At 60.8% G+C, this 48,303-nt stretch carries 47 protein-coding genes and 1 pseudogene (1 of these 48 running past the window's edge); 38 read left to right on the top strand and 10 right to left on the bottom strand.

Annotation, left to right across the window (positions count from 1 at the left end):
• A pseudogene (locus CRO46_RS20360) lies at positions 1 to 90 on the top strand (integrase core domain-containing protein); the annotation flags it as partial.
• A 131-nt stretch (positions 91 to 221) separates the two neighbouring features.
• On the opposite strand, the gene CRO46_RS19535 reads toward CRO46_RS20360, so the two are convergent.
• The 3 genes from CRO46_RS19535 to CRO46_RS19525 all read right to left on the bottom strand — a co-directional run bounded on the left by CRO46_RS19535 (position 222) and on the right by CRO46_RS19525 (position 3,007).
• Entirely contained in the window at positions 222 to 635 is a 414-nt protein-coding gene (locus CRO46_RS19535; protein WP_179759131.1) for a carboxymuconolactone decarboxylase family protein, read from the bottom strand.
• Positions 632 to 2,191, bottom strand: coding sequence for a GMC family oxidoreductase (locus CRO46_RS19530; RefSeq protein ID WP_097109486.1), 1,560 nt, complete (start codon positions 2,189 to 2,191; stop codon positions 632 to 634). The genes CRO46_RS19535 and CRO46_RS19530 overlap by 4 nt, the downstream gene beginning before the upstream one ends.
• 144 nt (positions 2,192 to 2,335) lie before the next feature.
• Positions 2,336 to 3,007 (bottom strand): GntR family transcriptional regulator, encoded by a 672-nt coding sequence (locus CRO46_RS19525; protein ID WP_097109485.1) that lies wholly within the window; start codon positions 3,005 to 3,007, stop codon positions 2,336 to 2,338.
• Positions 3,008 to 3,111: 104 nt separating this feature from the next.
• Between CRO46_RS19525 and CRO46_RS19520 the strand changes: the two genes are divergently transcribed.
• The 10 genes from CRO46_RS19520 to CRO46_RS19475 all read left to right on the top strand — a co-directional run bounded on the left by CRO46_RS19520 (position 3,112) and on the right by CRO46_RS19475 (position 12,661).
• Complete coding sequence (locus CRO46_RS19520; RefSeq protein WP_280176278.1) at positions 3,112 to 4,020, top strand: alpha/beta fold hydrolase; 909 nt, start codon at positions 3,112 to 3,114, stop codon at positions 4,018 to 4,020.
• A gap of 43 nt (positions 4,021 to 4,063) precedes the next feature.
• Positions 4,064 to 5,212: an FAD-dependent oxidoreductase gene (locus CRO46_RS19515; RefSeq protein ID WP_097109484.1), complete on the top strand. Its 1,149-nt coding sequence runs from the start codon at positions 4,064 to 4,066 to the stop codon at positions 5,210 to 5,212.
• A 58-nt stretch (positions 5,213 to 5,270) separates the two neighbouring features.
• Positions 5,271 to 5,861 carry an amino acid synthesis family protein gene (locus CRO46_RS19510; protein ID WP_097109483.1) on the top strand — a complete coding sequence of 197 codons (591 nt, stop codon included), beginning with the start codon at positions 5,271 to 5,273 and terminating at the stop codon, positions 5,859 to 5,861.
• A 31-nt stretch (positions 5,862 to 5,892) separates the two neighbouring features.
• A complete protein-coding gene (locus tag CRO46_RS19505) occupies positions 5,893 to 6,351 on the top strand; it encodes a YbhB/YbcL family Raf kinase inhibitor-like protein (RefSeq protein WP_097109482.1) in 459 nt (152 codons plus the stop codon).
• 63 nt (positions 6,352 to 6,414) lie between these two features.
• The gene (locus tag CRO46_RS19500; RefSeq protein WP_097109481.1) at positions 6,415 to 7,140 is read left to right on the top strand and encodes a class II aldolase/adducin family protein; all 726 of its coding nucleotides are present in this window, start codon (positions 6,415 to 6,417) and stop codon (positions 7,138 to 7,140) included.
• Positions 7,141 to 7,234: 94 nt separating this feature from the next.
• Positions 7,235 to 8,863 (top strand): GMC family oxidoreductase, encoded by a 1,629-nt coding sequence (locus CRO46_RS19495; RefSeq protein ID WP_097109480.1) that lies wholly within the window; start codon positions 7,235 to 7,237, stop codon positions 8,861 to 8,863.
• Entirely contained in the window at positions 8,860 to 9,783 is a 924-nt protein-coding gene (gene fhmpcd1, locus CRO46_RS19490) for a 5-formyl-3-hydroxy-2-methylpyridine 4-carboxylate 5-dehydrogenase (RefSeq protein ID WP_097109479.1), read from the top strand. Before CRO46_RS19495 ends, fhmpcd1 begins: the two co-directional genes overlap by 4 nt.
• 4 nt (positions 9,784 to 9,787) lie before the next feature.
• Positions 9,788 to 10,330 carry a TRAP transporter small permease gene (locus CRO46_RS19485; RefSeq protein ID WP_097109478.1) on the top strand — a complete coding sequence of 181 codons (543 nt, stop codon included), beginning with the start codon at positions 9,788 to 9,790 and terminating at the stop codon, positions 10,328 to 10,330.
• The gene (locus CRO46_RS19480; RefSeq protein ID WP_097109477.1) at positions 10,327 to 11,601 is read left to right on the top strand and encodes a TRAP transporter large permease; all 1,275 of its coding nucleotides are present in this window, start codon (positions 10,327 to 10,329) and stop codon (positions 11,599 to 11,601) included. Before CRO46_RS19485 ends, CRO46_RS19480 begins: the two co-directional genes overlap by 4 nt.
• 28 nt (positions 11,602 to 11,629) lie before the next feature.
• Positions 11,630 to 12,661 carry a TRAP transporter substrate-binding protein gene (locus tag CRO46_RS19475; RefSeq protein WP_244577978.1) on the top strand — a complete coding sequence of 344 codons (1,032 nt, stop codon included), beginning with the start codon at positions 11,630 to 11,632 and terminating at the stop codon, positions 12,659 to 12,661.
• A gap of 4 nt (positions 12,662 to 12,665) precedes the next feature.
• On the opposite strand, the gene CRO46_RS19470 is transcribed toward CRO46_RS19475, so the two are convergent.
• Entirely contained in the window at positions 12,666 to 12,989 is a 324-nt protein-coding gene (locus CRO46_RS19470) for a hypothetical protein (protein WP_097109476.1), read from the bottom strand.
• Between the two features lie 175 nt (positions 12,990 to 13,164).
• On the opposite strand from CRO46_RS19470, the gene CRO46_RS19465 reads away from it, so the two are divergent.
• From CRO46_RS19465 to CRO46_RS19420, 11 genes are all read left to right on the top strand, one after another.
• On the top strand, positions 13,165 to 14,178 hold the full coding sequence (locus CRO46_RS19465; RefSeq protein WP_244577977.1) for a putative B6 ABC transporter substrate-binding protein: 1,014 nt from the start codon (positions 13,165 to 13,167) through the stop codon (positions 14,176 to 14,178).
• An 8-nt stretch (positions 14,179 to 14,186) separates the two neighbouring features.
• Positions 14,187 to 15,788, top strand: coding sequence for a putative B6 ABC transporter ATP-binding protein (locus CRO46_RS19460; RefSeq protein WP_244577976.1), 1,602 nt, complete (start codon positions 14,187 to 14,189; stop codon positions 15,786 to 15,788).
• Positions 15,785 to 16,894: a putative B6 ABC transporter permease subunit 2 gene (locus CRO46_RS19455; protein ID WP_244577975.1), complete on the top strand. Its 1,110-nt coding sequence runs from the start codon at positions 15,785 to 15,787 to the stop codon at positions 16,892 to 16,894. Before CRO46_RS19460 ends, CRO46_RS19455 begins: the two co-directional genes overlap by 4 nt.
• Position 16,895: 1 nt before the next feature.
• Positions 16,896 to 17,831, top strand: coding sequence for a putative B6 ABC transporter permease subunit 1 (locus tag CRO46_RS19450; RefSeq protein WP_097109473.1), 936 nt, complete (start codon positions 16,896 to 16,898; stop codon positions 17,829 to 17,831).
• 61 nt (positions 17,832 to 17,892) lie between these two features.
• Positions 17,893 to 18,699, top strand: coding sequence for a 4-pyridoxolactonase (gene pldA, locus CRO46_RS19445; protein ID WP_097109472.1), 807 nt, complete (start codon positions 17,893 to 17,895; stop codon positions 18,697 to 18,699).
• 13 nt (positions 18,700 to 18,712) lie between these two features.
• The gene (ppaT, locus tag CRO46_RS19440) at positions 18,713 to 19,897 is read left to right on the top strand and encodes a pyridoxamine--pyruvate transaminase (protein ID WP_097109495.1); all 1,185 of its coding nucleotides are present in this window, start codon (positions 18,713 to 18,715) and stop codon (positions 19,895 to 19,897) included.
• Positions 19,898 to 19,930: 33 nt separating this feature from the next.
• Positions 19,931 to 20,674: a pyridoxal 4-dehydrogenase, SDR-type gene (gene pldH / locus CRO46_RS19435; protein WP_097109471.1), complete on the top strand. Its 744-nt coding sequence runs from the start codon at positions 19,931 to 19,933 to the stop codon at positions 20,672 to 20,674.
• A gap of 380 nt (positions 20,675 to 21,054) precedes the next feature.
• Positions 21,055 to 21,246, top strand: coding sequence for a hypothetical protein (locus CRO46_RS19895; RefSeq protein ID WP_143439077.1), 192 nt, complete (start codon positions 21,055 to 21,057; stop codon positions 21,244 to 21,246).
• 548 nt (positions 21,247 to 21,794) lie between these two features.
• Positions 21,795 to 23,171: an MATE family efflux transporter gene (locus tag CRO46_RS19430; RefSeq protein WP_097109470.1), complete on the top strand. Its 1,377-nt coding sequence runs from the start codon at positions 21,795 to 21,797 to the stop codon at positions 23,169 to 23,171.
• 34 nt (positions 23,172 to 23,205) lie between these two features.
• Entirely contained in the window at positions 23,206 to 23,688 is a 483-nt protein-coding gene (locus CRO46_RS19425) for a CIA30 family protein (protein ID WP_097109469.1), read from the top strand.
• 114 nt (positions 23,689 to 23,802) lie between these two features.
• Positions 23,803 to 24,282 (top strand): pyridoxamine 5'-phosphate oxidase family protein, encoded by a 480-nt coding sequence (locus tag CRO46_RS19420; protein WP_097109468.1) that lies wholly within the window; start codon positions 23,803 to 23,805, stop codon positions 24,280 to 24,282.
• A gap of 281 nt (positions 24,283 to 24,563) precedes the next feature.
• Here the strand turns inward: CRO46_RS19420 and CRO46_RS19415 are convergent, their stop codons facing one another.
• From CRO46_RS19415 to CRO46_RS20240, 4 genes are read right to left on the bottom strand one after another with little or no spacing between them, the layout of a single operon-like run.
• Positions 24,564 to 25,181, bottom strand: coding sequence for a cytochrome c oxidase assembly protein (locus CRO46_RS19415; protein ID WP_097109467.1), 618 nt, complete (start codon positions 25,179 to 25,181; stop codon positions 24,564 to 24,566).
• Positions 25,169 to 25,483, bottom strand: coding sequence for a hypothetical protein (locus CRO46_RS19410; RefSeq protein WP_425479325.1), 315 nt, complete (start codon positions 25,481 to 25,483; stop codon positions 25,169 to 25,171). The genes CRO46_RS19415 and CRO46_RS19410 overlap by 13 nt, the downstream gene beginning before the upstream one ends.
• A 5-nt stretch (positions 25,484 to 25,488) precedes the next feature.
• Entirely contained in the window at positions 25,489 to 27,972 is a 2,484-nt protein-coding gene (gene ctaD, locus CRO46_RS19405) for a cytochrome c oxidase subunit I (protein WP_097109465.1), read from the bottom strand.
• Positions 27,969 to 28,577 (bottom strand): cytochrome c oxidase subunit II, encoded by a 609-nt coding sequence (locus tag CRO46_RS20240; RefSeq protein ID WP_244577974.1) that lies wholly within the window; start codon positions 28,575 to 28,577, stop codon positions 27,969 to 27,971. The genes ctaD and CRO46_RS20240 overlap by 4 nt, the downstream gene beginning before the upstream one ends.
• 75 nt (positions 28,578 to 28,652) lie before the next feature.
• Here CRO46_RS20240 and CRO46_RS20235 point away from each other — a divergent pair, with 75 nt between their 5' ends.
• Positions 28,653 to 29,168 (top strand): DUF2231 domain-containing protein, encoded by a 516-nt coding sequence (locus tag CRO46_RS20235; RefSeq protein WP_244577973.1) that lies wholly within the window; start codon positions 28,653 to 28,655, stop codon positions 29,166 to 29,168.
• Here the strand turns inward: CRO46_RS20235 and CRO46_RS19395 are convergent.
• Positions 29,138 to 29,650: a CopD family protein gene (locus CRO46_RS19395; RefSeq protein ID WP_097109463.1), complete on the bottom strand. Its 513-nt coding sequence runs from the start codon at positions 29,648 to 29,650 to the stop codon at positions 29,138 to 29,140. The two genes, CRO46_RS20235 and CRO46_RS19395, sit on opposite strands and share 31 nt — an antisense overlap.
• 222 nt (positions 29,651 to 29,872) lie before the next feature.
• On the opposite strand from CRO46_RS19395, the gene CRO46_RS19390 reads away from it, so the two are divergent.
• From CRO46_RS19390 to CRO46_RS19355, 8 genes are all read left to right on the top strand, one after another.
• Positions 29,873 to 31,090: a DNA topoisomerase IB gene (locus tag CRO46_RS19390; protein WP_097109462.1), complete on the top strand. Its 1,218-nt coding sequence runs from the start codon at positions 29,873 to 29,875 to the stop codon at positions 31,088 to 31,090.
• A 94-nt stretch (positions 31,091 to 31,184) separates the two neighbouring features.
• Positions 31,185 to 31,439 carry a hypothetical protein gene (locus CRO46_RS19385; protein ID WP_097109461.1) on the top strand — a complete coding sequence of 85 codons (255 nt, stop codon included), beginning with the start codon at positions 31,185 to 31,187 and terminating at the stop codon, positions 31,437 to 31,439.
• Positions 31,440 to 31,545: 106 nt separating this feature from the next.
• A complete protein-coding gene (locus CRO46_RS19380) occupies positions 31,546 to 31,794 on the top strand; it encodes a hypothetical protein (protein ID WP_097109460.1) in 249 nt (82 codons plus the stop codon).
• A gap of 127 nt (positions 31,795 to 31,921) precedes the next feature.
• Positions 31,922 to 32,215 (top strand): hypothetical protein, encoded by a 294-nt coding sequence (locus CRO46_RS19375; protein WP_097109459.1) that lies wholly within the window; start codon positions 31,922 to 31,924, stop codon positions 32,213 to 32,215.
• Positions 32,216 to 32,574: 359 nt separating this feature from the next.
• Positions 32,575 to 34,815 (top strand): acyl-CoA dehydrogenase, encoded by a 2,241-nt coding sequence (locus CRO46_RS19370; RefSeq protein WP_210421551.1) that lies wholly within the window; start codon positions 32,575 to 32,577, stop codon positions 34,813 to 34,815.
• A complete protein-coding gene (locus CRO46_RS19365) occupies positions 34,812 to 36,101 on the top strand; it encodes an acetyl-CoA C-acetyltransferase (protein WP_097109457.1) in 1,290 nt (429 codons plus the stop codon). Before CRO46_RS19370 ends, CRO46_RS19365 begins: the two co-directional genes overlap by 4 nt.
• Complete coding sequence (locus CRO46_RS19360) at positions 36,101 to 38,191, top strand: 3-hydroxyacyl-CoA dehydrogenase NAD-binding domain-containing protein (protein WP_179759130.1); 2,091 nt, start codon at positions 36,101 to 36,103, stop codon at positions 38,189 to 38,191. The genes CRO46_RS19365 and CRO46_RS19360 overlap by 1 nt, the downstream gene beginning before the upstream one ends.
• Positions 38,184 to 40,034 (top strand): acetyl-CoA hydrolase/transferase C-terminal domain-containing protein, encoded by a 1,851-nt coding sequence (locus CRO46_RS19355; RefSeq protein ID WP_244577972.1) that lies wholly within the window; start codon positions 38,184 to 38,186, stop codon positions 40,032 to 40,034. Before CRO46_RS19360 ends, CRO46_RS19355 begins: the two co-directional genes overlap by 8 nt.
• 150 nt (positions 40,035 to 40,184) lie before the next feature.
• On the opposite strand, the gene CRO46_RS19350 is transcribed toward CRO46_RS19355, so the two are convergent.
• On the bottom strand, positions 40,185 to 40,598 hold the full coding sequence (locus tag CRO46_RS19350; RefSeq protein WP_097109454.1) for a MarR family winged helix-turn-helix transcriptional regulator: 414 nt from the start codon (positions 40,596 to 40,598) through the stop codon (positions 40,185 to 40,187).
• Positions 40,599 to 40,701: 103 nt separating this feature from the next.
• Between CRO46_RS19350 and CRO46_RS19345 the strand changes: the two genes are divergently transcribed.
• The 7 genes from CRO46_RS19345 to CRO46_RS20230 all read left to right on the top strand — a co-directional run.
• Complete coding sequence (locus tag CRO46_RS19345) at positions 40,702 to 41,826, top strand: substrate-binding domain-containing protein (protein WP_097109453.1); 1,125 nt, start codon at positions 40,702 to 40,704, stop codon at positions 41,824 to 41,826.
• A gap of 117 nt (positions 41,827 to 41,943) precedes the next feature.
• Positions 41,944 to 43,560, top strand: a complete 1,617-nt coding sequence (locus tag CRO46_RS19340) for a flotillin family protein (protein ID WP_210421550.1) — start codon at positions 41,944 to 41,946, stop codon at positions 43,558 to 43,560.
• 57 nt (positions 43,561 to 43,617) lie between these two features.
• Positions 43,618 to 44,838 (top strand): urea ABC transporter substrate-binding protein, encoded by a 1,221-nt coding sequence (locus CRO46_RS19335; protein WP_097109452.1) that lies wholly within the window; start codon positions 43,618 to 43,620, stop codon positions 44,836 to 44,838.
• A 77-nt stretch (positions 44,839 to 44,915) separates the two neighbouring features.
• Positions 44,916 to 45,782 (top strand): branched-chain amino acid ABC transporter permease, encoded by an 867-nt coding sequence (locus CRO46_RS19330; RefSeq protein ID WP_097109451.1) that lies wholly within the window; start codon positions 44,916 to 44,918, stop codon positions 45,780 to 45,782.
• Positions 45,782 to 46,819, top strand: a complete 1,038-nt coding sequence (locus tag CRO46_RS19325; RefSeq protein ID WP_097109450.1) for a branched-chain amino acid ABC transporter permease — start codon at positions 45,782 to 45,784, stop codon at positions 46,817 to 46,819. Before CRO46_RS19330 ends, CRO46_RS19325 begins: the two co-directional genes overlap by 1 nt.
• On the top strand, positions 46,812 to 47,528 hold the full coding sequence (locus tag CRO46_RS19320) for an ABC transporter ATP-binding protein (RefSeq protein WP_097109493.1): 717 nt from the start codon (positions 46,812 to 46,814) through the stop codon (positions 47,526 to 47,528). The genes CRO46_RS19325 and CRO46_RS19320 overlap by 8 nt, the downstream gene beginning before the upstream one ends.
• Positions 47,528 to 48,303, top strand: partial view of an amidase gene (locus CRO46_RS20230; RefSeq protein ID WP_097109449.1) — the beginning only. Its footprint extends 1,591 nt past the window's final position; 776 of the gene's 2,367 nt are visible here — the first part of the coding sequence; its start codon is at positions 47,528 to 47,530; its stop codon lies off the right edge, out of view. Before CRO46_RS19320 ends, CRO46_RS20230 begins: the two co-directional genes overlap by 1 nt.

Raw genomic sequence — 48,303 nt, 5'->3', positions numbered from 1 at the left:
GCGAGCGGCCTGACGATGCAGAACGGCTTTGTCGAATGCTTCAACGGCAGGCGGCGGGACGAGTGCCTCAAAACGCATCTGTTCCGCAGCCACCGGTCTCAAATGGACCACCACGTGGAAAGGTCTAACTTATAGACGCGGACATAATGGGGAACGGGTCACGTCCAGGGGTCCGGATTTCCGTCTGGAGGTTCGTTCTCGCTGAAAACCAACGCCGGAAGTCAGAGCGCATTTGTCTCGGCGTCTAATTCCGCGAACACTGCCTGCGCGGTTCGCATGGCGTCGAGCGAGGCAGGTGCGCCGCAATAGATAGCGCATTGCAAGATGATCTCGACGATCTCTTCACGCGTCAATCCGTTGTTGAGGGCGCCGCGAAGGTGGAGCTTAAGTTCCGCCGGCCGGTTCAAGGCCATGATCATGCCCAAATTCAGAACACTGCGCAGTTTGAGTTCGAGACCGGGGCGGCTCCAGATCTCGCCCCAGCACCATTCTGTCAGCAGTTTCTGCAAAGGAGCGGAGACGTCGTCGGCTGTCGCGATCGAGCGGTCCACATAGGCGTCGCCCAGAACCTCGCGCCGGATCTTCAGACCCTTTTCAAACTGTTCTGTCTGGAATTCGGGGCGTTGGTCGATCATTTCAGGCTTCCTTTTCTGGAGTCGAACAGTGTCCGGGCAAAGGTTTCGGCGATCGCCAGAACAGCGGCGTGAATCGGACCCGCGGTCAGGCTGGGCATTACCGACGCGTCAACAACGAAGAGATTGTCGAGCCCCTTGAGCCGCAAATCGGCATCCACGGGTGCGGAATCGTCCTTGCCCATCCGGCAGGTGCCGCTCGGGTGGTGGTGGGTGATCGCCGCGTTTGCAATGAAGGCGTCGACTTCCGCGCTTGTTTCGAGCGGACCGGGCAAGATCTCTTGATCGCGCCATTCCGCCAGTTCTGGAGACTGCCCGATCGTGCGGGCAGCTTCGAGTGCCGCGCGAAAGAGCTTTCGGTCGCGTTCGGTTGACAGATAGGCGGGATCGATAATCAGGCGGTCGTTGGGCTCCGGGCCGGTGATCTCCAGAGTGCCGCGACTCGTCGGATGGGTGACGCCGAACAGGAGGGAGAAGGCCGCGCCCGGGGCAGGAGCCTCGAAACGTTCCGAGACGATGGGCGCCACTCCGCAACCGACCACGATTTCCGGCTGGCCGCCTTCGGTGAAGCTTTCCGCGCGCATGTAGGCCATGGATTCGGAATGCTGCAACCGTGAGGGCGGCAGGTGCTTGCGGGTCGCATAGAGATTTCCCGCGCCGAGCAGATGATCCTGCAGGTTCTTGCCAATCTCCGGCATGTCGAAAATGCAATCGACGTCCGCGGCATCGAGAACGTCCCGGGGCCCGATGCCCGACCGCATCAAAAGGGCCGGACCCTCCAGCGATCCGGCGCACAGCAGCACCTTGCCGGCCGCGATCAGAACGGGGCCGTCGCGGCTGGTGATCTCGACATGCTCAACCGCCTTGCCGGTCAGGACCAGTCTGCGGGCCAAGGCGCCGGTCATGATGGTCAGGTTTTTCCGCGCGCGCACCGCCCGCGTAAGCCATGCATCGGCAACCATCACCCGTCTGCCGTTACGGATGTTCATCGAGTTCGGCGTCACGCCGATCATGACGCCCTCATTGTGACCCTGAAGCCGCGGCAGTCCGAGCCTGGCTCCGGCGGCAATGAAGGCATGTGTGAGCGGGCTTGCTTCGGCGTCGGTCCTGTGGACGGTGAGGGGGCCGCTGTCGCGCCCTTCAACCTCGTGGTTCTCGTTGGCCTGGAAGGCGGGAAGTAGCCCTTCCCAGCTCCAGCGCGCGTCGGCGGTCGCCTCGGCCCACGGGGCGAAGTCATCCGGATGGCCGCGCATGTATCCCATGGCATGAAGGCAGCTCGATCCCCCGACGAGGCGTCCGCGCGCCCAATGGTGAGCCCTTCCAGCAGTAAACGCTTGCGGTTCGGTAACGTAGTCCCAGTCGTAGCTGCGGCCCTGAAGCGCCGGCCAGGCGGCGGGAATCCAGATAATTGGATCAGTCGCCTCCTCTCCCGCCTCGATCATGAGGACCTCGCACGCCGGATCTTCGCTCAACCTTGCCGCAAGCAGTCCGCCCGCCGAACCGCCGCCGATTATCAGAATGTCGGTGTTAAGTTTGTCTGTGGATCCGCCTTGGCTCATCATCAATTCCGGTAACGCTTCTTCGTCTGACGAGGAGTTCGGGAGCCGACCGGAAGCCTCGACATCCTGTGTAGCGCCCGCGGGATCCCTCTTTTCGCAATCGCGCTCTGACTGTCTTTGTTTCTGGCAGTCAGTCGCGGACAGTCAGCTGGCGCTTTCCATGGATTCCTTGGCAGCAGCCATTGCCTTCAGGATGTGCTTTCTCGACGCCTTGCGCGCGGCTTTTTCGTCGCCTGAGGCAATCGCCTGGTAAATCTCCTGCATTTCAGAAAAGCTCTGTTGTGCCCTGCCTTCCAGGGACATCGAGCGGGCTCGAAAGAAGCTGATTCTGGCGACCAGGCCCCGATGGATCTCCTCCAGAATGGGATTCCCGCAATTGGCAAGAATGATTGAGTAGAAGTCCGCTGCAGTCGTAACCCGGGCGAGGCTGTTGTTGCTCGACGCCGCTTCCGCAAAAGCTGACAAAGCTCTCTCGAGCTCCGACAATTGTTCTTCGGGAATGCGCTGGGAGCAGCGTCCTACAGCCTCGACCTCCAAGAGTTCGCGGACCTCGTAGATTGCGGTCATGTCTTCCCAGGTGAGCGCTGGAATGGACGGCCCCCGGTTGGGCACGAAATCGATCAGGCGTTCTGCCGCGAGACTCCGCAATGCTTCTCGCAGAGACGGGCGACTGATGCCGAGCTGGACGCACAACTGGCTTTCAATCAGCCGGCTTCCGGGCTCGAACACACCCGAGAAAATCGCCAGCCGCAACTTGTCGACAGTCTCCTGCTGCACCGTACGTGGCAAGATCCGTAGGTTCATATCTGGCGGCATCTTTTGTTCTCACGGTTTGAGGGTCGCCAACCCGGTACAATACGCGACCATGCGTTAATTTGACAGCAGGAACACACTTACTGTCAATACGTAAGATTGAAAGAATGTCTGACAATCCACTTGACGACTGGTTTGTTTCTGTCATGCTCCGGGACAACAAGAAGAGACAGCCGGGGGTTCTGACTATGGCAGCAAACGCCTCCCAGCAGATGGAAGTGCGACGCATCGATACCGGTCGGATCACGCTCAATGTGCGTGAGGCCGGGCGCGGTCCGCTAATGCTGTTCTTTCACGGCATCACGGCGAATTCCGGCACCCTCGCGCCGCTGGCGCTGCGGTTTGCCGATCGTTTCAGCGTTGTCGCGGTCGACCAGCGCGGCCATGGACATAGCGACAAGCCGGAGAGCGGTTACGAGGCTGCCGACTTCGCCGAGGATATCGCAGCGCTCATCAATACGCTTGATCGCGGGCCGGCGATTCTGGTCGGTCACTCGCTCGGCTCGCGCAATTCGGTCACGGCTGCAGCGAAGTATCCCGAACTCGTACGCTCCGTCGTGGCGATCGATTTCACCCCCTTTATCGAACCCGAGGTTTTCGATGCGCTCGAGAGCCGTGTGAACGCCGGCGATCAGGTGTTCAAGGATCAGGAAGCGGTGGAGGCTTATCTCGCCGGCCGTTATCCGAACATTCCGGCACCTGCCATCAAGATCAGGGCAGTCACCGGCTACCAGGAGGCCGACGACGGTCTGCGCCCCCTCGCTTCCCCGTCCGCCATGGCGCAGATCGCCACCGGCCTGCGCGCCGACCTGAGCCCCGCGTACCGGACTGTCAAGAGGCCGGTGCTGCTGATGCGGGGCGGCGAAAGCAAACTCGTTTCGGCTGAGGCGCTTGCGAAGACCAGCGGCCTGCGACCCGATCTCCCGGTCGTCGTCGTTCCCGGCGCGGACCACTACGTCAACGAAGTGTCCCCGGACATCACTTTCAAGGCGATCACAAACTTCATCGATGCCTGACTGTGGGTCTTCCGCCTCATTTGTACGCAACAGGAATTGGACTATGGCGAATATAAACAAGACATCCGGAAAAGCTCTTCGTGCGCAGGTGGCCGGTGCGGGATTTGCGGGCCTGACGGCGGCAATCGCACTTCGGCAGAACGGCTGGGATGTCACGTTGCATGAGAAGGATTCGGAGCTGCGCGCGTTCGGCGCCGGCATCTATCTCTGGCACAATGGCCTGCGGGTGCTCGAGGGCATTGACGCCCTCAATGACGTGCTGCACGGCACCCATACGCCGCCGGCCTACGAGACCTGGATGCACAACCAGTCGGTATCCAAGGAAACCTTCAACGGCCTGCCCTGGCGCATCATGACGCGTGCGCACCTGCACGACGCGCTGGTGAAGCGTGCCCGCGAGGTCGGCGTGAACGTGCGGACCAACTCCGAAGCCGTTTCGGCGGAGGCGGACGGCCGCCTGACGCTTCAGTCGGGCGAAGTTCTCGAAGCCGACCTGATCGTCGGCGCCGATGGCGTCGGTTCCAAGGTCCGGGACTCGCTGGGCTTCGAGCAGGACCGCTGGGTTTCCACCGACGGCATCATTCGTCTCATCGTGCCGCGTCTCAAGGACAAGCTCGGTGACGAGGCAAACTGGGACAACACCATCGACATGTGGAACTTCAAGCCGCGTGTTCAGCGAATCCTCTATTCGCCCTGCAACAAGGACGAACTCTATCTCGGCCTGATGGCGCCCGCCGCCGATCCGCGGGGATCAAAGGTGCCGCTAGACCTCGAAGTGTGGGTCGAGATGTTCCCCTTCCTTGAGCCCTGCCTGGTTGAGGCAGCGAAGCTGCAGCAGGCCCGCTACGACAAGTATGCGACCACAAAGCTCGACACCTGGGTGAAGGGCAAGGTGGCGCTCGTCGGCGATTCTGCCCATGCCATGTGCCCGGCGCTCGCCCAAGGTGCCGGTTGCGCCATGGTCAATGCGTTTAGCCTTGCCCAGGATCTTGCCGAGCAGTCGTCGGTCGAAGACGCGCTTGTCTCCTGGGAAAAGCGCATTCGTCCGATTACCGACCACACCCAGTACCTGTCCGGCGAGTATGCGGCCAACCGCTCGCTGTCGAAGGGCAACATGTTCACCAACGAGGCCTTGGAAGCGGCGCGCTACGACCCGATCAAGCGCGTCTATTCCTGGCCGCAGAACCAGTAACCGCAATCAGTGAGACCACTTGCGCGCGCCGCGGCAGCGCGCTCCCAAGGAGATGAAAATGAACCATTCGGCCGAAGTTGAGAAGCACTATGAGGTGCGTGGCTGGTACTCGTCCGTGCAGGAAATCCGGCATGACGGCGGTGAGCCGGGCGAGCCGCTGATCAAGGTCGCCGTCGGCGTCATTATCCGCAATCCCTTCGTGGGGACCTACAAGGCCGATCTTTCTGAGCTAATCAGTCCAAGTGCGTCGATCGGCAACGCGCTGGGCGAACGCGCAACGGCTTTGCTCGGTGGCCGTTCGGCCGAGAGCTACGGCAAGGGTGGTATCGCGGGCGTCGATGGCGAGCAGGAGCACGTCGTTGCCTGCATCACCACGGAATTCGGCAACCCCTTGCGGGACCAGGTAGGGGGCGGAAAAGCCTGGATATCATCGGTGTCCAAGGTCGCGTCAGCCGGAACTTCGATCGACATCCCGCTGGCCCACAAGGACGAGCTTTACATTCGGTCGCATTATGATGCGATCACCTTTGCGGTGCCGGATGGCCCGCGGCCGGATGAAATCCTCATCTGCGTCGCAGCGGCGACCGGCCCGCGTGTCCACCACCGCGTGGGCGGCAAGACGGTCGCGGATCTCGCGGCTGCCCAGTAACCAGATAGAACGTGACGGAAGGACGCCTTCAATGCCTCTGAATATCAAAGACCTCAAGATCACATGCGCAGACTTCGAGCCGCTCACAATGATGCGCGACGAACATGCCGGCGACAAGGGCAACGTCTTGCCCAAGCTGACTGTCAGCGGTGTCCCCGCCGGCACCAAGGAATTGGCTCTGATCTGCCACGATCCGGACGCTCCGCTGGCTCACGGCTTCACGCACTGGACAGTCTACGGTATCGATCCCGCTGCAACCGATCTCTCGGACGCGCAGGAAAAGTATCGCGTGGGCCCGAATGGTGCAGGGAACATGCAGTATTATGGTCCTCAGCCACCGGCAGGCCACGGCAAGCATCACTACTATTTCTGGGTCTACGCTCTCGACACGACGGTTGAAGGTACGCCCACCCGGGAAGAGTTCCTTGCCAAATATGCCGACAACATCATTGAGCAGAACAGGATCGTTGGCCTTTACGAAAACACGTGAAGAGGTAGGTGACAGCCTTGACCATCAGCCGCCACGATCGCCGCGATTTGGGAGATTCCTGAGATGACCGCCACAACACCTGCCCAGCAAACCGTGTTTGAGGAGCTGGTTACAGCCACGAAAATTCTGCTGCATGAAGGCATCCTCGACACGTTCGGGCATATCAGCGCCCGTGACCCCGAGGATCCGCAGAGCTTTTTCCTGGCGCAGAAAATCGCCCCCAGTCACATTACGGCAGACGACATCCAGCGTTTGAACCTCGAAGGGGAGACCGACGACAACCGGCCTTCCTATCTCGAGCGCTACATTCACAGTGAAATCTACAAGGCACGGCCGGACGTCCAGTGCGTGCTCCACAGTCACTCTCCGGCCGTGCTGCCCTATTGCTTTACCGATCAGCCATTGCGGCCGGTAACCCACATGGGCGCGTTTCTGGGCGAAGCGGTGCCGGTCTATGAAATCCGTGACAAGCATGGCGATGCAACCGACCTTTTCGGCGGAGGCAAAGACGTTTGCGCCGACATTGCGGAGGCTCTGGGCGATTCTCCGGTGGTGCTGATGGCCCGCCACGGCGTCGTGAATGTCGGCCGGTCGGTTCGCGAGGTTGTCTTCCGTGCCTTCTACACCGAACAGGAGGCAAAGGCGCAAACGGCCGGGTTGCAGATCGGCAACATCGAGTATCTCTCCCCAGGCGAGATCAAGACAGCGGGCAACCTTGTTGGAGCCCAGATCGACCGTGGCTGGGATCACTGGACAATGAGGCTCCGTCAGGCCGGGTTGCTGAGCTAGCCCGGGAAAAGAAAGTGAAACCCCGGCCATGGGTTGGGGTTTCCCGCCTTCTCGATGATCCGGGTGCCGGGTCTCAGTTGAAAGCAGGAAAGTCATGTCGCACGCGGAAAGCTATGATTACGTGATTGTCGGAGCCGGTTCAGCCGGGTGTGTGCTTGCCAACCGGCTGAGCGCCGACCCGACCTGCACCGTGCTGCTGCTCGAAGCCGGCGGCTGGGATCGCGATCCGATGATCCACATTCCGCTCGGATGGGGCAAGATCCTCACCGAACGCCGCCACGACTGGATGTATTTCTGCGAGCCGGAAGAGAATGTCGGCGGACGCAGTGTGGAATGCGCGCGCGGGAAGGTCATCGGCGGATCGTCCTCGACCAACGCCATGGCCTATGTGCGTGGCAACCGCGGAGACTATGACAGGTGGGCGGCCAATGGCCTGACCGGCTGGTCCTACGACGAGGTCCTCCCCTATTTCCGCAAGCAGGAGACCTGGGAAGGTGGCGCCAACGCCTGGCGCGGCGGGTCGGGTCCGCTCAGCACTCAACACTGCAAGTATCAGGATCCGCTGATCGATGCCTTCCGTGAAGCAAGCCGCCAGGCTGGCTACCCTCAGACTGAAGACTATAATGGCGAGACGCAGGAAGGGTTCAGCCATCTGCAGATGACGATCTCCAACGGGCGCCGCTCTTCCACCGCCTCGGCCTATCTGCGCCCTGCCATGAAGCGGTCGAACCTGACGGTGCTGACCGGCGCCATGGCCAAACGCGTCGTGTTGGAAGGCAATCGCGCTACCGGTGTCATCCTCGATCACAATGGGACGGAGAAGACTGTCGCGGCGCAAAGGGAAGTGCTGCTGTCGGGCGGCGTCATCAACACTCCACAGCTCATGATGCTCTCCGGGATCGGAGCCGCCGACGAACTGGCGGCGCAGGGCATCCAGACCCGCGTCAACCTTCCCTCCGTCGGCAAGAACCTGCAGGACCATGTCTCGGTCATCCTGATGTATCGGCGGCGCGAACCCGGCCCGTTCCTCAAGACGATGCGGGCAGACCGGATCGGGCTCGATTTCGTGAAGACCTATCTGACTGGAAAAGGCTTCTCGGCTGATGTGCCCGGTGGTGTCGTAGCCTTCCTCAAGAGCGACTCCGAGCGACCCCTGCCGGATGTCCAACTGCTCTTCACCGCGGCGCCCCTTGCCGCCTGGCCCTATTTCGAGCCCTTCAAGGCGCCGTTCCCTGATGGTTTTGCAACTCGCGTCGTGGCGACACAGCCTGAAAGCCGCGGCGCAGTGAAACTTGCTTCCAACGATCCGATGGCCGCACCGCTGATTCACCAGAACTTTCTCGCGTCCGAAGAGGACTGGGCCTCGCTTCGGGCCGGTTTCCGGGTGGCGCGCGACCTTGCCGCGCAGCCGTCGATGGAGCCGTTTATCGAGGCGGAATTTTTCCCCGGCCCAGACTGTCAGACCGACGCGCAGATCGACGAACATATCCGCAAGACGTGCATCACGGTGCACCACCCGGCGGGCACCTGCCGGGCCGGCACCGATGCCGACGCGGTGGTCGATCCGGAGCTCAGGGTCCGTGGCATCGGCGGCCTGCGTGTGGTGGACGCCTCCGTGATGCCGGATCTTCCTTCAGGCAACATCAATGCCGCAGTCATCATGATCGCCGAAAAAGCGGCAGATCTTATCAAGCAGTCACAGACGAATGAGGTCGCGGCATGATCCAGCGCGTAGCAATAATCGGTCTAGGAACCATGGGGCCCGGCATGGCGGCCCGTCTTGCGCGGGGCGGTATGGACGTCGTCGCCTATGACATCGCTCCGGCGGCGATCGAGCGGGCACGCCCGATGCTGGCCGCCGCAGACGGGGTTCTCGACAATCTCGGGATCGAGACCAAGGGCACCGGATCGGTTCGCCTGACCAGCGAGCTGCAGGATGCCGTGGCTGGTGCCGATCTGGTGATCGAGAACGTCCCCGAGAAAGAGGACATCAAGGCCGACGTCTACCGCAACATCGAGGGGATGATTTCGGCGGAAACGATCGTCGCCTCAGACACGTCGGGCATCCCGATCACCCGGCTGCAAGCGCATATCTCGAAACCGGCCCGTATGGTCGGCATGCACTGGTCCAATCCGCCGCACATCATTCCGATGATTGAGGTGATCGGCGGCGAGCAGACCGCTCCGGAAACGATCGCCACAATCCGCGACTTCATCCGCTCGCTCGGGTTGCTGCCCGTCCTGCTGAAGAAGGACGTCCCGGGGTTTGTCGAAAACCGCGTGCTCTATGCGCTGCTGCGCGAGGTCGTTGATCTCGTCGAGCGCGGTGTGATCGAGCCCGAGGACATCGATACCTGCGTTTCCTGGGGCATCGGTTACAAGCTGGCTGTCGTCGGGCCCATGGCGCTTCTCGATATGGCCGGGATGGACATCTACCACTCGGTGTCTTCGTTCCTGAACAAAGACCTGTGTGATCGCAAGGATGTGGCTCCGCTTGTGACAAGGCAGATGGCTGACGGCAAGCTTGGCATCAAGTCTGGCGAAGGGGTCTACGCCTACCCGCCGGAGAAGATCGCGCAATTGCAGCCGGAACGGGCGAAGAAGCTCGTCGCCATCCGCCGCATTCTCGAGGGGAAAGACTAGCACCATGACCACAGGACCACGGGGCGGAGACGGGCGCATGAGGGGCAACGGGTTCATCCGGGCCGAGGCGGCTGTTGTCCGGCTCGTCGGGATACTCCTGGGCATTGGCCTAGTCGTCATGGTCGTGGTCAATGTTGCCAACGCGGTGGGCCGCTACAGCGGTTGGTACTCCCTGGTTGGAGCAGACGAACTGCTGGTCTACGGCATGATCTGGATCGTCATGCTTGGCGCCATTCTTGCCGCTCGCAACCGTGACCACCTCGCAATCAACCTGTTGCCAACCGCCATGAGCGGCGCCCTGGCAGCAACCGTGCAGATCCTCATCGACATTGCCACCGTTGCCGTGTCGCTCTTCATTGCCTGGCACAGTTTCGATTTCATCGGCCGGATTGCGAGCCTGAACCAGACCAGCATGGGGCTCGGCATCCCGATGGTCGTACCCCATTCGGCAATCCTCGTCGGCTTCGTCGGCATCGCGGCTGTCACGGCCTTCCTGACCGTAATCGACATGTCCCGGCTCGCATTTTCTCAAGGACGTCGCTCATGACCTGGGTTCTGGGCATCAGTGTCGTCGTCCTGATTGCGCTCGGCGCGCCGATCTTCGTGGCGCTGCTCGCTGCCGGGTCGCTGGCGCTCGTTCTCTTCCCTGGCCCGCCGCTGATCGCGCTCCAGCAGACGATTTTCGGCGGCCTGGACGCCTATGCGCTGTTGTCGGTTCCGTTCTTTGTCTTTGCCGGTGAATTGATGGCGATCAGCGGCATCGCCGACCGGCTCATCAATCTTGTGCGCGCGCTTTTCGGCCGGGTGCCTGGCTCGCTCGGGATTGCGGCACTCGGCGGCTCGACTCTGATCGGCACGATCTGCGGCTCTTCCGCCGCCGCTGTCGCAGCCGTTGGCCGGAACATGTACCCGCAGCTCATCAAGGGCGGTTACGGCAAACAACGCGCTGCCGGCATCATCACTTCAAGCGGCGCGATCGACATCGTGATCCCCCCGTCGATCGCCATGATCCTCTATGGCGCCTCGGCCGAGCAATCGATCGCCAAGCTTTTCATCGCGGGTATCATTCCGGGCATCGTCATGGCTTTGCTGATGGCCGGCTACATCGCCTTTTCGGCCCTGGTGGCGCGCATTCCCCGGGAAGCGAGCTTCCGCGCCGAGATCGCCTGGGAGGCATTCAAGCAGGCGTTCTGGGCGCTCACCATGCCGGCATTCGTGATGATCGGCATCTATGCGGGATTCTTTTCCCCCACCGAAGCCGGCGGCTTTGCCTGCGCCTATGCCGCTTTTGTCGGGATGGTGATTTACCGTACCGTCAATTTCAGCGCTTTGCTGGAAGCAGCCATCACCTCGGCGATGATGACCGCCCGCATCATGATTGTGGTCGCCGCTGCCGGTGTCATCAGCTGGATCCTGACCGTCGAAGGGGTGCCGCAGGCGCTGATCGCAGCAACCGCTGACGCCGGCCTGTCACCACTGGGCTTCCTGCTGACGGTGAACCTGCTTCTGCTGGCGATCGGCTGCGTGCTCGATCCGACTTCGGCAATCCTGGTGCTGTCGCCGCTGCTGGTGCCGATCGCGGTGTCGCTCGGTATCGACCCCATCCATTTCGGCGTGGTCATGACCGTCAACCTCGCCATCGGCATGTTCACGCCGCCCTTCGGTCTGAACATCTTCGTCGCGCAGTCGGTTCTCGGCTTGCGCACATCCGACATCTACCGCGGAGTTCTGCCTTACATGGTGGTCCAGATCTCCGCTCTCGCCCTCATCACTCTCATCCCCGCGCTTTCGCTATGGCTCACTAATGGCATGTCGTAAGTGCACCCACGCACATGGAGAACAGGAAATGACGAAAGAGACCAAACGCTTCACCTTGACCCGGCGCGCCCTCGGCGCGATTGCGGCAGTCTCCTTGATGCTGCCCTTTGCTGGTTCCGCCTATGCACAAAGCACGATGAAGCTTGCCTCGGCCACGATCAACGACGTGCAGCACGAGTGGCAGAAGGAATTCCAGAAGGAGGTCGGAGCCCGCGTCGGCGACGCGCTCAATGTAGAACTCTATCCAGCCTCGCAGCTTGGCGCGATCCCGCGCATGGCCGAAGGTGTATTGCTGGGAACCATCGAAGCCTTCACCACGCCGACTTCCTTCGTGACCAATGTCGATCCGCGTTTTCAGGCCTTCGACGTGCCGGGCCTGTTTGTTGATGCCAACGAAGTCGGTGCGGTAATCCATGACGAGGATTTCCGCGATTACCTGGAAACCCTTTTCCTCGACAAGGGTGTCCGAATCATCGGCGCGATCTTCAACTCGCCGACCCAGATCCTGACTCGTGAACCGGTGACAACGCTTGAGGGCTTCAAAGGCCTGAAGGTGCGCACCTTCGCTTCGCCGCTGCAAATGGAGCCGATGGCGGCACTTGGCGTGAATCCGACACCGCTGGCACTTTCGGAAGTGACACCGCAGCTGCAGGCGGGCGGCATCGACGGCATGCTGGCCGGTATTCCGATCCTCTCGGCGTTCAAGTTCTATGACACGGCCAAGCACGTCACCAACATCGACATGACCCAGCTTGTCTCGGTCACGCTTGTCAACGAAGCGTGGTTCCAATCGCAGCCCGAGGAGGTCAGAACCGCGATCATCGAAGCCGGCAGGGCGGCCGAGAAGACTGTGTTCCCCTGGGGTGTCGAGAATGTCGAGCGTGCAGAAAAAGCTTGGCTGGACAATGGCGGCGAGGTTCACACGCTCACTGAAGATCAGAAAAATGAGCTGCATGCGACGTTCGCCAAGGTCGCCGAAGAGGTGATTGCCGATCAGCCTGAGGTCGTCGAGGTCAAGGAACGGATCGCCGCAAAACTCAAAGAGGTCCGCTCGAAATGACGCGCTAACCGCTGGCTGTCTCGCAGCTCAGACCGGTTTCGTCACCGGCATGGCAGGAGTAGCGCAGTGCCGCTTCCGCCTTGCCGCTGGCAATCGGCAGGGTGAGCCGCGCGCGGCCGGCATCGCTGGCACACCAGAGGGCTTCGACCGGCATCCGGGCATCGGTCGCGTTCATGAGGTTGAAAACACCAGTCTCCGGGTCGTGCTGCAACGTGAAAGTGAGTTCCTCTCCGGGAGAAATGCGACCGAGTTCATCGGAGTACCAGTGGGCCAGCGCAGCTTCGCAAACAAGCGGAGTACCGGTCGCGTTGATCACAGAAACCTTCACCGGGTCGGTCCCCTCTGTCCCGTGAACGATGCCTGAATAAGGCACATAAGCTCCGCTTCCGGCTTCAGCCGGGAGTGAGGAAAGCCCAGCAGACAGGGCAACAAAAACAACAAATCGTCTGCCAATCGCTTTCGTATTCAGTTTGGAAACCGATAACCATTGTGGGAGCAACATGATGAAAAACCTACTTATTTCTGCCGCGCTTGGCGTGGTGCTAGCATCCCCGGCATTTGCCGCCGAGGTTGATACCATAGCCATTCTCACTCCGGAACAGGGAAGTGACTTCGGCTGGAACCAACAGGGCGTAGACGCAGCCAAGGCTGCGGCCGAGGCGACCGGTGTCGAAATCATCGTCGCAGAAGGTCTTGGTTATGGTGATGTGCGTGCTCCGATGCGCGAACTTGCCGCCGAAGGAGCAGATCTGCTGCTCGCCCATGCCAGCGGCTACAACACTGCGGGCCCTGAAATTGCCGAGGAGACGGGTGTGGCTGTTGCCATCGTCGACAGCCCCGACGCGCTCACGCCCGGCAAGGTTGCTGACTATACGCTGTCCGGTCATGAAGGGGCCTACCTGGCCGGCCGTCTTGCCGCGAAGATGACCACCACCGGCACCGTCGGTATCGTGGTATCTGGTGAACCGCCATCGTGGAATGCGCAGTCGGCTGGCTTCGCAGAAGGTGTTCAGGCCGAGAACCCGGATGTGAAGATCCTCTACTCCGTCATCGGTCCGGCCGCCTACTCGGATGCTGCCGGCGGCAACCGCGTCACCACCTCAGTGATCGCAGCCGGAGCAGACATCATTTTCGGTCAGGGCAACGGATCGAGCTTCGGCATGATCCAGGCGGTTGAATCCAACAAGGCCACCGACGGCTCGGACGTGTTGTTCATCGACGTGATCGGTGACAAGTCCTCGCTCGACAAGGGACATCTCCTGACCTCCGTCATGTGGGACATGACTCCGGTCTACACCGCGATGATCGAAGACCTGAAAGCCGACAAGTACGGCACCCGCAGCTACGCGATCAGCCTGGCCGACGATTCCGTCAAGCTGATCAAGACTCCGCAGGTCGACGACGCGGCCTGGGAAGATGTCATGGCTCTGCGTGAGCAGATCCTCTCCGGCGAGATCAAGGTCGAGCCGAAATTCGATGCCGCGGAAGTCCGTGCGCTGGTCACCCTGGCCGAGTGAGCAAGTCCGTGGCACTTGCAACGGAAACCCCGACAAACCTGTCCCCTCAAAAGGGGACAGGCATCATCGGTGTGCATGGTGTGACCAAGCGCTTTCCCGGCGTGATCGCGGTCAACAACGTCTCGCTCAGCATTCACCCGGGTGAGGTTCATGTCCTGCTCGGCGAGAACGGCGCGGGCAAGTCGACGCTCGTCGGCATGCTCGCCGGGCTTCAGGAGCCGGACGAGGGCTACCTGACGCTCGAGGGACAGAAAACGCGGCTGGCCAGCCCATCGGCCAGTCTCGATGCGGGCATCAGCACGGTCTTCCAGCATTCCATGCTGGTGCCGACACTCACCGTGTTCGAAAACCTCACCCTTGGTGCGCCCTGGTACGAGCGGCCGCCACGGGCGGCTATCACTCAGCGGATGGAAGAGCTCAAGCGAGATTTCGCGCTCTCCCTCCCGCTCGACGCCATCACCGGCGAGTTGTCGCTGGGACAGCAGCAGCAGATCGAGATCGCACGTGCCCTGTTGCGTGACAGCAAGGTGCTGATCCTCGATGAGGCAACGTCCATGCTGACGCCGCAAGGTGCAGAAGAACTGGGCGCGCGGATGCAGAAGCTGGTCCAAGGCGGACTGGCCGTGATTTTCATTACCCACAAGCTCGCCGAGGCTTACCGCTTCGGCACCCGTATCTCCGTCCTCAAGCAGGGCGCTCTTGCCGGTGAGATGGGGCCCGAAGACCTCCGGGGCATGTCGGAGGATCAGGCTGTCGACGAGATCGTCCGGCTGATGTTCGGACGTGAGGCCGGCGCCGCCTCTGCCGAGCTCCGCGCAAGCACGGCGCGCGCGGAAACGGTGCTGAAGGTCACCGATCTTTCGACCCGTGGCGATTCCAATGTCATGGGTCTCCAGAACATCTCTCTCGATCTCAAGGCCGGGGAAATACTCGGTGTCGCGGGCATCGACGGCAATGGCCAGAAGCAGTTGGCCGAGGCGCTTGCCGGGCAACGTGCGCTGGCAGGTGGACGGGTGGAGATCGACGGCGAGGACATCAGCCTCGCATCGGTTGCCCAGCGCCGCCGCAAGGGTTTGCGTTACCTGACCGATGACCGGCTCTCGGAGGGTTCGGTCGGGGCTTTCCCGATTTCTGAAAACACCGTGCTCAAGGATATCGGCCAGCCGCCGTTCTGGACGAACGGCATCGAGCGGCCGCACCGTATCGCACAGCACGCGCGTGACCTGATCGCGAAGTTCTCGGTCCGCACCCCGAGCGAGACCACACCGATCGGCCGGCTTTCAGGTGGGAACATCCAGAAGGTGCTGCTTGGACGGGAACTTTCGGGTGATGCCCGCGTCGTCGTTTTCAACAAGCCCACCTACGGGCTTGACCTCCAGAACATCGACACTTCGCGCCAGCGCATCGCCGAGATCGCGAGCAGAGGTCTCGGCGTGGTGCTCATCTCCACCGATCTCGACGAACTCATGGCTTTGTCGGACCGCATCGCGGTGATGGAGGGTGGCCGTGTCCGCGGGATCCTCAGGAACGACGGATCGGGTGAAGTGCTGCGACTTCGTATCGGCCGGATGATGGCGGGCGAGGAAGAACAAAAACAGGCAACCGCATGACAATGAAGAACAAAACCAACCCCGGTTCTGTGGACCAGGGCGCCAGTGCCGCAGATGCAGCCGGTCCAGCCACGGAGCGCAGCGCGTTGCAGCGCTTTCTGACGGTTACCATAGGCCCGATCGTGGCCGCTTTCCTGCTGTCGGCCATCATCCTGATGCTGGTGGGCATCAATCCGCTGACCTATTACGGCTATATTCTCGAACGATCGCTGTTCTCGGGTCTCGGGCTGGAGCAGACAGCAACGCGGATGGCGCCGCTGCTGTTTCTTTGCGCGAGTCTGATTATCGCCTTCCGGGCGGGGATCTGGAATCTGGGCACCGATGGTCAGTTTCTGCTCGGGGCCGTTGTGGCAGCAGCGACCGCGCCGCTTCTCGTCGGTGTTCTTCCGGGATGGGCGGTCCTGCTGGTGGGCTTTTCGCTTGCGGCGATCGTCGGCGCGGTCTGGTCGATCATTCCCGCACTCCTGAAGGCCTATCAGGGCGTCAACGAGATCATCACGACCCTGATGATGTCGTTTCTGGGGGTGCTTCTGGCTTCGACGCTGGTCAAGCTCGTTTTCCGCGATCCGGCCACCACAGTGCCGCAAACCCGCACTCTGCCGGTTGCGGATCGTTTGCCGCGGCTGTTTGACACCACGATCTCAAGTGGACTGATCTGGGGTCTTGTTGCGGTGCTGCTGGTCCATCTGATGATGACACGCACATCCTTCGGACTACGGTTGCGGATGGTGGGTGCCAACCCGGCGGCCGCCACCCATGCCGGTCTTTCAGTGCCGTTGCTGACACTGGCGACTTTCGGACTCTCCGCAGGCTTTGCCGGGCTGTCAGGCGCTTCGGAGATTCTCGGTGTTGCCGGCAATGTGCGCGCCAACTGGAATCCTGCCTATGGGCTGATGGTCATTCCGCTGGTTTTTCTCGCGCGTTTTCATGGTGTGGGTGCCATCGTGCTGGTGTTCTTCTACTCCGCGCTGCTGATCGGCAGCGAGAGCGCCGCCCGCCGCCTTGGCGTTCCGCAGGATTTCACCCTCGTGCTGGTGGCGAGCCTGCTGATCTGTCTCGGCCTCGGTGAATACATCGATCATCACAAGCGAAAGAAGGAGCGCTGAGATGGATGGCCTGCTGACCGAGGCGTTCCTGTCGTCTCTCTTCACCGGCGCGATCGTCGCCGCTGTGCCCATGTTGCTGGCCGGTCTCGGCGAGCAGATGTCGGAAAAGGCCGGGGTCCTCAATATCGGCATTGAAGGCATGATGCTGATGGGTGCCTATATGGGCTTCCTTGTTGCCTTCAAGACAGATTCCCTGTGGCTTGGCTTCGTGGGCGGTATTCTCGGCGGTTTGATGGTGGCCATCGCCATGGCGGTTCTGTGCGTGCGGCTTGGCCTGAACCAGATTGTCATCGGCATCGGCCTGACACTGGGGGCCGAGGGGCTTACCGCGCTGCTTCATCACTTCCAGTTCTCGCGTACCTATCCGCGCCTGCCGGTACCGGAGAGGCTGAACATTCCCGGCCTTACCGACCTGCCGGTGATAGGACCGTCGCTCTTCGGCCGGCACCTGATCGTGTACTTGGCGCTGCTTGCCGTCATTATTCTGGCGCTTCTGTATCGCCGCACCAATCTCGGCATGACCTTGCGGGCCGCGGGGGAAAGCCCGGCCGCCCTCGACGTGGCCGGCGGCAACGTGCTCGGTATTCGCGTCTTTGCTGTGCTGTTCACCGGCGCCATGGCCGGGCTCGGCGGCGCCTATCTCGCAAACATCGGCGCCGGACTCTTCGTGCCGTTCATGACCGGCGGTGCGGGCTTCATCGGCATCGTACTTGCCATGCTGGCGCGCGGGCGGCCGTTCTGGGTGTTGATCGGCTCGCTGATTTTCGGGGCGGCGCTGTCTCTGACCACGGCTCTGCAGGTCGCAGGCTCGAACATTCCAACCGATGTGATCCAGATGCTGCCCTTTGCGGCCGTGATGCTGGTTCTCGTGCTTTTCGGCCGCCGGGCAAAGCTGCCCTCGGCCTTGGGCGCAGCCTATGAACGAGGCGCGCGCTAGGGCGTGCCCACAATGACCGCGCCAGGGAGATAAGGGCGCGGCGCAACAAAGGAGAAGTGACATGGCCGATACCAAAGTCTTCCTGCTCGACGGCGGCTCGCTGGTTCTGGATGGTTTTCATATCTGGTGGAACAAGGGACCGGGCGGTGAGGTCCGCTTTCCGGTCTATTCGGTGCTGGTCGATCACCCCAAGGGCAAGTTCCTGATCGATACCGGCTACGACTTCGATCACGTGCAGAAGGTCTTGCCCTTCGAGAAACCGCAGCAGACCGAACAGCAGACCATCCCCGGCGCACTCAAGCTGCTGGGCCTCGAGCCCAAGGACATTGACGTGTTGTTCAATTCCCACTTCCACTTCGACCATGTGGGCGGCAACAAGTTTTTCCCCGACACCAAGAAGATCTGCCACAAGGATGAGCTGCCGCAGGCAGCCAAGTGCCAGCCCTTCGAGGTCCTGGGCTATTCGGACCTTGCCTTCTCGACCGAGGTGGCCGAGGCGCGCGGCATGTCCGACCAGCTGACCGCGGGCCAAACGGCTGCCAACACGAAGTATGAACTGATCGAGGGTGACGTGGAGCTGGCCCCGGGTGTGACCCTTGTCTACACGCCCGGTCACACGGTCGGCCACTACTCGCTGCTCGTCGAGTTCGACAACCGGCGCCCGCTGCTTCTGACCTTGGACGCGGCCTACACACGCAAGAACTACGACAACGACATCAATGCCGGCTTCCACATCGATCCCGTGGCGGGAGTGAGTTCCATGCGCAGGCTCAAGCAGATCGAGAAGGAGAAGAACGCCGAGGTGCTCTTCAGCCACGATCCGGAGAGCTTCAAGGACTACAAGACCGGCGTGAACTTCTATGGCTGAAGGGAAGAAACCGATGAGATATCCTGAAACCAAGCCGCCGGTCTTTACCCTGACTGCCGGCCCCGTGGATGCCTATCCGGAAGTGCTGCGCGCGCTCGGAACGACGGTGCTCTACGACTACGACCCGGCCTTCCAGGCGTTTTTTGAAGATCTCACCCTGAAGGCCCAGGAGGCACTTGGCTGTGACCTGCCGCCTCTCATCCTGCAGGGAGAGCCGGTTCTGGCGCTCGAAGCGGCGGCAGCCTCGCTGATCGCCAAGGAAGATGTGGTGCTCAACCTCGCGTCCGGCGTTTACGGTAAAGGGTTCGGCTATTGGGCCGCGCGCTATGCCAGGAAGGTCGAGGAGATCGAAGTGCCCTACGACACGGCGATCGATCCCGAACAGGTGCGCGATTTCCTCTCGTCCCATCCGGAGGTGAGGATCGTCTGCGTGTGCAACCACGATACGCCGTCGGGGACGCTCAACGATATCGACGCGATCGGCGCTGTTGTAGCGGAAGCCGGCGCGCTTCTCATTGTCGATGCCGTCTCCTCGTGGGGCGGGATGCCGACAAGCCCGGATTCGAGCCAGGCGGGGATCTACGTTACCGGCCCGAACAAGTGCCTGGGCTGTCCCCCGGCTCTTTCGCTGGTCGCCGTATCAGAAGCCGCCTGGGCGAAGATCGAGGCCAACCCCGATGCGCCTTTCGCTTCGATGCTGAGCTTTACCGACTGGAAAAACGCCTGGAAGAAAACGGAACCGTTCCCCTTCACCCCGTCGGTGGCGGAACTCAACGGTTTGAGCGCAGCTCTGGACCGCTATCTCGATGAGGGACCGGAGCAGGTCTGGGCCCGTCACGCGCTGACGGCGCGGATCTGCCGTGAAGGGATCAAGGCGATGGGGCTCGAGTTGTGGGCGGCGAGCGAAGACATCGCCTCGCCCACCGCGACAGCCGTGAAGATGCCCACGGGTATCGACGCCGGGGTGGTGCTCGGTGAGGCCAGAGCGCGCTACGGCGTTTCCATGTCCGCGGGTCGCGCTGAAACCCTCGGAAAGCTGATCCGCATTGGCCACATGGGCCCCACCGCACAGCCGGGCTACGCGTTGCTCGCCGTCGGAGCCATGGGCGGTGCGCTGAAGGCCCTCGGTGCCGACGTGGACGTGGCAGCAGGACTCGCTGCCGCGCAGGCCACCTGGGACGCAGAAATCGACGCATGAGGCCGGCAACGGCGAACAGGAAAGGAAGCAATCATGAGTAGAAGTCTTGAAGGCCGCAAGGCTGTGGTTACCGGTGCAGCGCAGGGAATCGGCAAGGCAATCGCCAAGGCGCTGGCCGAAGCGGGTGCTACGGTCGTGATCTCCGACATCAACGGAGAAGGCGCCAAGGCGGCCGCTGCCGATGTCGGGCACGGTGCGGTTGGCGTGACCTGCGATTCCACCAAGGCCGACCAGGTCGAGAAAATGCTGGAAGATGCCGCCGAGAATGGTGCCATAGACATCCTCGTCAACAACGCCTCGATCGTTCCCTATATTGCATGGGACGACGTGGATCTGGCGCATTGGCAGAAGATCATCGATACCAACCTGACGAGTGTCTTCATCGCCAGCCGCAAGGCGACTGACATGATGCGCGCCGTCGATCGCAGGGGAACGGTTCTCAATATTGCGTCCAACGCCTTTTATGCCGGCACGCCCAACATGTCGGCCTATGTTGCGGCGAAGGGTGGCGTCGTCGGCTTCACCCGTGCGCTTGCGACAGAAGTGGGCAAGTACGGGATCCGGGTCAATGCGGTCACCCCCGGCCTCACCGATTCAGATGGTGTGAAGGCCAGCCCCCATGCCGAGAGCTTCGAATTCGTAGAAATGCTTCAGGCCATGCCAGGAAAGGGCCAGCCCGAGGACATCGCCAAGGTCGTGGCCTTCCTCGTCTCGGACGATGCCGGCTGGATGACTGGCCAGTGCGTCAATGTCGACGCAGGCATGATCCGTCTTTGATGCTGCATCCGGTCCAAATGGCGGAATACTATCTATGGGCCTCAGTGCCGGTATCCGCCATGCTGACCGGGTGAAGCAAGAGCTCAGGAACTGACCTGGGTTTACTTCAAACGCAGCAACACCCGCTTACCAGCGGGTGATCCATCACAACCAGGGAGGGCATTGCCAAGTCGTTCAGCCACACCGAACTGGTTACAGGGTGGTGTAACGGACCATAATTTGAAAGTCTCCCGGTGTTTGCTGCGCAACCGCCTACCGGATCAGCGGGTCGCAGGTTCGAAATCCTGCCCCCAAAACCAAGTCAAAACCAAGACGAAAAAGCGCCCAAACGGGCGCTTTTTGCGTTCTACCCAAGAGCCTGAGGAACGGCAGGAGTTGACGTGCTCTCTGAAACCGATTCGAAGTTGTTAGACGGCTTCCAGCTCTTCGGACCCAGCCGAGAGGTGCGGCTCCGTACGCCAACAGTGCTGGCGTCGCAGAAGCCCGAAACCGGGCTGATATTGGCAGCCACCAAGCCATTTATCAATTGCCACATCGCAGGAGCGAAAGAAGAAACCACAGCTGGATCTTGATCCAATTGCGCCTTGCAGTCGTACCTCTTAGCAACAATTGCCCAGAACAGTGGAGTTTTGAGAATAGCATTGAAGGCAGAAGCTCGCGGACACACATCGAAATTCGCCCTGCATCCGGATACAAACCCGAACTCGAAACCTGCGGGCCGGAAACAGAAGTGAATATTACCGCCTTAGAGATGTCGGTAGATCGACAGGATCCGGTCTTCATCGTAGCCGAGGATTATCAGGCCGGTAAGGACGGTCATGTCAGCCAATTTGCCTGTACCGCGGTGCCGAGCACGTAGACCGGAAAGTTGCCGGTCCCGGGAGGAACGCCAGGCGGTTACGGATACCGATGGGCCGACGAGCGTCCTGGCCATCCTTGCCGCCTCGAGTCTGCTCGTTAACACCGCGACCTGTCGACTTTACGGGGTTTGCGGCATTGCCCGTACGACCGAATAGCCGGTTGGGGAAAAACAATCGCGAGACCCTACAGTCGAAAGGCCAGAAGAGATGACAGCATCCACAATCAAATGCGTGGCACGCGTATTCGGCGTTGACTTCTGATGGCAGGAAAGGACCTTACAAGCGGCCCGGTATGGAAGGCTCTTGCACGCATTTCTGCGCCGATGTCGCTCGGAATTTTTGCGGTGCTCAGTGTGGGCGTCGCAGATGCCTACTTCCTCGGCCAGCTTGGTGGCACACCCCTTGCGGCAATCGGTTTCATCTTTCCCGTGACCGCAACATTTGCGTCCTTGGCTATCGGGCTGTCTGCAGGTGCGAATGCAACCGTTTCTCAGAGCATTGGCGGGAGTGACGCGCAGGAAACCACAGCGCGCTACGCCATGCACGCATTCGGACTGGGCGTCGTCATGGCGGCGACCGCCGCGCTGCTGGTCTGGGCAACCTATCCGCTTCTGTTTCGCCTGATTGGCGCGAAATCGGAAGTGCTGGGGGAGATCGCGCTTTACATGCCATTCTGGGCGCTCTCGTTTCCGTTGTTGGTCTCGTTGATGATCACGAATGCGATCTTCCGCGCTTACGGCAGCGGAACGGTGTCGGCTCTGCTTATGGTTCTGGCGGCTGTCATCAACATCGTTTTGAACCCGCTGCTTATTTTCGGCTGGGGTCCAATTCCCGGCCTTGGAACCGAGGGCGCCGCCATTTCCTCGGCCGTGGGGCGCGGCGCTGCAGCTATTATCGGGATCATCTACGCGTTGCGCCGCGGCTACCTCGACTTCGCTGTCAATATCTTCAAAGATCTATGGGAGTCGCTCGGACAGCTTTTACGCGTCGGCGTGCCCGCCGCCCTTTCCAATGCGATCAATCCTGCAGGCATGGTGCTGGTCACAGCCGCTGTCGCGACGCTTGGCGACGCAGCGGTTGCGGGCTTCGGCGCCGCGACGCGGGTGCAGTCCGTTGCACTTGTACCGCTGCTGGCACTTTCGTCGGGAATTGGCCCTGTCGTCGGTCAGAATTGGGGCGCAAGGTCCAAAGACCGCGCCCGCGCCGCCGTGCGCCAGTCCTGGTTGATATGTCTGATCTACGGTGCCTTGCTTGGTACAGCGCTCTTCCTCTTCGGCGAGCGTATCGCATTGGCCATCGCACCGGGCGCAGAAGCGGGAAAATTTACCCAGCAATACCTGACCTTTGTCGGGTGGAGCCTGTTCGGTTACGGTATCCTTGTTACCGCCAACGCGGCCATGAACGCACGATCAAAAGCATTGCACTCCATGTCGCTCAGCCTTGGTCGCATTTTCCTGATTTACCTGCCGCTTGCATGGGCGGGGGTTTGGCTGTTTGGCTACACAGGCATTCTGATGGCTGCGATTGCCGCAAATGTCTTCGCCGCCCTTGGGGCGCTGGTTGCAGCGCGCGCGGTCGGGCTCTTCAGATCCAGGCATGCGGTGATCACCGAACCGGCGCGTCTGGTTCCAACGTGACTTGACCAGGCAGGAAATCGAAAGACGCCACGCAATGACCATGACCAAGCAGCTGAGCCCGAATTGGGTGTTCGTCGCTGACACGGTGATGGGCGGTGTGTCTACAGGTTCGGTAACCGCCACAAGCATCAAGGAGCGTGCGGCCCACCGCCTCACGGGTCATGTGTCGCTGGAAAACGATGGCGGATTTGTCCAAATGGCGTTTGACCTGACCGGCGACATAGCTGTCGACGACGCCGGCGACTGGACCGGTCTGGAACTGGACGTGACCGGCAACAACGAGACCTATGAGGTTCGCCTTCGGACCAGCCAACTCACTAAGCCCTGGCAATCATTCAGGGCCGAATTTCAGGCAAGCGAAGGTTGGAAGACCGTGCGGATGCCGTTCGATGGTTTCGAGGCATACCGGCACGAATTTTCGTTCGATCCAAACCAACTGCGCCGGATTGGAGTGCTGGCGGTTGGTCGTGAATTTCAGGCAGACGTCGCGGTTTCCGCTATCCGGCTATACCGTTAGCCCGATATGCGACTCGACCTGATTGCCTGCCACCGCATCGCCGTCAAACACACGCACTACCAGATGAGCCTTTCACCACGGTCTCAGTCAACCAAAGCCGATAGAGGAAAGCACATGACAGACAAACACGAACACGAACGTTTCTGGGAGATCATTGCCGGCATGCGCGCCTGTATGGTTACAACGTCGGATGGCGGGTTGATCCGCGCGCGCCCCATGGCGCCGTTCGTCGACAAGGATGCGCGCGTCATCCAGTTCGTCACCGATGACGACAGCGCGAAGATCGACGAAATGTTGCTCGACCGCGAGCTTTGCCTGTCTTTTGCCGACACGAAAGCGATGCTGTTCGCGTCAGTCTCGGGACGGGCCGAAATCTCTGAGGACAAGAGGCTTATTGACAAGTTGTGGGGTCCTTATTGCGAGGCATTCTTTCCAGATGGTCCCGACAGCGTGTCTGTCATTACCGTAAATGCGTCGCGTGCCGAATACTGGGACAATGACAAGGGGGTCCTTAAAATGGCCTATGAGGTAACGAAAGCCTATTTCACCGACGAAGGCCCGAACCTCGGCGAGAACGCCAAGTTGGAGCTTTGAGCCATCAGGTCAAGGCTGCGTCCGAAACCATCTGAGAACGGTACTTGCCAGACCAGCTCAGGATGGTTCTGACTGAGGGCGGATATGCCTCTGTCTGTCTGGCTGCCACTCTCTCCTTGGTGGCGGCAATCATGGTGTGGAGGTTGACCAGGTTCCACAGAGTGTTCGGATGCAGGTCAACGCCAGGTCTTCAAGCTGCGGCCGGCTGATGGTCTTGCAGTCGGTGCAGATGTTTCCGGCAAGGTGGTTTGCGACAATGCCGCTGGATTGGTGTTGAAGTATCAGGCTTCCTGCAGCGCAAGGCGTGAGGCCAGATAGGCGCCGCCCACCGCATAGGGCAGCGCCCCGAACAGGGCCATGAGGCCACCACCAAGCTGCTGATCCGGAAGTGGATCGAGGCCGAAGGCTCCGAGGCAGAATTGCGGCGCGTAGATCAGCGTCGGTGCCAGAACCAGAAGCACGCCGAGCATGGCCATGTGCATGGAGGCAAACAGCATCGCCAACGCGCCCGCAGCATCGGATTTCGCATCACGGCCCGCCAGACAGATCCACCACAGCGCAAGCCCAGCTGTCAGAAAGCTCAGCTGTTGAACGGTAAAAGCCGAGTTCATGCGTGCCGCAGCCTCATGCAGAGCCGGCAGATGCCAGCCCCAGACCACGGCAAAGTCATAAACCGAGGCCGCGACAGCACCAAGGTAGCGGTAACGCGGCGCAAGACCGCCCGGAAACAGCCTGAGACCGCCAATCACGATCAAGGGTGCGGCCACTATCATCACACCCAAGTGAAGGATCATGTGGGGTGAAAAGGCGCGACGGGCCATCTCGGCCAAGGGGCCGAGCCACAGCCCGGCCAGCAGCAACAGCCCGGCCGCAAGTGGCCAGAGCCTCAGCCTGCGCATGTGGAGATGGCCAGCGTGGGAAACAGCGTCCAGACCGTGGCGACCAGCCCGACCCAGCCAGAGGCGCGGCTGACACTGCGGGCAAACCCCGGCGCAGACCCGAACCTGGGCGAATACATAAGCGTCAGCAGCACAATCTGCAGAGCTGCGGCAAACAGGAATGCGGCAACCAGCACGATCCGGATCCAGGAGATCCCGATCTCGGAGTTGCCGGGATCAAGCTCGCAGACGAACCCGTGCAGCGCGTAAACGGCGCTGAACGAGGCCAGCCAGACGACAGGCGAGATGAGAATTCGGAGCACATCCTTCATCCCACCAGCCCCGGTAGATAGACGGCCAGAATGATGAGACCTGTCACGACGAAGAGATAGATCGCCCACACCATCACGATCGAGAGTTCGCCCCGGCGCCGCTGCGATATGTAGCCGGCGCGCTGCCGGGCCAGAAGGAACAGCACCATCAGGCTCGTCAGCGTCGCATGAAACAGACCATAAGACCCCAGCACCACAATCGTGGCATTGTAGGCATGCTCGGCTGCAGGCGGCGCATTCCAAAGCATCATTGCAAAGGCGACCACAAGCCCAAGCGCGCCGGTGAGTGCCGCTGAAATGGCCACGGCAGGATTGCTGCCGTTCTGGTTCTTGCGAACGGCTATGGCCGTGCCTCCGGCGGCAAGCATCACGCCGCCCGCCGCTGCGAGCATGGTTGGCAGCGACGGTTCCATGAAGGCAGGAGGCGGCCAGCCCGGGGCGATGGTCCACAGGAACGCATAGCCGAACAGCAGCGAGCCGAACAATGTTGCATTCGCCACCAGCAGGAAAACTGATCCCCACCAGCCCGGGGGGCGGCTGACCTCGGCAATTGGGGGGATGAGAACCCCGTGTCCGATGGGCTGATCGCCCAGGTCCTGTCGTGAACCAAGCTGCCAGACCCAGCGCCAGCCAAGCGCGGCCACGGCGGCAATGGCAAACGGCGTGATCACGTAGATCTTGACGAGAAGAGAGACAAAAAACACACCCGTCACGGCCGCAAGAATTACAGGAAGGCGGGTGTTGGCGGGATAGATCACCAGCTGTTCAGGCTTCCCCGTAGCGATGTCAACCATCAGGCTCTCGCGCCGGCCGGTTGCCGCATCTCCGAGATAGCCGTCGCCGCGCGCAAGCTCTGCCGGCAAAACCGGATTATCCCACAGTGGCTCGCGCGAATTCACCTGCGGCAGGCTTGCGAAATTATAAGCCGCGGACGGTCTCGGGATGGCCCATTCCAGCGTGCCCGAACGCCAAGGGTTGCGCCTGGCGCGATGACGCACAGCGAGATTGAGCAGAATCCCGATCAGCACAAGGGTCAGCCCGAACGCCATCACGAAACCGCCGACCGACGAGATCAGGTTGATCACGGTCCAGCCATCCTCGGGCAAATAGGTCGAAATGCGCCGCCGCTGTCCCATCAGGCCGACCCAGTGCATGGCGAGGAAGGTGACATGGAAGCCCAGGAAGATCAGCGCGAACGCCATCTCGCCAAGCCGGAAGAACCGCCGGTTCCCCGTCACCAGCGGAAGCCAGTAGTAAATGCCGGCCAGAACCGGAAAAACGAAGCCGCCAAACAGCACGTAATGCAGGTGCGCGGTAACGAAAGCGGTGTCATGTACCTGCCAGTCGAATGGGACAACGGCCACCATGACACCGGTTAATCCGCCGATGACGAATGTCACGAAGAAGCCAAGGATATGAAGCATTGGCAGCCGCAGCGTCGGCGAGCCTTTCCACATCGTTCCGATCCAGGCAAAGACCTGGACTGCTGTGGGAACCGCGACGAGAGTCGAGGCCGCGGAGAAGAAGGCAAGCCCCATATGTGGGATGCCGGTGGTGAACATGTGGTGCACCCACAAGCCGAAACTCAGGATCGCGAGTGCAACCGCTGCAGCAACCACCCAGCGGTATCCGAGCAGCGTGGTGGACGACATCACCGGCAGGATGGTCGAAACCATGCCCGCGGCGGGCAGAAATATGATGTAGACCTCGGGATGGCCGAACAACCAGAACAGGTGCTGCCACAACAGGCTGTCGCCGCCTAGTTCCACCTGGAAAAACGGCATCCCGAAAGCTCGCTCCAGCTCCAGGAGGATTGATCCCAGGATCAGCGGCGGAAATCCGGTCAGGATCATCAAGGAGACCACCAGCATGTACCAGGCGAACACGGGCATCTTCGCGAGCGTCATGCCGGGTGCTCGGTATTTCAGGATCGAGACGGTGAATTCCACCGCGGCGCAGATCGCCGATATCTCCACAAAGGTGATGCCGATCAGCCAAAAGTCGGTGTTGATGCCGGGCGAGTGGATCCGGCCGGTGAGCGGCGGATACATGAACCAGCCGCTGTCGGGCGCGATCCCGAACAGGAGCGAGATCAGTAGCATGGCGCCGCCGAAAAAATAGCACCAGTAACCGTAGGCGGTGAGACGGGGATAGGCCAGATCACGCGTGCCCAACATCTTGGGCAGAAGGTAGATCGCCAGGCCCTCAATCATCGGGATGGCGAATAGGAACATCATGATGGTCCCGTGCATGGTGAAGAGCTGGCTGTAGATCTCCGGACCGGCAAAGGCCGAATGAGGGGTCGCCAACTGCGCCCGGATCAGCATGGCAAGAATCCCGCCAACCAGAAAATGAAACGCCGCGGTGACGATGAACATGCGCCCGACATCGCTGTGATTGACAGTGGAAAACCAGCCCTTCCAGCCCGGTTCGGAAGACCAGATGGCAGTCAGCTTGCGATGCCGTGCCAATGCATTCATTGATCGCCCTCCAGGAATCTCTGCCACTCTTCGGGGCCGTGTGCGATCACGGTGAACCTGTGATTGTCATAGCCATTGCCGCTGAACTCGGCGCTCAGTCCCGCATAACTGCCGGGTATATCGGCTTCGATCCGGAGCACGTTGATGTGACCCGGGATCGCGTCGAGCTTGCCTGCAAGCCGCGGAACCCAGAAACTGTGGATCACATCTGCCGTGGTGATGGCGATGTCGACAGGGCGCCCGGCTGGAATGTGCAAGACATTTTGTGTCGTGCGCGAGGCGTCGCCACCATAGGTAAAGCGCCACGACCAGCTTCGCGCTTCGGCTTCGATCCGTGTCACCTCAGCGCCAGCACGCGGCATGAGACGCTCGCCGATCCACAGGCCATAGGCCAAAAGGCCAAGCAGAATGACGGCGGGAAACACCAGGCCCAGTCCGATGATCCATACTTTTTCAGCAAAAGCCGGAACCAGCCCGCTCCCGGCGGGACGAAAGGCAAGCGCCAGCAGCGCCATCACAAACACGAATATCACTGTAAATGTGATAAGCATGACCCACCAGAGTGTGGCGATCGAGTGCGCTGCTGGCCCTGCCGGGTCAAGCATCGACAAGTCTCCGGTGCAACCCGGGAGGGTTCCAAGCGTTACGCTCAAGACGAACAGTTTGAGGAGACGGGTGCTGTGGGCGTGCAAGAGATCGAAGCAGAGGAAAAACGACTTGTCGATCCGGTGGCTGAATTGCCCGGCTTCGACGAGACGCAATCGCGGATTGCCATAACGGGTCACCCGATCCATGCCATGAGCGTGTCGTTTCCCATCGCGCTCACTTTCTGTACGCTTGCTGCCGATATGCTCTACTGGTGGACGGGCGATCCGTTCTGGGCGCGTGGCGCAATGTGGACGGTCGGTGCAGCGTTCCTGCTTGGAATGTTCGCAGGCCTGTCGGGAACTGCTGAACTTTTGCTTGTCCGGGGCATTCGCGTCCGGGCTGCAGCGTGGACCCATTTCATCATTGCGGTCACGCTGCTGTCGTTGCTCGGCACAAATTGGGGTCTCAGACTGTCTGGTTATGAAAGTGCCGTGCTCCCTCACGGCATCCTGATGTCGATGCTGTGCGTTCTGATGGTGGGCTTTACTGGCTGGCATGGGGGCAAACTCGTGTTCGATTACCGGCTCGGAATTGCGAAGGGCAGGTGACCGCCCCGGGGCTCGAGCAGCCATTGGGGCATATCGACCCCATCAAGATCGGGTTTTCCCAAAACGAAAAACAGGATCGCGGTGGCGCAGGCCAGCACACCAGTCACCGGCAGATAGGGACTTGGCGGTGTGTGATCGCCTGGTTCTTCCGCGATTCGGACGATGCTATGGCCTATCCAGACGTGCAGCACGAGCAGCAGCGCGACAAAGACCAGTTTTGCAAACAGCCACGGCACGAAGACCTGGCGCAGGAATATCAGCCAGGTTCCCACAATGACCGCAATGATGGCGGCCGGCGTGACGATAATCGTGTAGGTGATGTGGGTTCTGTGACGGACAATCTTGTAATCACCCTGTGAAATGAGCGAACCGTGACGCGAAAGCATCATCGGCAACGCGATGAGGCCTCCGCACCAGACGCTCAGCGCGACGAGGTGCAGCGTCTTGAACAAGGGAACGATGGATACCAGCCACTCCGTCACAACAGCGAGATCCCAATGGTCGAAGCGTCTCGATATGGCCGCGCTGTCATGGAACCGCCGCGCCGCTTTCCCCGGTCGTGAATATTGGTTTTACATGAGTCTGAAGGTTTCATCCCCTGTCCCCGATACACTACGCCGCTATACAAACACGAAAGACGCCCGTTGGTTCCAACCGAAATTGTTTTTGTGTGGCGCTCCCGCTTTTCTTCCCGGCATTCTGCAATGTCCTGCATCAATCAGCATGCGCTCTGTGGCTTGGGAACGTTTTCCCTCGCCGAAAGTTTGGAATTTCGGAAGCAAAAGCTTCTGAGAAACACGCAGTCCTGCAATTCGCTGACATGCGCTGCGTTCAAACTCTCCAGTTCCCAACGAGGCTCGGATACGGCTTTGCACGGCATCAAACCCACCGATAAGAACAAGATTGCACAGGCCGAGCTCATATATGTCACGGACGCCGAGCCCGGAATCACCCGTCAGCGCAGGGGACGCGGGTATCGCTATCTCAACCCCAACGGAACACCTGTCACCGAAAGTATTATCCGCGACCGCATCAAGCGGCTCGGCGTTCCTCCGGCCTATACAAATGTCTGGATCTGCCCCTCCGAACGCGGCCACATTCAGGCCACCGGTCACGATGCGCGCGGCCGAAAACAATACCGTTACCACGAGGACTGGCAGGCATTGAGGAACGAAGCCAAGTTTTCCGATCTGCTTCGATTTGGTCAAAAACTGCCGCAGATCCGGCGTGTTGCCCGTGCCGACGCCGAACGGCTCGAAGATCGCGAGCGTGCTGTTCTCGGCGCCCTGATACTGCTGCTTGATGCCGCTTATCTCAGGGTGGGAAATCGGCAGTACCTGGAGGAAAACGGCACCTATGGTGCAACCACGCTGCTCAAGCGGCACGTGACGTTTGGTGATCGGATAGAACTGCGGTTTCTGGGCAAGGGTGGACGCCGCATGCAGCGCAGCCTCAAGGCTCCGCGTCTACAAAGAACTCTGGAGCGCATCGCAGATTTGCCCGGCAAGCAACTGTTCGGCTGGGAGGACGAAGAGGGCCAGTCGCGGGGCGTGGACTCCGGTCAGCTGAACCAGCATCTCGCCGCAATAGGTGGGCCGGGTGTATCGGCAAAAGTGTTCAGGACATGGGGCGGTACGCTCGCAGCCTTTGAGACCGCATCCGCCGCCATACGTCGAGGCGAGGTGCCGACCATCAGGACGCTGTGTGAGAGCGCAGCCTCCGAACTCGCCAACACTGTGGCAGTCTGCCGGAAGTCCTATGTGCACCCGCAGGTACTCGCTCTGGCAACGGATGAAGAACTGTTCCCCGTTCTGGACCGGCAATTGCGCCGAAAGGTCAAGGCCAAGTCCCAGATCGGGATCATGGAGCAACGCCTGCTGACCTTTTTGAGGTCTATGCAGAGACGCAAGGCTGCTGATTGAAGACAATGGCAGTTCTGCTGCTGTAACAGCAATCCTTGGAATGCGACGCCGGGCCAAGGTTCCTCCGCCAGGAGACAAATCGTCTGAAGGAACAGTGCCGAACGCGACCTTCCTCGTCATTTCGGGAACCAAACCGGCACTGGCAGGTCGGCTTGGAGCAAGCATCAACAAAGGAATGCATGAGATGGAATATTCACTTTGGTTCTTTGCCGTTGCCATAGGTCCGGTCGTGCTCGCGGCGGCCATGATCTACGGGCTGGCGAAAAAGCGGCGCCTCAGCCGCGGGGAAAAAATCAGGCGGGATCAGAAGACCGCCGAACTGTATTCTGAAAACAGCGGCCGCAAGTAGCATCGCTACCGCCCGTCATCGCTCCCAAATCAGCGCTGCTTTCCCGATCGGGTGGAACCATACCGCATCCCCCGGGGTTTGTCCGCTTTGTAAACAGGAGACCGAGATGACCAAATCCGACAACCAAGCCGCCAAGACGACCAACAGACCCGACCAGAACGCCGATGCGCAGTCGGAAGCAACGATGGGCCCATCGGTATCGCGCACGCAGGCCAGCCCCGATGATGCCGTTTCGCAGGAAGCCCGGAGGGAAGCGCTGCGCAACGCCAACAACGGCGACCAATTCGTTGTTGCCACTGATCTTGAAGACAGTGAGCAAAGGGAAGCCGCGCCGGGAACGCGTGAACAGGACTAGGTCGCAATGGTGAGGAACCGCCTCCGTGGTTTTTCGCGGGCGACGCTGAAACCTCCGCGGTCGCTTCCTGCCGACCAGAGAAGCAGCCCGAGACTCCGCTAAAGGGCTCAACCAGGGAGAAGACGCCGTGCAGACAGGCAAGCCACACGAAACCGCCGCACCCGAGCAGAAACTGCGCGCGGATATCGACAGCGGCCGTACGGGTGAAAAGGTCGACGCGTCCGATCCTGCAACCGTGCCACTGGGAACAGATGCGGAAGCAGGCGGGATCCAAACGGACCGGGCAGCCGCGTCGCGGGCCCGTCACGCGGAACTCGACGGGCCCGGGAACTCGCGCCGGCGCGCCGGGAAATATCTGCTGATCTTTCCCGGCGTCGTGGTGCTGATTGCCGTCCTCCTAGCAATTTTGGTGCTACGCTGAGCCGAAACCGCTTCCCGATTGCGACACGGGAAAACCTGGGAAGCCGCGCAGTATCCTCGGATATCGACGAGTCCGCTACCCGCAACCACCTCAGCCGAGCTGGAAGCAGCCGATGCCTGGCGATACCGGAGAAGCGAGCTATGCGACAGGAGTCGTGTTCCCCGTCACAGGCGGGGGCCATGCTTTGGGGCGCTCACCGAGAGGCCGAAGACAGGTGCGCTGATAAAACTCAGCCGGTCCCGGAACAACGCACGGCTTCTCGCGCACACATCGGGCGTGCTTTCCCAAATGTAGATCTGATCAAGCGCGCTCGCTGGAACTCTTTTGCCGGTCGCACATTGAGTTTTGAGGAGCATCACATGTCTATGAGAACCTTTCGCCGCGATACACTCACGCGCCCGATTTTCAAATGGGCGCGCAATCAATTGCCGAGCCTGTCAGATACGGAACGCGACGCCATAGATTCCGGTGAGGTTTGGTGGGACGCTGAACTTTTCAGCGGCAACCCGGACTGGCAGAAGCTGCTCGACACGCCACCGGCAGCGCTGACCGAGAAGGAGCAGGCGTTCCTCGACGGTCCATGCGAAGAACTATGCAGGATGCTCGACGACTGGGAGATTACCCGCGCAGGTGATCTGCCCGCCGACGTCTGGGACTTCATGAAGTCGCAGAAGTTCTTCGGCATGATCATCCCGGAGAAGTATGGCGGCCTCGGGTTCTCCAATTTTGCCCACTCCGAAGTGGTACGGCGCATCTCGACCTGTTCGGTCAGCGCCGGGGTGACGGTCATGGTGCCGAATTCCCTGGGGCCGGGCGAACTGCTCCTGCAATTCGGAACCGACGAGCAGCGCGACTACTGGCTGCCGCGTCTGGCCGCTGGCAAGGATGTGCCAGCCTTTGCCCTGACCAGCGAACAAGCCGGATCCGACGCTTCGGCGATGCGCGACAGCGGCGTTGTCTGCAAGGGTGAGTGGCAAGGCGAGGAAACACTTGGCGTGCGGCTGAACTGGTCAAAACGCTACATTACGCTCGGGCCGGTCGCGTCTGTGCTCGGACTTGCCTTCAAACTTGAAGACCCGGACGGGCTGCTCGGCAACGCCGATGCTGAAGGCATCACCTGCGCCCTGATCCCAACTGATCTTCCCGGCGTGTCCATTGGACGGCGTCATATCCCCTGCGGCCAGGTTTTCCAGAACGGGCCGAATTCCGGAACCGATGTGTTCGTGCCGCTCGATCATATCATCGGTGGGCCGGACTACAGCGGCAAGGGCTGGATGATGCTGATGAGTGCGCTTGCCGCCGGGCGCGGCATTTCACTCCCCTCGCTGTCCTCGGCGGCTGCATCGATCTCGGCGCATGCAACTGGTGCCTATGCGCGGGTTCGCGAGCAGTTCGGCATTCCCATTGGCAAGTTCGAGGGCGTGCAGCGACGTCTGGGCCGTCTCGCCGCCAATGCTTACACACTTGACGCCGCAAGGCGGCTGACCTGCGCCGGGCTCGATCAAGGGCGCAAGCTTGCGGTGATCTCGGGCATCATGAAGTCCAACGCCACCTACCGGATGCGCGACGCCGTAGATGACGCGATGGATGTGCACGCCGGCAAGACCGTCATTGACGGGCCGCGAAACTATCTTGGCAATTTTCACAAATCCGTGCCGGTTGGCATCACCGTGGAAGGCGCCAATATCCTCACCCGTAACATGATCATTTTCGGTCAGGGCGCGATCCGCTGTCATCCGCATCTGCTTGATGAAATACTCGCGCTCGACAAGGACGACGAGGATGAAGCGCTGGATTCGTTCGACAAGGCGTTCTGGGCCCATGTCGGCCATTCCCTCAAGACCCTGTTCAGGGCAACCGGTCGGGCCTGGACCGGAAGCCAGTTCGCACCTGCGCCAGAGAACGTGGGCAGGGCGGCGCCGGTCTACCGCCGCATGGCGCGCTATTCTGCCGCTTTTGCGCTGGTTTCCGATTTTGCGCTGCTGACTCTTGGTGGTTCGCTGAAGCGGAGGGAGATGCTTTCGGCGCGCCTCGGCGACGTGTTGTCAGAACTCTATCTTCTTTCTGCGGTGCTCAAGCGCTGGCACGATGAAGGCAATATCGCTGCTGACTTTCCGCTGGTTGAATGGACTGCGGAGGACAGCTTTGCCAAGATTGCCGCGAGCCTGGATGAAGTGTTGGCCAATCTGCCCAATCGTCCTGCTGCGTGGCTTCTTCGCTTTCTGACGGTTCCCGGCGGGTCCAACCGTGGGCCCTCGGATGAGTTGACCCGTGAAGTTGCCGAATTGCTGCTGACGCCGTCGCCGACCCGCAACAGGATTTCACGCGGTGTCGAGGCTGTTAGGGGGGGAGGCGCGCTCAAGACGCTGGAGGAAGCCTTCTTTCTGGTCGTTGCGACGGAGCCGCTGCGGCGCAAGCTCAAGCAGGCGGAACTTTCAGTCGATGCGGCGCTCGCCAATGGCATTCTTACAAACGATGAAGGCCGGTTGCTGCGCGCGGCTGAGCAACTGGTCGGCGAGGTGATTGCGGTGGATGACTTCGATCCATCCGAGATCGTCCGCGACACAAGCGATTATTCCCACCAGGAGGCGGCCCAATGACGAAAGGCCAGCCTGTTTACGTTGTTGATGGCGCCCGGACTCCCTTTCTGAAAGCAACTTCAGGGCCCGGCCCATTCACGCCCGTGGACCTTGCGGTTCAGTGCGGCCGGCCGCTGCTTGCACGCCAGAAGATCGCTGCCACCGATTATGATCTGGTTATCCTGGGATGCGTCAACGTCATTGCCGACGAGATGAACCCTGCCCGGGTGGCAGCGCTGCGGCTGGGGATGGGTGAAGACACGGTTGCCTTTACGGTGCAGATCAATTGCGGTTCCGGCATGCAGTCGATCGACACCGCCTATCGCTATATCCGTGACGGATCGGCAGATCTCATCCTTGCCGGCGGCACGGAAGCCTTGAGCCATGCGCCGCTGGTTCTGCGGCAAGAGGCAGTCGAGTGGTATGCCGGCATGGCACGCGCCAAGACCCCGATGGATCGTCTGTCCAGACTGGGCGGCCTTCAGGCCGATTTCTTCAAGCCGGTGATTGGGCTGGAGCGCGGGCTGACAGATCCTATCACGGCGCTCAACATGGGCCAGACGGCCGAGATCCTCGCCCACCGGTTCGGCATCAGCCGCGAGCAAGCCGACCGCTATGCCATGGAAAGCCATCATCGGCTGGCCAGGGCCCAAGATGAGGGCTGGCTCGATGACGAGGTAGAACCGGCCTTCGACCGGGATGGCAAGGTCTACGAGAAGGATGATGGCGTCAGACCTGACAGCGACATGCAGAGCCTGGCCAAGCTTTCACCGGCGTTCGAAAAGCCTCACGGCAAGGTGACACCGGGCAATTCCTCGCAGATCACCGACGGCGCCTCCTGGGTCATTCTGGCCAGTGAAGACGCCGTCGAACGCCATGGCCTGACGCCTCTCGCCATCATCAAGGACAGCGAATGGGCAGCACTCGATCCCTCGGTGATGGGTCTAGGACCGGTGCTGTGTTCCACCCGGATGATGGCCCGTAACGGGTTGGCACGAACATCGATTGACCTATGGGAACTCAACGAGGCCTTTGCAGCCCAGGTGCTGTCCTGCCTGGCGGCTTGGGAGAACGAAGACTTCTGCCGCGAGGTTCTCGATCTGGAAGAGCCGTTCGGCCGCATCGACCGCGATCAGCTCAATGTCGACGGCGGCGCGGTGGCGCTCGGGCATCCGGTTGGCACCAGTGGCAATCGCATTGTGCTGCATCTGGTCCGGGCCATGAAAAGGCGGGGCGGAAAACGCGGCATTGCCACCGAATGCATCGGCGGCGGGCTGGGCGGTGCAATGCTTCTGGAGGCCGTGTGATGAGCAAACCTGTCCTGTCCGTGATTGGCGAAACCAAACTCGAGCTTGGCTCCGGCGAAGAACAAGCCTTCGGCAACTGGAGGCTGCGCCGTGACACGGGCGGCATCGCCTGGGCAATTCTCGATTGCGAGAACGCAAGCACCAACACGCTTTCCGAGGCCGTGCTTACGGACTTGTCGAAGCTTCTCGATGCGCTTGAAAGCCAGATGCCCGAGCTGCTGGTGCTTCGCTCGGCAAAGCCCGGCGGGTTTGCCGCCGGCGCCGATATATCCGAGTTCCGCGAGGCGGGCGATGAAGAGGCTGCGGCCAAGCGCCTGCGCGCAGGGCATGAGGTCATCGACCGGCTGGAAGGTCTGCCATGTCCGACGATCGCCGTAGTTCATGGCTACGCACTGGGCGGTGGCTTTGAGCTGGCGCTGGCCTGCGACCAGCGCATCGCTGTCGACGGCGCCTGGTTCGGCTTTCCTGAAGTCAAGCTCGGCCTTCATCCGGGTCTCGGCGGCACATTCCGCCTGTCAGAACTGATTGACCCGACCGAGGCGATGACCCTGATGCTGACCGGCAAGTCGGCGCACACGAAAAAGGCCAAGGCGCTGGGGATCATCGACGAGGTAACGAAGGAACGGCATGTCGATGCTGCCGTCCGAGCCCGCCTCGGACAGAAGAAGAGCCGCGACCGCCGGGGAGTCAAAGCGGCTATCTTGGATATGGGCCCGGCGCGCAAGCTTGCGGCCAAACGGATGCGGACACAAACCGAAGAACAGGCCCCGCAACGCCACTACCCCGCCCCGCATGCGCTTATCGAGCTGCGGGAAATCCATGGCGGCGACCGTGACGCCATGCAAAAAGCGGAAATCAGCTCCTTTGCAAAGCTGTTGATGACCGATACCGCCAGGAACCTGATACGGGTCTTCTTCCTGCGCGAGGCGCTGAAGAAGAAAGCCAGCGGCGAGAGCGGCATTGATCGGGTGCATGTTGTGGGCGCGGGCACAATGGGCGCCGAGATCGCGGCCTGGTGCGCGATCAAGGGGCTCAGGGTCACGCTCAGCGACCTGAAGCTGGAAGCCCTGGCAAAGGCGGTCAAGAATGCTGCACGGATGGCGCGCGACGCCCACCTGTCGGACATTGAGATCCGCGATGCACTGGACCGGCTGATGCCGGACCCGAAGCAGTTTGGACTGGCCGACGCCGACCTGATCATCGAGGCGGCACCCGAGACGCTCGATCTGAAACGTGATCTGCTCGCGTCGATTGAAGAGCGTGCCCGCAATGACGCGATCATCGCCACAAACACCTCCAGTCTCGAGCTGGATGGCCTTGCTTCGGTGTTGAAGACACCTGGCCGTTTCGCCGGATTGCATTTCTTCAATCCGGTCTCAAAACTTGAGCTGGTCGAGGTGGTGTCGCAGCCAAGCGCCAGCAAGGAAACACTGTCGCGGCTCAATGCCTTTGTCGGAGCGATTGACCGTCTGCCGGCCCCGGTGAAAAGTTATCCGGGTTTTCTCGTCAACCGGGTGCTCACGCCCTATCTGCTCGAGGCCGGGCTGATGGTCGATGAAGGCATCGAACCCGTCGAGATTGACCGCGTCGCAGAACGCTTCGGCATGCCAATGGGGCCGTTGGAAGTTGCCGACCGGGTGGGGCTTGATGTGTGCCTGCATGTTGCCGACACGTTGCGCGACAACCTCGACAAGCCCATCTCCGAGGTCCCCGTCTGGATGCGAAAACGGGTGGAAAGCGGCCGTCTCGGCAGGAAATCCGGCAAAGGCGTCTATGTCTGGAAAGATGGCAAGCCGGAAAAGGACAAGGCTAAGGACGACGGCAAGCAGCTCCCTGATGATGTTGAGGACCGCCTGATTCTCCCAATGCTCAATGCAGCGGTCGAATGCCTGCGCGAGGCGGTGATCAGTGATGCAGAGATGCTGGATGCCGCGATGATCTTTGCCACCGGTTTCGCCCCCTTCCGCGGCGGCCCGGTTCACTACGCGCGGCAACGGGGCAAGGATGATGTCGTCAAGACGCTCGAGCAACTGGCTGCCAGGCACGGCCCCCGATTTACCCCCGATGCGGGATGGGCAGATCTTGCCTGAGAATGACAATTCGTCTTCAGCCGATGCCAAGGCCCTGGCGCAGCAACTGATCGAGCAGACGGGCGGCGAGATCCGGCTGGCGCTGCCGCTCGGGCTTGGCAAGGCCAACAGTCTCGTCAACGCGCTCACCCGCGCCGCCTGCAAGGATCCAGCCATCCGGCTGACCATTCTGACGGCGTTGACGCTGCAGCGCCCGAAGGCCGGGTCTGATCTGCAGCGGCGGTTTCTCGAACCTGCGGCGGATCGGTTGTTCGGCCGGTACAAACCGTTGCTTTATGCGCAGATGATCGATGAGGGGACACTCCCTCCCAACATCGAAGTCCGGGAGTTCTTCTTTCAGGCCGGGCGATGGCTCGGCAACAGCTATGCGCAGCGGCACTACATACCGGCCAACTATACCCATGCGCTGTCCTATGTGCTGGATTTCAAGCCCAATGTGGTGGCGCAGCTGGTTGCCCGCAACGCGGACGGCCGGTTGAGCCTGAGCTGCAACACCGACATCACCGTCGACCTGCTGACAGCCCGCCGCGAAGGCAAGGCCGATTTCACATTTGCCGTCGAAATCAACGATCATCTTCCTTTCATGGAGGGACCGGCTGAAATCCCCGATGGCGAAGCCGACATCGAATACGATCCGGAGACCAGCTTCGAGCTGTTTTCCGTAGTGCGCCGACCAGTGAGCCTGCAGGACATGGCGATCGGCCTGCATGTCTCACAGCTTGTGGCAGACGGCGGTACACTGCAGATCGGCATCGGCTCCATCGGAGATGCGATCGCCCAGTCGCTGCTGCTTCGTCACAAGAAGAACAGCGATTATCGGGCTCTGGTCGAAGCGAGCCCTTTTGCCTCTTCCGGCTCCGGACAACATCTGGCTCCATTCGAAATCGGGCTTTATGCGGTGACCGAGATGCTGGTCGGCGGTATTCTCGAGCTGTTTCGGGGCGGGATCATTCGCAGGGAAGTCGATGGCGCGGCCATCCATGCTGGCTTCTTTCTCGAATGCCGTGACTTCTACCGGTCCTTGCGCGATATGCCCGCCAGCCAGCGCGCAAAGATCGTCATGAAGCCCGTGTCCTTCACCAATTCGCTCTACGGAGACGAGATGTCGAAACGCGCCGCGCGGCGCGATGCGCGGTCCGTCAACAATGCCATGATTGTCACCTGCCTCGGCGCTGTCATTTCCGACGGGGTGGAAGATGGCAAGGTGGTCAGCGGTGTCGGCGGCCAGTTCAACTTCGTCGAACAGGCCTTTGCGCTTGAAGACGGGCGCTCGATCATCACGCTGAACGCGACGCGAAAAAGCGGTGGCAAGACCATCTCCAATATCCGCTGGGACTATGCGCACCAGACCGTGCCGAGGCATTATCGCGACATCGTGGTGACCGAATACGGTGTGGCGGATCTCCGGGGCAAGACGGATGAGGAATGCATTGCCGCTCTTATCGGAATTGCCGACAGCCGCTTTCAGTCAGACCTGCTCGCCGAAGCAAAGAAGGCGGGCAAGATCGACACGAACTTCGAGATTACCCCTGCCAAGCGCCGCAACTCGCCTGAACGATTGAACGGCTGGCTTAAAGCCCCTCGTCGCAAATCTCTGTTGCCCGAGTATCCTTTCGGCACGGATTTCACCGAAACCGAGAAACGGCTTCTGCCCGCACTCGCGACGCTCAAAAACGCATCCGGGTCATGGTCGGAAATGACGCGTCTGGCCGCTCGCGGGCTGACATCGCCGCCGGACACGGAATGTCTTGAAAGGCTCGGACTGCGGCACTGTTCAAGCCTGAAACAGCATGTGATGCGCTATCTGGTTCTGGGGGCCCTGGCTCAAAGCCGTGCCGCTTGATGGCGGAATGCAGGCGCCCGGACCGCGCGGACGAACCTATTGTAAGATGGTGACCACTTTGCCTGACGAGTGGCGCTACGGATATCATCTGGAAATGGGCCGCCGATCTTGCCACCCCCGATGACTGGCCGGTTTGAGTGCCATGGCCGGTTACATCAACCGGCCGAGGATGTCATTGAGCCTGGCCACATCGCTGTCACCGAGCAGGTTGCAGAGTGCGTCGTCTTCGTTTTGAACGACCTGCCTGACCTGTGTCATCCGTTTTCGACCCAGATCGGTGAGCATAAGGTTGACTTGCCGCTGATCGTTCTTGCCTGCCTGGCGGTGGACGAGTCCGTCCATGACCATGCGATCAACCATCTTGGTCAGCGTCGGCGGGTTCATCAAGACGATTTTCGCCAGTTCGCCCATGGTCTGGCTTGGCTGCGCGTCCAGCGTCTCAAGCACACGCCACACTTCGACCTGCACGCCATGCTGCTTCAATGCAGTGGTCAGCGACTGGTGCACGGCCCGGTGCGCCGCAGCCAAAGTGTAGGAGATGTAGGACTCGATCGGATTCTTCATGGTCTTTCCAGAAATGGCGCTTGGCAGAAAATAGTTGACTTGGAAAATAATATCAATTGCAATGAAGAAAATCCCTCAAGCACGGCTGACAGGGGACACGTGCATGGAGTTTTCCCGGGCCGCTGTGGCATTCCCGGCAGAGTTGGACGACCTCCGAGACTGGGCTTCGATAAGTTCGGTGGGTTTTTATCGCGTCGCGCTGTTGATCCCGATGTGCGGTTCGGCAGGAATCTGGGCCCCTTCCTGCATTTCCTCCGCGCAACTGGCGGTGGAAGAGATCAACCGGGGCAATGGCATCGGCGGCCGTCAAGTGCAGCTGATCATGATCGATTCGGCATTGGAGGCGGCGGTACCAGTCGAGGAAATCGTCAACGACCTGATCGAAACCGATGCGATCGACGCTATCGTGGGCATGCATATCAGTGCCATCCGCCAGCGTTTGAGCAAGGTGGTGCGGCAGCGGGTGCCCTACGTCTACACGCCGCTTTATGAGGGCGGGGAAAACACGCCGGGGATCTTTGCCATCGGAGAGACTCCCCAGGAGCAGCTCGGCCCGGCCATGGAAATACTGCAATTGCAGTTCCGGCCCAAGCGCTGGGCGCTGATCGGCAATGACTACGTCTGGCCGCACACCTCGCATTCCTATGCCAAGTTCAAGCTAAAGGAGCTTTGTGCCGGGCTGTGCTACGAACGCTACCTGCCTTTCGGGGTGCGCAACATGTCTCACTATGTCGAGGAAATCGCGATGTCGGGTGCCGAGGCGCTGCTGATTTCGCTTGTCGGCCAAGACGCGGTGACATTTAACCGAGCCTTCGGCGCAGCAGGGCTGGACGGGCGGATGATCCGGCTCTCCTGTTGCATCGAGGAGAATGGCCTGCTTGCTTGTGGAGACCGCAATCTGAAACGTTTTTTCTCCTCGGCAAGCTATTTCGGTTCGCTGGGAACCGACGGCAATTGTGCCTTCAAGGAAAGCTATTACGGCCTGCACGGTGACAAGGCGCCGGTACTCAACGCTATCGGACAGTCGACGTATGAGGGCATGCATTACCTGGCTGCCCTGATGGACGGTAAAGCAGGTGACTGGCGCGACCATAATGCCTTCTCCTGGTCGGCGTTCCGGTACCGAAGCGTGAAGAAGGCATTTTCTCCAAGACAGGCCGTCGACCGCGCCCCGATTTACCTGGCCCGTGCCGATGGAATCATGTTCGAAGTCATAAAACAGATATAAACCAATACGATAGCAATTAATTTGAATTGGAAAATAAATTACTTGAAAAGGAAAATAAAATTCTCCATGGTTACGTGACGCCGATACCCCTGCCAGACAAAGGGGAAGGCGACCATCATGCCGTTGGGGGATTTGGCCTTGGTCTGGTTGTTTTCGCTGCTCACCATTGCGCTGTTTCTGATCATCGCGATCTGGTTCCTGCAGCGCTATTTTGCCAAGGCGACACTCGACACCGCGCTGGTGCGTACCGGTCTGGGAGGCAAGCGTGTGGTTCTCGACGGCGGCTGCCTAGCCTTGCCGATTCTGCACCAGATCCAGCGCGTTTCGATGGGGTCCGTGACGTTTCCGGCCGGCCGCAAGGGGCGCGACTCGCTGCTGACTAAGGATCAGCTTCGCGCCGATATCGAAATGGAATTCGAACTCCGGGTCGAACCGACGGCAGAGGGTGTCGCCACCGCCGCGCAGGTGCTGGGGATGCGGATCGCCCGGGGCGGCGACGCCATCCGCGAGGTTGTGGCCGGCGCCCTGATCAATGCGATGCAGGATGCCGCCGCCCAGCGCAATCTGGCAGACATTCATCTCGATCGCTCCGGCTACACCGCGCAAGTGACCCAGGCTGTGGCCGAGCATGCCGCCCGCCTCGGGCTCACCATGGTTTCGACATCGCTGGTCAGCGTCGACCAGAGTGACCTCAGCCAACTCAACGAAGGAAACGCCTTCAATGCTCAGGGCATGCGCCGGCTTGCCGAGATGGTGGCCGAGCAGCGCAAGGCACGGGTGAGGGTCGAGACCGAGACCGAAATTGCGATCCGCGAGAGCCGGCTGTCGCAGCACCAGCGGCAACTCGAGTTGCAGCGTGCCGAGAAGGAGGCCGAAATCGTGCAGCAAGAGCACCTCCGGCGGATGGAGTCGGAAGCGCGGGCGCGGTCGGATCAGGCAGAAGCACAGGCCGAGTTTGCCACTGAACAGGCCCGGATCGAGAAGACTCAACGGGTGAAGGCCGCGCAGGTAGCCAATGACGAGGCGCTTAGGCGTGCCGAGATGGCGGCCGTATTGGCGCTCGAGGAAACCCGTATCGAAAACGAAGTCCAGCTCGCCAAGCGGCGGATCGAGGAGTCCTCGACCAAGGCTGCCGAAGAAGAGGCCAGAGCTCAGGTCCTGCTCGCGGCAGAACGCGTGCAGATGCAGAAGGAGCGCGCCGTCGTCGAGCGGGAACAGGAGATTTCCAGCCTTCGTCAGAAAAAGGATATCGCGCTGGAGGATGCGCGCGTCAAAAGCGATGTGGGGACCATGCTGGCAAAGGCAAAGGGCGAGGCCGAGGTCGCGCGGTCTCTCGCCGAGACGGAGCAGCGCCGCATGGAGGCCGAGGCTGCGGGGCGCCATGCGCTCAACCAGGCGGAAAACACTCTCAGCGAATCCGTTATCCGGATGCGCCTCGAGGAGCGCAAGCTCGATCGCCTGCCCGAGATCATGACGCAGATGATGAAGCCGGTCGAAAAGATCGATTCCATCCGCATCAACCAGATCGGCGGCATGGGCAATGGCGGCACATCCGGGGGCGGTTCCGGCGTGGACAATGCCTTCGGTGCGGCGATGGACCAGATTCTCGGCATGGCGGTGCGGCTGCCGGCGATGAAGCAGATGGGCGAGGAGATCGGGCTGGATTTTGACGCGAACCTTGCCGGCCGCACGGCTGATTATGCCCAGCGAACCAAGCAAAAAGACAAAGACTGAGACCACCTGCCCCGGTTGCCTGACCGCAACTCAACCGACTTATGGAAGGAACACGATATGTCGATAAACAGACGCCATTTCCTCGCCTCCGCGGCCGCTGCAACCGGTGCGCTCATGCTGCCGCGCGCCGTGATGGCCGCCGACACGATCAAACTTGGATCGGTGCTTGATGTTTCGGGCATCTTCGATGCCTATGGCAAGCCGATGGACATGGCACTGCGGCTGGCCGTCAGCCAGATCAACGCTGACGGCGGACTGCTCGGCAAGCAGGTCGAAGTCGTCGGTTACGACACACAATCCGACATGGCGCTCTACTCACAATATGCCCAGCAGCTGGTACGCCAGGACAAGGTCGACGTCGTCCATGGCGGCATCCTGTCGGCTTCACGTGAGGCCATTCGCCAGACCCTGCACAAGAACAAGACGCTGTATTTCTACAATGTGCTTTATGAAGGCGGCGTCTGCGATCGCAACATCTTCATCAACGGTGTAACGCCGGCACAGCAGGCCGAAGCCCTCGTGCCCTACGCGATGGGCAAGTCGGGCAAGAAGGTCTACATCGTTGCCGCCGACTACAATTACGGGCAGATCACCGCCCGCTGGCTGCAGAAATTCGTTGCCGACAATGGCGGCGAAACCGTCGGCGTCGACTTCTTCCCGCTTGATGTTTCGGATTTCGGTTCGACCATTGCAAAGATTCAGACTGCCGGTCCGGATCTGGTCATCGCACCGCTGGTCGGCGGAGCTCATCTCTCGTTCTTCCGGCAATGGGCCGCGGCGGGCATGAAGGACCGGATCGCGCTAGCGTCGACGACCCTGGGCGTAGGCAATGAACACAAGGTGCTGACCGCCGAAGAGGGCAACGGCATCATGGTTGCCTATAATTACAGCCAGGAACTGGAGACACCGGAAAACAAAGCCTTCAAGAAAGCCTGGGTTGCTGCCGGCGGCGATGCTGGCGGTATGCACGAACTTGCGGTTTCCAATTATCACGGCGTGCTCACCTGGGCCGAAGGTGTTCGCCTCGCCGGCTCGCTCGAGCGCGACGCCATCATCGACGCACTGGAAACCGGCATTTCGATCACCGGCCCCGGTGGCAAGGTGACAGTCGACCCCAAGACCCATCATGCCGTTCTCGATGTTCACCTGATGGAATTCGAGAACCAGGGGATGCGGGTTGTCGAAACCTTGCCGCAACGCCAGCCGATCGACACCCAGGCCGTCTGCGATCTGGTCGCCAATCCGGATGACAACACCCAGTACGAAATACAGATCTGACACCTTCTCAAGCTCGGTGAGGGGCCGCCAGGCGCGCGGCCCCTGCCGCTGCCTCAACTCACCCAAGGCCATCATTCATGGATCTGGTATTCGTCATCATCGTCGAAATGCTCTATGCGGTCGCCTCGCTGGTTCTGATCAGCGCGGGTCTCGCCATCGTGTTCGGCATGATGAAGGTGATCAACCTGGCCCATGGCGAGTTCATGATGATGGGCGGCTATGTGACGATCACGGCGGTCACCCTGGGCGCCAACATATTTCTCGCCATGCTTGTCATCGCTCCGGTGGTTGTTGGCTTAATCGGACTGGTGGTCGAACGACTGGTGATCCGGCATCTTTATGGCCGGCTGGTCGACACGATGCTTGCGACATGGGGCCTGAGCCTGTTCTTCATCGGGCTTGTGACCATGATCTTCGGGAACACAACGACCGGGATCTCGACACCGATTTCAGGATTCACGGTCGGAAACTACCAGGTCAACGGCTACAACTTCTTCATCATCCTGGTGGCTATAGTCCTGCTCGGCCTCATGTTTGCAGTGCTCAAGGGCACCCGGCTCGGACTGATCGCGCGCGGTGCGATGCAGCTGCCGGATATGGCGGCGGCACTCGGTTACTCTCCGGAACGCATCTACATGGCCACGTTCTTCTGCGGGTCGGCGCTGTCGGGGCTTGCGGGCGCCATACTAGCGCCCCTGGTCGGTCTGGTGCCGACATCGGGCGGGGCCTATATCGCCAAGGCCTTCATAACCGTCATTGCCGGCGGCCCGTCCCTGATCGCCGGACTTATGGCGAGTTCCGGTCTCTTCGGCTTCATCAGTCAGATCTTCACATTCGCAGTCTCGCCGGTCATGGGAGAGGTGGCGCTGCTGGTGGCTGCGGTGGTGCTGCTCAGGCTGCTGCCGCAAGGTGTGACCGGCAAGTTCTTCAAGGGACGAGTGTGATGGCGACCTTCTGGACAAAGGAGGTGCCGGCCACGATCCTGGTTGCGGCATTGCTGATCTGGATCATGCCGATGATTGTCGGCACCTTTACGCTGACAGTGCTCGTGATTTACGGCATGCTTGGTTTCAGCCTCGGCCTGATCTGGGGTTTCGGCGGAATTCTCTGTTTCGGCCAGGCGGCATTCTTCGGGCTCGGGGCCTATACCTACGCAATCGCCGCCATCAATATCGGCGACAGCACCATTCCGATGCTGCTTGCCATTCTCGTACCGGCCGCCTTCGCCGCCCTGCTTGGCGCGATGATGTTTTACGGCCGGTTGACGGATGTCTATCTCGGCGTGATCACGCTGGTGGTGACGCTGATCCTGTTCAAGTTCATCAGTTCGACGGCCGGTCCGGAATACGTAATCGGCAAGGCGCGGCTCGGCGGTTTCAACGGCATCCCTGGCTTCCAGACGCTGAATGTGCCGGGACGCCCGAACGACTACATCTATGGCGACCCGTATTTCTATTTCTGCGCCATTCTCCTGATAATCGTCTATCTGCTGGTCAGCTGGTTGCTGAAATCCTCTTTCGGGCGTGTGGCCATCGGCATTCGCGAGAACGAGGTACGCGTTGCGCTGATGGGCTATGACGTCAGCGCGCGCAAGACTGTCCTGTTCTCCATCGGCGCGGCGATTGCCGGACTGGCGGGCGCACTGTTTGCCAATTGGGGAGAGATCGTGACACCCAATCTCTTCAGTCTCGGGCAATCGGCGGAAATCATCATCTGGTGCATCGTCGGTGGACTTGGTACCCGCATCGGCCCGATCGTCGGGGCTGCAGGGCTCGCCTATCTCAAGTTCCTGCTCGGCCAGCAGAGCATGATCGACAACACGCTGCTGACCGGAATCATTCTCGTGCTTTTCGTGCTCTTTCTGCCCAAGGGGCTGGTTCCGGCAATCGGGTCATTGTGGAAAGTCAGTTTCGGGCGACGCCGCAGGTTTCCCCGTCATGGCGTGCGTCGCCTTCGCGGCCGGAGTGTCGGGCATGGCTGAAACTGTCCTTGAAACAGCGGGCTTGACGATGCGATTTGGCGGTGTGGTCGCCAGCGACAATGTCGATTTCAAGCTGAAGGCGGGGGAGCTGCGCTGCCTGATCGGTCCCAACGGGGCTGGAAAGTCGACCTTCTTCAAATGCATCACGGGGCTTCTGACGCCCACCAGTGGGCAGGTGTTCATGCGCGGATACGAGACCACTGGCTGGAACCCGCATCAGGTCGCGGGGCTGGGGGTCGGGATCAAGACCCAGGTGCCAAACCTGATGGACGGCCTCGATGTGTTTGAAAACATCTGGATGGCCGCGCGTCGGTTCCTGTCGATGCCCGATGCGATGCGCAAGGCGTCGGAGGTGATCGAGCGTCTTGCCCTTGGCCCGATTGCGCGGACCGAGCTTGGACGGCTGGCCCATGGGGAGAGGCAGCGTGTGGAATTGGGCCTGGTGGTTGCCGCCGATCCCTGGCTGGTGCTGCTTGACGAGCCTGCGGCCGGCATGAGCGCCGATGACGTAGAACGAATGAGCACCATCATACGCGAGATGACCCGGACCGCGGCCGTCGTCATCGTCGAGCACGACATGCAGTTCATCCGCTCGATTGCCAGCACCGTCACCGTCTTCCACCAGGGCGCAGTGCTGATGGAGGATCATGTCGACCGGGTCATGGCGGATCCGACTGTCCGCAACGTCTACCTGGGAAAGAAAGCCTGATGACGGCCACGGACCAAAAGACCTGCCTGGATATCAAGAGCCTTTCGGGGGGCTATGGCAAGGTTCCTATCCTGCACGGCATCGAACTCTCCGTGTCGGAGAACGAGGTCGTCGGCATTCTCGGTCACAATGGAATGGGCAAGTCCACCCTGCTTAAGACCATCATGGGATTCCTGCCCGCAAGTTCCGGCACCGTCAGATTTCACGGTGTCGAGATCAATCGCCTTTCGCCTTACGAACGGGCAGGGCACGGGATCGGTTACGTGCCGCAGGGTCGCGGAATTTTCCCGCAACTAAGCGTGCGCGACAATCTCCGCTTTGCCTGGCACGACTATTCAGGCGGCAGCGAGGACGAGGTGATCGAGTCCGTCCTTGCGGATTTCCCACGGCTGGCACGGTTGCTCGACCGAACGGGCGGCGCCTTGTCCGGCGGCGAACAGCAACTCCTGGCGCTGGCCCGAAGCCTGATGGGCGATCCGGAACTGCTGCTGCTGGACGAGCCCACCGAAGGCATCCAGCCCTCGATCATCGAAGAGATGTCGGAGACCCTGTTGAAGCTGCGCGCGCGGCGCGGGCTGTCGATCCTGCTTGTCGAACAGAATTTCGACTTCATCGCCGACCTGTCGGATCGGGTTCTGGTGCTTGAACGCGGGCGGATCACCGGCGAACTCTCCAAGGCGGACCTGTCCGATCAGGGGAAGGTCGACCAGTTCCTCGGCTTCGGCGCGGCCCGCTCCACCCGTAGCACGACGAAGACGGTAACGCGTGATGCGCC

The organism is Parahoeflea halophila (assembly GCF_900220985.1).
Lineage (GTDB): Bacteria > Pseudomonadota > Alphaproteobacteria > Rhizobiales > Rhizobiaceae > Hoeflea > Hoeflea halophila.
This window is presented reverse-complemented; position numbering and strand designations above follow the sequence as displayed.

Excerpts from the sequence above, each read along its gene's own strand:
- CRO46_RS19535 (WP_179759131.1), bottom strand. The coding sequence starts at position 635 with ATGATCGACCAACGCCCCGAATTCCAGACAGAACAGTTTGAAAAGGGT.
- CRO46_RS19530 (WP_097109486.1), bottom strand. The coding sequence starts at position 2,191 with ATGAGCCAAGGCGGATCCACAGACAAACTTAACACCGACATTCTGATA.
- CRO46_RS19525 (WP_097109485.1), bottom strand. The coding sequence starts at position 3,007 with ATGCCGCCAGATATGAACCTACGGATCTTGCCACGTACGGTGCAGCAG.
- CRO46_RS19520 (WP_280176278.1), top strand. The coding sequence starts at position 3,112 with ATGTCTGACAATCCACTTGACGACTGGTTTGTTTCTGTCATGCTCCGG.
- CRO46_RS19515 (WP_097109484.1), top strand. The coding sequence starts at position 4,064 with ATGGCGAATATAAACAAGACATCCGGAAAAGCTCTTCGTGCGCAGGTG.
- CRO46_RS19510 (WP_097109483.1), top strand. The coding sequence starts at position 5,271 with ATGAACCATTCGGCCGAAGTTGAGAAGCACTATGAGGTGCGTGGCTGG.
- CRO46_RS19505 (WP_097109482.1), top strand. The coding sequence starts at position 5,893 with ATGCCTCTGAATATCAAAGACCTCAAGATCACATGCGCAGACTTCGAG.
- CRO46_RS19500 (WP_097109481.1), top strand. The coding sequence starts at position 6,415 with ATGACCGCCACAACACCTGCCCAGCAAACCGTGTTTGAGGAGCTGGTT.
- CRO46_RS19495 (WP_097109480.1), top strand. The coding sequence starts at position 7,235 with ATGTCGCACGCGGAAAGCTATGATTACGTGATTGTCGGAGCCGGTTCA.
- fhmpcd1 (WP_097109479.1), top strand. The coding sequence starts at position 8,860 with ATGATCCAGCGCGTAGCAATAATCGGTCTAGGAACCATGGGGCCCGGC.
- CRO46_RS19485 (WP_097109478.1), top strand. The coding sequence starts at position 9,788 with ATGACCACAGGACCACGGGGCGGAGACGGGCGCATGAGGGGCAACGGG.
- CRO46_RS19480 (WP_097109477.1), top strand. The coding sequence starts at position 10,327 with ATGACCTGGGTTCTGGGCATCAGTGTCGTCGTCCTGATTGCGCTCGGC.
- CRO46_RS19475 (WP_244577978.1), top strand. The coding sequence starts at position 11,630 with ATGACGAAAGAGACCAAACGCTTCACCTTGACCCGGCGCGCCCTCGGC.
- CRO46_RS19465 (WP_244577977.1), top strand. The coding sequence starts at position 13,165 with ATGAAAAACCTACTTATTTCTGCCGCGCTTGGCGTGGTGCTAGCATCC.
- CRO46_RS19455 (WP_244577975.1), top strand. The coding sequence starts at position 15,785 with ATGACAATGAAGAACAAAACCAACCCCGGTTCTGTGGACCAGGGCGCC.
- CRO46_RS19450 (WP_097109473.1), top strand. The coding sequence starts at position 16,896 with ATGGATGGCCTGCTGACCGAGGCGTTCCTGTCGTCTCTCTTCACCGGC.
- pldA (WP_097109472.1), top strand. The coding sequence starts at position 17,893 with ATGGCCGATACCAAAGTCTTCCTGCTCGACGGCGGCTCGCTGGTTCTG.
- ppaT (WP_097109495.1), top strand. The coding sequence starts at position 18,713 with ATGAGATATCCTGAAACCAAGCCGCCGGTCTTTACCCTGACTGCCGGC.
- pldH (WP_097109471.1), top strand. The coding sequence starts at position 19,931 with ATGAGTAGAAGTCTTGAAGGCCGCAAGGCTGTGGTTACCGGTGCAGCG.
- CRO46_RS19430 (WP_097109470.1), top strand. The coding sequence starts at position 21,795 with ATGGCAGGAAAGGACCTTACAAGCGGCCCGGTATGGAAGGCTCTTGCA.
- CRO46_RS19425 (WP_097109469.1), top strand. The coding sequence starts at position 23,206 with ATGACCATGACCAAGCAGCTGAGCCCGAATTGGGTGTTCGTCGCTGAC.
- CRO46_RS19420 (WP_097109468.1), top strand. The coding sequence starts at position 23,803 with ATGACAGACAAACACGAACACGAACGTTTCTGGGAGATCATTGCCGGC.
- CRO46_RS19415 (WP_097109467.1), bottom strand. The coding sequence starts at position 25,181 with ATGCGCAGGCTGAGGCTCTGGCCACTTGCGGCCGGGCTGTTGCTGCTG.
- ctaD (WP_097109465.1), bottom strand. The coding sequence starts at position 27,972 with ATGAATGCATTGGCACGGCATCGCAAGCTGACTGCCATCTGGTCTTCC.
- CRO46_RS20240 (WP_244577974.1), bottom strand. The coding sequence starts at position 28,577 with ATGCTTGACCCGGCAGGGCCAGCAGCGCACTCGATCGCCACACTCTGG.
- CRO46_RS19390 (WP_097109462.1), top strand. The coding sequence starts at position 29,873 with ATGTCCTGCATCAATCAGCATGCGCTCTGTGGCTTGGGAACGTTTTCC.
- CRO46_RS19380 (WP_097109460.1), top strand. The coding sequence starts at position 31,546 with ATGACCAAATCCGACAACCAAGCCGCCAAGACGACCAACAGACCCGAC.
- CRO46_RS19370 (WP_210421551.1), top strand. The coding sequence starts at position 32,575 with ATGTCTATGAGAACCTTTCGCCGCGATACACTCACGCGCCCGATTTTC.
- CRO46_RS19365 (WP_097109457.1), top strand. The coding sequence starts at position 34,812 with ATGACGAAAGGCCAGCCTGTTTACGTTGTTGATGGCGCCCGGACTCCC.
- CRO46_RS19360 (WP_179759130.1), top strand. The coding sequence starts at position 36,101 with ATGAGCAAACCTGTCCTGTCCGTGATTGGCGAAACCAAACTCGAGCTT.
- CRO46_RS19350 (WP_097109454.1), bottom strand. The coding sequence starts at position 40,598 with ATGAAGAATCCGATCGAGTCCTACATCTCCTACACTTTGGCTGCGGCG.
- CRO46_RS19345 (WP_097109453.1), top strand. The coding sequence starts at position 40,702 with ATGGAGTTTTCCCGGGCCGCTGTGGCATTCCCGGCAGAGTTGGACGAC.
- CRO46_RS19340 (WP_210421550.1), top strand. The coding sequence starts at position 41,944 with ATGCCGTTGGGGGATTTGGCCTTGGTCTGGTTGTTTTCGCTGCTCACC.
- CRO46_RS19335 (WP_097109452.1), top strand. The coding sequence starts at position 43,618 with ATGTCGATAAACAGACGCCATTTCCTCGCCTCCGCGGCCGCTGCAACC.
- CRO46_RS19330 (WP_097109451.1), top strand. The coding sequence starts at position 44,916 with ATGGATCTGGTATTCGTCATCATCGTCGAAATGCTCTATGCGGTCGCC.
- CRO46_RS19325 (WP_097109450.1), top strand. The coding sequence starts at position 45,782 with ATGGCGACCTTCTGGACAAAGGAGGTGCCGGCCACGATCCTGGTTGCG.
- CRO46_RS19320 (WP_097109493.1), top strand. The coding sequence starts at position 46,812 with ATGGCTGAAACTGTCCTTGAAACAGCGGGCTTGACGATGCGATTTGGC.